Below are 57,671 nucleotides of genomic sequence, written 5' to 3' on the forward strand. Positions count from 1 at the left end.
TTTGTGCGGAAGATCTGAATTTATGATGATGTTATGGCAGGCAACTGGCAAAAAACTTGCTGAAGAACGGCCGGAACCAAACTTATCGATAACGCTTGCACAACAATCAGGCAACTTGTGAGTGCTTTTAGTGCAATACAGCCATGGCAAGGCGAAAGCATGAGGAAAAACTGCAGAGGCTTTAACCACTTTGTCTTAATAGTCAACAGGTTGAACATTAAGAGAACAGTCAGACAACTTTTTTCGTTAACCCTTTGACATGCCACGGGGCAGTCGCTATTATTCGCCCCGTTCACACGATTCCTCTGTAGTTCAGTCGGTAGAACGGCGGACTGTTAATCCGTATGTCACTGGTTCGAGTCCAGTCAGAGGAGCCAAATTCTTGTTTTCATGCCTCTTTGCGAATCTTTATGTGATTTAGATTCAATAAGTTAGCGCGAAAAATCTTCCCGATGCATTTTTAGTTTTCTCTCCGCATCGGGAGAATTTGGTGGTCAGATTTGGGGTCATGTTGGTTCGATGACGGAGTGACCCCCAAATGTCTCTTAACGACACAAAAATCCGCAGCTTAAAGCCATCCGCAAAACCCTTCAAAGTTTCCGATTCTCACGGCCTGTACATTTTGATCAATCCCGGCGGTTCACGTCTCTGGTATCTCAAATATCGTATCAATAGAAAAGAATCTCGCCTTGGCTTAGGCGCCTACCCTGACGTGTCTTTGGCTGATGCTCGTCAACAGCGTGATGGTATCCGTAAACTCCTCGCGCAAAATATCAATCCAGCACAACAGCGCTCTGCTGAAAGAACCACTTCCACACCAGAAAAAACCTTCAAACATGTGGCACTGGAGTGGCATAACAGCAACCGAACATGGTCTGAGAATCACGCATCCCGCCTGCTTGCCAGCATGAACAATCATATATTCCCTGTGATTGGACACTTGCCGGTAACTGAACTGAAACCTCGCCATTTTATCGACCTGCTGAAAGGCATTGAGCAAAAAGGTCTGCTGGAAGTCGCAGCACGTACCCGGCAGCATATGTGCAACATCATGCGTCATGCCGTACATCAGGAGTTGATAGAGAACAATCCGGCGGCAAATCTGGAGGGTATCATCGCTCCTCCCGTTAAACGCCACTACCCCGCCCTTCCGCTGGAGCGACTGCCGGAACTGTTGATTCGCATTGAGGACTACCAGCAAGGACGAGAGTTAACCCGCCTGGCCGTATCACTCACCCTGCACCTGTTCATCCGCTCCAGCGAGCTGCGCTTCGCCCGTTGGTCTGAGATCGATTTCAAAAATAGAATCTGGACCATTCCTGCCACTCGCGAGTCCATCCCCGGTGTCCGCTACTCTGGGCGTGGTGCAAAAATGCGCACTCCACATATCGTTCCACTCTCACGTCAGTCCATCGCTATTCTGAAACAGATACGGGAAATATCCGGTCATCAGGTGTTGGTATTCCCCGGCGATCACAATCCGTATAAGCCGATGTGTGAAAACACGGTCAACAAGGCGCTACGCCTGATGGGCTATGACACAAAAGATGAAATCTGCGGCCACGGGTTTCGGGCAATGGCCTGTAGTGCCCTGATGGAATCTGGCCTATGGGCACAGGATGCGGTTGAACGGCAGATGAGTCACCAGGAACGCAATAGCGTTCGAGCAGCCTACATCCATAAAGCAGAATATCTCGATGCCCGTAAAGCGATGATGCAATGGTGGTCGGATTATCTGGATAGGTGCCGGAAAGAGTATGTGCCGCCTTATATTTGTGGGAAGGAAATCAGTTACACAATGGGATAAACCTTCTGACAAAATAAATCTCAGAAATATGCCGTATCAGTCTGTACTGGTACGGCATATTTCTGGCTTCAACTCGAAGAAATTGTTAAGCCGTTTATGAGCATCGTCAGCCAGACTGTCCTGCGTGAATCGAAAGTGTGAGATCCGCTTATCATTTAGAACTATCTACGGAAACGGATTAGGTCAGTTATGAGCGAAGCGGAAGTTCGCTTTCAGGGTAAACTAATCCACATACCAGAGGATCTCTAAAAGAGAATGGTGCGGATTTCAGGGATACCTACACAATGGCCTGCGCCAGGTTTTTACAGTAACCGCTTGAAAAGATATTTAAAACGCATGCGTGCGCCATAACGGTCATCCGTGTTACCCGTTTTAACCGACGGTGATTCAAGCCAGGAAACATAAGCCCCAAGATAAATATTGAAGTTAGGCATATCCATGATATCAGGCAGGTGACATGAGGAATGGATGGTGTGAATGTCATATTTTCCCGGCGCCAGAATCGCGCAGTCATAGTCACAGTCACTGGGCTACCCCGGCCATATTGAACTTGTCGATATTGTTGTGCACATAGATTTATGTCAGTTCCTGGCATTGAGCAGACAGGTAAACCTGAACACAGATCCACCCGATAATACTCAAAACTTTTCCGTCACAGCGTCTGGCCGTGCTGATGCCCGATAAAGCTTTTCGCTACTCAGGATCCTGATCCCGTCCGGCGAGCTTTCAAGGATACGCTTTTCACTGTCTGACTCCCACCAGGTGACTTCCCAGTCCGGCATACCGGCCAGTAAGGAAGCGATCAGCCCGGCAAGTTCGGCGCCGGTTTTACCGCAAGAATCCAGATTCCCGATAGGCTGCCCTTGTTTCGTAATCGCAAGGCGGTAATTTTCCATCCTTCATCCTCCATTAAACAAAGCAGGCTTGAGCAGGCCGGGCCGCCCCTTAAGCGCAGCAAGAATACTGCTGCGTGTCAGGGAACACGCAACTTCTGCCGCTCCGGCCACCGGTAATCCCCGCAGCAGGGCTGCCGTAAGCTCGGCGGTAAACAAATCTCCGGTTCCCTTTGGCGCGCCGGTATAAAAATCATGGCGTATCTGAGAGAATCCGCAGCGGGTCACAACCAGTACGCTGACCGTGACGTTATCACCACAGTCGTCCGCACTGGTCACCGTTACCCACTGTGTCCTGCCCTGAAGCAGTGAGCGCGCCGCACTCACAACCTCATCCCGGCTCTGCAGTGCCCTGCCGCTCAGGCACTCCAGTTCAAACAAATTAGGCGTCAGGCCGGTTGCCAGCGGGGTCAGCTGTGCTCTGTACCATTCTGTCAGTGCAGGATCGACATAATAACCCGTATCTTTATCACCCAGCACCGGATCCATGACGACCAGCAAATCGGGATGCCTGGTAATGCAGCAGGTAAGCCATGGCTTTAATACGGCAGCTTTAGCTGGCGTTCCCAGAAAACCCGTTACCACGGCCCGCAGACCGCCATCGAGCCCCCTGTCACTGATATCGGTCAGGAACCCCGCAAACCAGGTGTCAGGCAGCTCGCCGCCGTAAATTTCCTGCCCGTCCGGTGTGTGGCTCAGTACGCAGGTGGGTACGGCAAGCACGTCATGCCCGTATCGTGTCAGAGCAGGCTGCGCAATGCTGTTTCCGACACACCCCCGGATCACCTGCGACTGGATGGAAATCACATCTGGCAGGGCCAGAGATGAGCTGTCACTGTTCATCGGGTCGGCCAGAAATAATCATCGGGAAGGCTGCGGGCGCCGAAAATAGCCTGCCCCACACGAACAACCGTGGCCCCCTCTTCCACCGCAATTTCAAAGTCACCGGACATCCCCATTGAAAGCTGTGTTGGCAAAAATCCGGCAGGTGCCGTCTCACATAAACGGTCACGCAGCGTCCGCAGACGAATAAAACATTCGCGAACGCGTTTGGCATCTGTCGTGAACTCGGCCAGAGTCATCAGTCCCTTCACATTCAGGCTGCTGAAGGGCGTGAGCTGACGCAAGAATGTCTCAGTTTCATCCGGCGTCAGGCCATATTTGCTAGGCTCGTGAGAGGTGTTTACCTGAACGAAGACATCCAGTTCACGCCCTTCTTGCTGCAGACGTCTGTCCAGAACTTCCGCAGTATGCAGGCTGTCGAGCGCCTGAAATTCGCTGGCGAATTTTGCAACCAGTCTGGCCTTATTAGACTGCAGATGACCGATGACCGACCATTTCAGAGGGTTGAGATCCGACATTAACTGAGATTTTCGCCATGCCTCCTGCACCTTGTTTTCACCCAGAAAATCGCAGCCGGCGTCATAAGCCAGGCGAATATGGGCCTCATCCATGGTTTTACTGACCGGCAGAAGCCTGACGCTGTCCGGATCGCGACCGGTGCGGCGGCAGGCGTCTTCAATCCGGCTGCGTACCGCCTGCAGGTTAATCCGGAAGTCGTCAACGCTTTCTGCACGCGGCCAAAGGTTATGCATGTCATGGCGCGGTTGTGTCGCGCTGGCTAGAGTATGTTCGTCTGTTTTCATCGTGGTAGACAGTCTGCCTGGGTTGAATTATTATTGTCCTAGGTTAAATAATTTATTGTCACAGATCAATGAAACTATCAGGTAAAACAGCAGGCGAAATTTTTGAAAAGGTCAGGACGTTAATTCAGTCCGGCGAACTTAAACCCGGTGAGGCGCTGCCGCCCGTGCGTGAGCTGGCGGTCTCCCTGGAGGTAAACCGAAATACGGTAGCCGCCGCGTATAAGCGCCTGACTGATGCAGGCTTCGCTGTTTCCCGGGGACGAAACGGCACGGTGATCCGCGGCTTCGCCTTTCAGGCTGTTGCAATGGAGGGCTCGCCGCCGGATCTGGCGGTGCGCGACCTTGCCAGTGGCAATCCTTGCGCCACGTTTTTGCCCGAGGTGTCTCCTATGCGAATGAGACCAGGTCTTTACGGTGAACGCGCGGTCAGCGAGGAAATGGAAAACCTCGGCCGCCGCTGGATGGATGCTGATGTGACAGGTTCCTACCAGCTCAATCTGACCAGCGGGGCGGTGGATGCGGTTGAGCGCCTTCTCAACTGTTATCTCATCGCCGGAGATCGGGTTGCGGTTGAGGATCCCTGTTTTCTGAGCAGTATCAGCACTCTCATGCACAATCGCCTGCAGGCTGCCGGAGTGCCGGTTGATGAAGAAGGTATGCAGGAAGGACCGCTGGCAGAGTGCCTTGCTTCTGGTGTTCAGGCGGTCATTATTACGCCACGGGCGCACAACCCTACTGGTTTTGGTCTCAGCGCACAGCGGGCGCAGCGCATCCGCGCGGTTCTGGCAGACTATCCGCAGGTGCTGGTCATCGTGGACGATCACTTTTCGCTCCTCTCCACGCAGGCGTATCAGCACATCATTCCGGAAACGACGCGTCACTGGGCGCTCATTCGCTCGACCTCCAAATTTCTTGGCCCGGACATGCGGCTCGCTTTTGTGGCCAGCGATGAAGAAACCTCGCTGCGGCTTCAGCAACGCCTTAATGCCGGTACAAACTGGGTCAGCCATATCATTCAGAATGTCACCGCTGCGGTGATGATGTCTGCGGATTTTTCATCTCACCTTGAGACGGTCAGGGAAACTTACCGGGTCCGTCGCCAGGCGCTGACCGACCTGCTGCGCGGTCATGGGTTACAGGTTTCAGACCGGCACGATGGCCTTAACGTATGGGTGCCCCTGGACTGCGACTCTTCAGGCATTGTGATGCAACTGGCCCTGAAGGGATGGCTGGTGCGCGAAGGGGAAGTGTTCGGGTTGTTTCATCCGGCGCACGGCCTGCGTATTACCGTTTCCGATCTTGAGCCGGCTGAGGCCGGGTCTTTTACGCTTTCTCTGACCGGTCTGCTGCCGTCTCTTTGACTTGCCCGCAGCCGCTTATCTGACCTGACCGGACAAATTACCGGTCCCCACCACGGAGTTTATTTGCATGCGCGTACATTTCATCATTCATGAAAGTTTTGAGGCTCCGGGAGCCTATGAGATCTGGGCCAGGGAGCATGGCCATCATGTTACCTATTCACGGGTTTATGCAGGCGATGCGCTCCCGTCCGCCGTGGACGATATCGATTTTCTTATCGTCATGGGCGGTCCGCAGGATCCGGCCACCACGCCTGAAGAATGCTCGCACTTTGATGCGAAAGCTGAACAGGCCGTCATCGCTGCCGCCATCCGGGCAGGAAAAGCCGTCATCGGCATCTGCCTGGGTTCCCAACTGATCGGTGAAGCGCTCGGTGCCCCCTTCGACCACAGCCCGGAAAAAGAAATTGGTAAATTCCCTGTTTCCCTTACGGAAGCCGGACGGCAGCATGCACTGTTTGCGCATTTCGGGCATACGCTGGAGGTCGGGCACTGGCATAACGACATGCCTGGTCTGACGCCGGATGCCACCGTTATTGCCTACAGCGAAGGATGCCCGCGTCAGATTGTGGCTTACAGCGATCTGGTCTACGGTTTTCAGTGTCACATGGAACTGACTCCGCAGGTGGTCGAACTGCTGATTGCAAACTCAGAAAACGATCTAAGCCGTGCAGCCGAATACCGCTTCGTGCACACACCGGCGGAGCTGCGTGCACATGATTATCAGGAGATGAACCAGGCACTGTTAACTTTCCTCGATAAGCTGGCCGACCGCTACAGCCAGAGCCGCAAGTAATCGTATCCCTGTGCAGACTTGCCAGCGCAGGGATAGACAATCCTGAACCGTAATAAAGCAGGTAAAGAGATGACTGACTCACCCGCAGCCCTTCTGACCATTGCCGGTGCCATCCTGTTGGGTGCCATGAGTCCCGGCCCCAGTTTCATCATGATAGTACGCACTGCCGTTGTCTCTTCACGGCTCAGCGCACTGGCCGCCGCCGCAGGCATGGGCGTAGGGTGCATGATCTTCTCAGTCATCGCGCTCGCCGGGCTGCATTCGTTGCTGACACTGGTACCCTGGCTGTATACCGCACTCAAAACGGCAGGTGGGGTTTACCTCATCTGGCTGGGCTGCCGCATGCTTTTCAGGACGGGTGACAGCGCCGGATCCCTCGCTGGCGGTGAAAGTGCGCACCATCCGGGCCGCGCGTTTTTTATAGGCATGGCGACTCAGCTCAGTAATCCGAATACGGCTATCGTGTTCGGCAGTATTTTTGCCGCCCTGCTCAGCCAGCATATCTCGCCTTATCTTTACCTTGTGTTGCCCGCTATGGCGTTCTGCATCGATACAATCTGGTATGCCGTTGTGGCATGGCTGCTGTCGGCTGAGAGGCCGCGTCAGGCATATATGCAGTACAAATCCCGGCTGGATAAGGTCAGTGGCCTGGTGATGGGATATCTGGGGATCCGGCTTATTCTGCGGTGATTTCTGTCAGTCTGTACTGCCTCTCCGCCTGTCCATAAGCTAAATGTGAGCGAAAAGTTACTATGAAAGCCCTTTTCCGCTATGCCGGTTTTATCGCTGTTTTGATATTCCCAGGTTACGCCCCCGCGGCGTTTGCTGCTGGCACTGTGGCCTGTCCGGTTCCGCACAAACTGTCTGAATGCATTAAGCGGGTCGCCGATGCCGGTGGCGGCACCGTGCTGCTCGGCAACGGCACCTGGTTTCAGGACAGCAGTCTGTTACTGAGCAGCAATGTGGCACTTGAAGGTGCAGGGCCGGGTACGGTTATCACCTGGAGTCCTGCGGTCAGGAGGAGCATTAATGCCCCGCTGCTTTATGCCACTTCCGCCAGCCACGTCACAATAAAAGATGTGAAACTGGTCGGCACCATTGACCCGCGAGCTGACAGCCAGGATCTAAGAAATAATCAGATTGGCCTCTTTTTTAACTGCAGTGGGGACCCGACCGCAGGTGAAAAAACCGGCTGCAGTGATATCACCCTGCAGAATGTTGAGGTGGAGAACAGCAGCGACGGGATCCATATTAAAGGTGCCAGTCGTGTCACGGCGATAGACCTGAAGCTGCATAATAACGGCAATACCGAAAAGGACTATTTTCATAATATTTATCTTCGGCGGGTAGCCGATGTGCGTTTGATCCAAACCGGAAAAAACAGCGGCGGTTTTTATGCCAACCCGCGTGGTCACGGCATTCGTGGTTCGCACCTGATCAACGTTTATATGAGTAATCTGGACGTGTATAACAATGCCGACTATGGCATCCATATGGACACCGTATTCAATGTCAGGCTCCACAATATGCACGTTTATCACAACTGTCTTAGCGGAAAACCAGGATGCCAGCAGATAAAGTGCTTTGGGCCACAATGCGATATACATCTCAATGCGCCGGCTGAAGATGCAGGTAACCGGTGAAAAACGCTCTGCCCCGGCTTCGCTGCAAAGTATCACCTGATATTCATGATAAACAGGGCCTACCTTTCGGTTTAGTTGTGGGTAGCCAGCATGCTCTCTCGGTAAATGCTTAGGGTACGAGCCGCCTTGAACCCGCAAACTTCTATCATAACGGCCCCTTAAATGAGAAAAGACATAATGAGGAAAAAAACGGTCATCCGCATTGCATCAGCCATTATCACCGACGCTTCAGCGCGCTGTCTGCTGGTCAGAAAGAGAGGCACCTCGCATTTTATTCAGCCCGGTGGAAAAATTGAGTCTGGCGAGAGCCCGCTGGCAGCGCTTCGGCGTGAGCTTTATGAAGAACTGGGACTGGCTTCAGAAGCAGCACAATTTACTTACGTCGGGAGTTTTACAGATGTTGCTGTGAATGAGCCAGGGTCCACACTTTCGGCTGAAATTTATCATATTCATCCAGAAAAAACGGACTTCCAGCCTGCTGCTGAAATCGAGGAAATGTACTGGTATTCCTCCCACCATGACAGGCCAATATTGCTGGCCCCCCTAACGGTAAATCACGTGCTGCCGCTGGTTGAAACGCTGGCCTGTCACTCTCTGAAGATGAAAACTCTGCCAGCAAACCAGGGACACATTGATTAAGTTGAGGCGCACCATGCTAAATTCTGCCACTCCCTCTGCGCCTCAAAGCGCGTTATCAGGCTGGATAAATGGTTTTCTGGGCGTCGTAATCTTCAGTGGTTCTCTGCCAGCAACGCGTATCGCGGTCATGGATATCGATCCATTCTTTCTGACATTTATCCGAGCCTCCATTGCCGGAACTCTTGCGCTTATCCTGCTTGCTGTAATGAAGATCAGACGTCCGGAGGCATCGCAGATTTTATCGCTTGTTATTGTTTCTCTTGGCGTCGTTGTCGGTTTTCCGCTGTTAACTGCAATGGCTCTCAGGCTTATAACTTCAGCTCATTCGCTGGTTTTCACCGGATTGCTGCCGTTAAGCACGGCGGTTTTTGGCGTCATTCGCGGCGGAGAGAAACCACAGAAGCCGTTCTGGATATTTTCTGTCGCTGGCAGTCTGCTGGTTGCCGGGTTCGCTCTCACCGGCGAGGTTTCACTTTCGGCATCGGGAGACCTCCTGATGCTTGCCGCTATAGTGACCTGCGGGCTTGGCTATGCTGAAGGCGCGAAACTGTCACGCGTATTAGGCGGATGGCAGGTGATTAGCTGGGCTTTGGTCATATCATTGCCTTTCATGCTCATTGCCGCGTATTACAATCTGCCTGCGCATAGTAGCCACATCCGCACACCTGCATGGATTGCATTGGGTTATGTCTCGTTATTCAGTATGTTTCTTGGTTTTATCTTCTGGTACAAAGGGCTTGCTATCGGCGGTATCGCCGCCGTTGGACAGTTACAGCTCCTGCAACCCTTTATCGGTTTATGTTTTGCCGTCGCGATACTGCACGAAAACGTAACGCCGTTGATGGGACTCGTTACTCTTGGCGTCATTCTTTGCGTTGTCGGTTCACGTAAATATGCGCACAACAGAACCGCAGGCTGAACATTTCTGAGCGGTATAAAACAGAAAGTGACTCACCGGCGCCTGCTGCTTTAATGGTTATATAACGGTGCCGGTGCAGGTCTTACCTGCTTTATGCAAGCCTGCGATTTACTGGCCCAGAGAAGAGACGCACAACCGCGGTGATTGTGACGAAGCAGACGATGAAGCTTGCAAAAGTTATTGCGCCCAGCGCCAGCAGGTGATTAAGAAACGATGGTTGCGCGCTGTCAACGCGGATCAGCGCGGAAGCCAGCGCCGTTGAAGGAAATGTGAATCCCCACCATCCGCGTGTAAAAGGCGGCACCATACGCCGCCAAAGGCTGAGTAGAATAATGGCGAAGAACAGTGCCGTCCATGCCATAAAAAGTGCAGCTTCCGTCATTCCACCATAAAGAGTGGTCAGCGCGACAGAAATCACCGCCGGTGCCGACACCATAATGGCCAGGCCGGGCATGGCAGTAAAAGGCGTACTGGGACGCACAAAGACGATACGCCAGAGGATCAGTGGCATAAACAGTGCCCAGCATAATATGGCCGAAAAAAGCATCATCTTGCTTATCCCTGGGAAACCCAGCGCCAGCCCGGCAAATGACGGTGAAGCATTGCCCACCATCGGGATTAGCCATACGGGGCTTATCTCATGCACCTCGAGTTCATCAATAACCCAGCGTCGAAATGTACATACCAGAAAGAAAAGCTGGGCGCACATTGCCGCTATCCACAACAGGCAGGCGGCTTTCAGGCTGTAAGGCATAACACCGGATGACAGGAGAAAACCTGAAATAGTGGCTGCACAGAAAAAATTTCGTCGTGAACGTGAACGCCACTCATCCCGGAGAGGGGAATGCCAGCGTACCAGGCGAAGCAACTGACAGAGGATTAAAATAAAAAAGGTCAGCAGACCCGTGGCGATCAGGGTTTCTCCCGGCCAGGCCGGAATGGCATAAGTCACAGAGGCGATACGCCAGGCGAGCCCCAGGCCGGTTATACCCATTACCGAGGAAAAAAGGTCGAAGCTTACTGATGAGATTTTCATGTATATCTGCATTCCGCTGAGCACAGGGTAACTGACGCCGTGTTCATCTGTACGTGTGTGAAAGACCGGCAGGTATATTGGTCCGGTTAAAATTAATTTCAAAGGTCCAATGAGTAGTTATTATTGGTCTGCAGGTTCCTGATATGATTGAGTTACGTTTAAAAAAAGGGCTGTTGGCCACCCCGGTGTATGCGCAGATTGCTGAGCAAATCCTCTGGCACATAACCAACGGGCGATTAAAGAACGGGGAAATGCTGCCGCCCTCACGCGATCTGGCCCGCCAGTTGGGGGTATCGCGCGGCAGCGTGGTTCGCGCTTACGAGCAGCTCTGTGCTTCAGGCGCGTGCCGCAGCCAGGTGGGAAGAGGCACAGAAGTAATCTCTGCGGATAATTCCGGCGAGCAGTCCCGGTTCGTGCCGGGCAATAAACCCAAAGATGACAGTGAACTGATGAGCGAGTTCCCTCCCGGCTCCCTTTCGCTGTTACCCAGCCATGCCAGCACAGAACACCTGCCGGTCAGCGCGTTTCGTTCGGCTTTTAACCGGGTGATTCGTTACCCTGAAAAACTGAACCGGTTTGGTGAAAGCCGCGGCGATGCCGGGCTGCGCCGCCTGATCTGCGACAGGATCCTGCCTGCGCGTGGCATTACCGCATCGCCTTCAGAGGTATTGATCGTACCGGGCACACAGTACGGCAGCGTGTTACTGGCCATGACGCTGATGAATTCCCGCTCAGTTTTTCATTTCGGGCATCCTGGCTACATGGATTTTGCGCATAACTTCAGCCGGTTTGGTTACAGACTGCAGCCTCATACCCTGGACAACGAGGGGATGAGCGTAACTGAGCTGCCCGGAACGGATCAGGACATTGTTTACCTGATGCCTGAACACCACTTCCCTCAGTGTGTGACGATGTCAGAGCTGAGGCGGGGAGCTTTTATACGCCTTGCCCTTCAGAAAAACATTTTGATTCTTGAAGATGATTATGACAGTGAATTTTATTTTGACCGTGCTCCCCTGCCCGCCCTTCGCGCCTCTGAGGCTGCAAGCCAGGTCGTTTATATGGGGACATTTTCAAAAGTGCTTTTTAACAGTATAAGACTGGGATATTTGGTTGCCGATCAGGATTTAATTGGGCAGATGGCCTCCCTGCACTGGGGCCTTTCCAGAGGGACGAACGGTCTGATGCAACAGTGGGTGGCCGAGCTGATCAACAGTGGTGCCTATGAGAAACACGCCAGACGAATGCGCACCGTCTATCTGCATAAGCGGGACAATGTTGCCAGGCTCATCAGAGCCTTTCTGCCTGATGCACAGCTCACCATTCCGGACGGCGGACTTCAAATGTACCTGAGCTTTGCTGATGCTCTGATAACGGAAAAGGTTTTTCAGTGGTTGCAGCAGAACGATGTCCAGATAGCTTCATTCGACAGTTATACCTGCAATAAAAACACGGAATTTAATTTGCTCATTGTGGGATTTGCCAGCGTTGATCTCAAAGAGTTGGCGGCCGTACTTAAGCGGTTGGGACATTATTTATACCACTGATACTTAACCTGCTGGTCTGTTCCACACTGTTTACCATACTCAAGAGAGTAATGCCTGCTTCTGACACCAGGCTGTCCGCAAGCCACATGGTCCGCTGTGAGCGAACAGCGGACATACCGCTGGTTTCTGAAAGTGTCTTTAATCTGTTTTATCTCAAAATAGCGAGCTTTATCATCCCGAGTTCGGTCTTAATAAAAAACGCGATCAAAACATCTGCTCTAAAACTCGGCTGATATTTGCCACCAGATATTCCTCATCTACAGACTCCTGAGTAATCAGAATTCTGAACCAGACAGGAGCAATAAGCGTTTCAAGTATGGCTCTGCGCTGCCCCTCATAGCCAGCCTCGCCACGCAAAGCTGCCCGTTCAAACATGATTTCCGCCTGCTGAAACCTTTGCTCCCAGACCTCCCGAATAGCAGATTCAACCATGCCATCCCCCGACGAGGTCGCGCTAATAGCGCCCAGTACCCATTTCCTGCCCTCTGATGAAGCGAGCATGGAGGAAATCCTATGCAAAAATTCATACAAATCTTCGGACAGGCTGCCGCTGTCTGGAAGGGTAACCATGCTTTCAGCGGCACTTTTGAACACATCGGCAATCAATCTTGCTCTGTCAGGCCATCGACGAAAGACCGTCGACGCATTGACTCCGGCAAGATGCGCGACGTTTCGGTGTGTCAGGGCATTCGCTCCTTGTTCCATGAGTATCTGCCGGGCAGCCTGCAACACAGCCTCCCTGACTTTAGCACTGCGTCCACCGGTTCTTTCTTTTACTGCGTCGAGTGATTCTTTTTCTTCAGATGTTGCTCTCATTGCGCTCAAAGCCTAGTATTAACGCAACACTTGTTGCGTTAATAGGATGACATGAAAATACATTGCCTGCAAACCGGAGATGTTCAGATCAAAAGCCGGCACCAGTTAGCCCGCTATGAAGCACGTCCAGCCCGCGTCGTGGATATTTTGAGAGACAAAGACTGGAGTCTACGTCTCCCGATTGGATGCTGGCTTATTGAACATCCGGAAGGTCTTATCTTAGTGGATACAGGCGAAAGCTCACACGCGAATGATCCGGGCTATCAGCCCTGGTGGCATCCATTTATGCAGAAATGCGAAAGGAGATGGGTAAAACCTGAAGAAGAAGTTAACGCCAGAATTCAGGCAGTCGGATTCAATCCAAGGGAGGTGAGGTGGGTCATCATGACCCACATGCACGGTGACCATGCCGGAGGAATCGGGCACTTTCCTGACAGTGAGATAATCCTGAGTGAAAAAGAAGCGCATGACGCTCTTGCATGGAATGGGCCAGTGCAAGGTTTCCTTAACATGCATTATCCAAAATGGCTTAAACCAACCACCACCACACATGATGACGGGCCGTTTGAAAGTTTTGACAGAAGCATGGCGGTAACGAAAGACGGCGCAGTAAGAATTGTTCCAACCCCGGGACATACTCTTGGGCACCAGTCAGTCGTGGTAGATGCAGGCACTCACTATGTATTGATTGCAGGCGATGCTTCGTACCAGGAAAGTTATATGCTGGAAGGTCGCGTTGATGGTGTCGCAGTTGATGCAAAGTTGCATCATGATTCAACCCGCAGAATGCGCGAACTATGTAAACGCAAATCAACCATTACCCAGTTCGCCCATGATTTTGATAGTGCAAAACGTCTTGAAGAGAAAATATTCACTATTCCCCGCGAATAGTTGATGTCTCATGTGGCTCTGTGCCAAAAATTTAGATGAGACATGAATACGTCCGCTTTTGGCACAGAGCGGACATTTCAGCTTTGCCCTCCCCCTGACATCTGAACTTAGCCTTGATACCAGAACCCAGTAATTAGCCCAGCACACTCATACTGGTCAAACGCGTCTCATGGCTTCATAACGATGCGGCCAAGCGGTTTCGCTGTCTCGGCGAATTCGTGGGCCGCAGCAGCGCTGGCCAGGGGGAAGATGCGGTCAATGACAACCCTGATGCGCCCTGCGGCTACAGCCTGCAACATGTCGTCCACACTTGCCCAAACTCCAGGCTTTTCAAAAAGGGGTCCCATGAATACCCCCATGAGTGTCTGGTTAGACTGCATTGGCGACCACAAGTCGACAGTCAGGCTGCCACCGCCCGCATTACCGACGAAGACGAGACGTCCTTCCGGAGCGAGTGCAGCAAGCGAAGCAGGCAACGTCGTCCCCACCGGATCGATGACGAGGTCAACACCAGTTTCATGGGTGTACTGTCGGACACTGTCCACGACGTTATTCTCTGCACGATCCACGACATGATCGGCACCAAGTTCAAGCAACCGGCTTCTTCGCTGCGTTCCGCTTGCCACGGCGATGACCGTCGCGCCTGCTTGTGAGGCAAGCTGAACGGCTGCGAGCCCCACGCCACCCGCTGCTGCCTGAATGAGGACGGTTTCTCCGTGCCGGAGCATGCCTCGTGTGAAAAGGCAATGATGCGCGGTTCCAAAAGAAATCGGTAAAACCGCCGCTTCTGCCGTATCTACCCCATCGGGTATAAGCCAGGTTCGTTCCGCAGGCACAGCCCAACGTTCCGCATGTGATCCCTGCATGTTAAAAGCGGCGACTCTGTCCCCAACCGTACGGCTACTGACTTTCGATCCGACTGCAATAACTGTGCCCGCGGCCGCGTAGCCGACGATCCATGAAGGATGAGGCGGCGGAGTTGAACGGCGGTTGATCAGATCCCCACCTTCAATCGAGATAGCCTCGACAGAAATCAGGATGTCGTCAGGCCCTGTGACCGGATCTGGGATATCGACATATTTCAGGACGCCGGGAGCGCCTTCCACGTCATAAACCGCTGCTTTCATAAATTTTCCTCTGTCTCATCAGTAAATCCTGCCCAGTCTGGCAAACCATCCCGATGCGGCATATAGCAATTCAGAAATCTCTCTGCTGCCTCTACAGGCAGCGCGGGCTGCCCTGTTGAATTTTCGACGGGCGGAAAGACCCGTAACGCTCAGGGCAGCCTGGCAATCACCTTAATCTCGAACTTGAATCCGTAAAGCCACGTCACGCCGATCCCGGTCAACGTAGGGTAAGGCGCCTCCCCCCAATATTCTGGCAGGATACTCCAGATAGCGTCGAGGTTTGACTCGGGATCGACGACAAAGAGGGTAACGTCAACCACATCACCGAACGTGCAGCCCGCAGCCGTGAGAACAGCATTAAGGTTATCGAATGCCAGCCTGATCTGCTCTTTAAGATCCTGTTCAGGCGAACCATCCTCCCGGCTACCAACCTGCCCCGAAACGAACAAGAAACCGTTGGATTTGATGGCCGGTGAATAGCGATTGCGCTCATAGAGCGCCTGCCGACCGAAGGGAAAAACTGCTTCGCGTGTTGTCATGTTTGTACCTTTGCAATGGGCGAAATCTGCCCGGTGAACATAAAGACACTTTACAGGTACTGGATCGGGCGGATAAACAGGCGACTTTGTCCATCATTGTTTGTAAAATCCAAACAATCGGTGAGAAAGAGAGGATAAGGAATGGATCGTTTCGATGCGATGCGCGCCTTTGCTCGTGTGGTGGAGGCAGGTAGCTTCACAAAGGCTGCCCAAACACTTCATATGAGCAAAACCACGGTGACACAACTCATTCAGCAGTTGGAAGCGCGGCTGCGCGTCAAGTTACTCCATCGCACCACCCGCAAGCTCGGTGTCACTCCCGACGGCGCGGTCTACTACGAGCACGTCATCCGCCTGCTGGCGGACATGGAGGATGCTGAAAACAGCCTCTCCAGTGCGGCGATTACGCCCAGAGGACGGTTACGGGTGGATGTGCCCAGTCCGCTGGCCCGCCTTGTGCTGGTGCCAGCGCTACCGGCTTTCCACGCACGCTACCCTGATATCCAGTTCGACATGGGCGTGAGCGACCGGGTGGTGGATCTGATCGGCGACAATGTGGATTGCGTCTTGCGCGGTGGCGAAATCAACGACCAGTCCCTGATCGCACGCCATGTCGGCGATTTGCAATTCGGCGTCTACGTCGCCCCCCGTTATGTGGAACGCCTTGGCGCCCCTGCGCACCCGCGAGAGCTGGAAAACACTGACCATCGCATAGTGGGATTCTTGTCTACACGCACCGGTAAGATTGATCCTCTGGTGCTGCACTGTGAGAGTGAACATATTGAAATCAAAAGCAGCTATGTGCTTGCAGTGGATGATGGCAATGCTTACCTCGAAGCTGGGCTAGCCGGGTTAGGCGTGATTGCGCTGCCAGTCTATATGGCGGCAGCACATCAGGCTTGTGGCTCCTTGACTCCGCTATTTGAACACTGGCGTATTAATCCAATGCCCCTGTACCTGGCGTTTCCGCCGAACCGCCATGTCAGCGCCAGACTGCGAGTTTTTATTGATTGGATCGTTGAATTGATGCAGCAGCATGTCCCCAATTCCAACAATAAGTAACGACATCCCGGCCCCCTGATTCGCTCATCAGCGTCGATTGGTGGTCATTTTAGTGGTCTTGACAGTAAGGGAATTCAGGTTTAGCTTACTTATTAGCCAGTTACTGGTAAAGGCGATCCCAGTCAGAGGAGCCAAATTTAGAGAAGCCCGCTTAAGGAAACTTAAGCGGGCTTTTTGTTTTTAGCATATTGCCTGCTTTTGATTCACTCCGTTGATGAACGCTGCGCGCTCGTTAGCAGTGCCGGCAACTCTTTTTTCAGTTCTTCAATCAAGGCTCTCACTTTAGGAAGCACCACATGAGTCCTTGGCCATATTGCTGAAATGGGGGTAGGCGGTGCCTGAAATGAAGGTAAAATTGTAAGAAGCTGCCCCTTATTAATTGCATCACCGCACAACCAGTCAGGAAGTTGCGTCACCCCACATCCGGCAATAGCAGCCTCCAGCATGGCTTGGCCATTATTGAAACGGTAAGCTGAGGAAACGACATGCCTTACAACGAGCTCTTCTTTACCCCGGATTAACCAGTAAGTTTGCCCTTCTGAGGGCAACCCTGAAATGCAGCTGTGCGATGAAAGCCCACGAAGGTCAACGGGGGTGCCTGCCCGCTTCAGATAGCCCGGAGAGGCGCAAATAATAAACCTTTGCTCGCCCAATCGTGTGGCTACCAAATCACCTGAGTCAGGCAGGGGGCCAAGTCTCAGGGCCAGGTCAAAGCCGTCTGTTGCCGGGTCACGAACCCGATCGCTGAAATCCACTTCGATATTCAAAGCCCGGTATTTTAAGGCCATGATATTGAGTAAGGGCATAATGAAAAGGTGCCCAAAGGCCACGGGTACCGTCAGGCGCATCAGTCCGGAAGGTTCCACTATCCCCGCCTCTATTCTGCTTTCGGCATCTGAAATCATATCCAGCGCATCATTGCAGCTATTGAAATAGATCTCACCCTCCGGTGTCAGTGACAGGCTGCGCGTACTGCGGTTGAGTAAGCGAACCCCCAGACGTGTTTCCAGACGTTTGATGCTTTTGCTGAGTGCCGAACGCGTCACGCCTAAACCGTCAGCTGCAGCGACGAAACTGCCTTTTCTGACGACTTCAGTGAATTCTTGTACACCATTGAGTTGTGCCGTCACAAATATTGGTTCCTTTATATCAACACTGAGGGGCTTTTTGACCGGCTAATCACGGCCTTAAAATAAAGATAAGATCCCTGACAATACATTTTTACCATGAAATGTCTTCAGGAGACAGAATGAGCGAATTATTGAATGTCTACACAATGAATGAAATAAGTCTTAATAATCGTGTCGTTATGGCACCAATGACCCGATCGCGAGCTTACAACCTTGTTCCCACTGACAGTATGGTCACTTACTATCGACAGCGCGCCACAGCAGGTTTAATTGTTTCCGAAGGTTCACCAGTTTCAATGGAAGGTCGTGGACAAGCTTACACACCGGGAATTTATACTGACGAACAGATAGAGGGGTGGAAGAAGGTTACTGAGGCGGTACATCGGCAAGGCGGGAAAATATTCATTCAGCTTTGGCACGTAGGACGTTCCTCACACATTGCTCACCAGCCTGATGGACAGGCACCGGTCAGTTCTGTCTCGCGTATTGCAGAAGGCTGTACAACTCACATTCCCGGGGATAACTATCAGTCTGTGCGCGCATTTCACAGCCAGCCCCGCGCATTAACAACGGATGAAATACCTCGGGTGACGCAGGATTTTGTCAAGGCGGCTAAAAATGCCATTGAGGCGGGATTTGACGGTATAGAGATCCACGCTGCTAACGGCTACCTCTTTGAGCAATTTATCAACGGTGGACTTAACGACAGAAAAGACCGTTATGGCGGTAATATTGCCAATCGCCTGCGATTTACGCTGGAAACTGTGGATGCGGTCTCTGCCGCCATCGGGAGTCACCGGACAGGTATCCGTATTGCACCTTTTGGCCGCCTGCAGGATATGCATGGCTTTGATGATGAGGAGGATACCTGGTTAGCTTTGGGTATTGAAATGCGTCGCCGCCAACTTGCTTATGTGCATTTGAGCGATCAGGAATCTCTGGGAGCGCAGGCCATTCCTGCCGGTTTCCTGACAAAGTTTCGCGAAACCTACGAGGGAACCCTCATCATCGCGGGCAGCTATACACAGGAGCGTGCAGAGCTGGCACTCAGGGAGGGTTTAGCCGACTTAATCGCATTTGGGCGTCCTTTCATCGCCAATCCGGACCTCGTGAAACGCATGAAGAACGGTTGGCCTATTGCTGTTCCTGACAAGAATACGTTCTACACCGGGCAAGATGGAGGTTATATAGATTATCCCATGTATAACGTGGATTAAGCTTCCCTGAAACAGCAATGCATCTGGAATGCATCCGTAATTCATCTAAACCAATAAATGAAAATACGGTTAATAAGGCGCTGCGGTTGATGGAACTGTATTCAATGAATGTTGATGGAGCTACCTTTTGCAAGCGCCTGATTCTAATGCGCTCAGTGTTACTTTTATATAAAGTACTGAATCATGAGCGCCGGAATACGCAACCCCCTTTTTAAATCAACGGCGTTGCCAAAAATTCCGGTCGCTGTTCGGCCAGCAATCTAAACCTTGCCACTTCCGGATATCGCGCACAGTTCACGGTATCCGGCAGCATCAATTCTGTAAAACTCCAGGCCACTGCGATACTGATACCGGCCACGGACAGCATATCAGGATGACCTTCCCGCAGGCCGTTCTCCAGTGTCTGCCATGCGCCGTGAAGCTGTTGAGTCACGCGAGTCACCCAGGGCTGATGCTGTTTTTCTTCTGGCCTGAGACGCTGCTCGTAAACAAGCTGTACCGCTTTTTCGCAGGCTGCCAGGGCGAATCCCGTAAGATGCAGATCCCGCAATTCTTCCGCTTCGGACGATGATGCCGGTGCAGCAGAATGAGTTGAATATTTTCCGAGGTAATGAATGATCAGTGTTGAGTCGATCAGTACCTGATTATCATCTGTGATAAGGGTTGGAACTTTGACTGCCGGGTTAATTTTTGTGAAGGCATCAAAATCGCTGAATACCGAAAGCGGTCGATGTTCAAATTCAATACCCATTACTTTCATATAAATAGCCACCCGTCTGACATAGGGTGAATCCAGCATTCCGATCAGGATCATGGCTCTACCTCATATTATGTTGATTAACAAAATCAATTAACTGTGCGGCGACAGGTAAGGGTACATCTTCCATTAAAAAATGTCCGGCCTGTTGATAGATATGCAGCGTGGAAGAGACGATATCGCGCTGCAAACGCTTTCCATACTCAACGGGTTGCCATTCATCTTCCGCGCCCCATAAAATCTGCACAGGTAACCGGAGTTGCGGAAGTTTTTCTGCAAAATCAGCGGTGTAACAGGCATTATAGTGCGCAACCTGATGCTGATAGAATGAAGCCTGGCCCACCACACCGCAAAGCGGCGCGAGATAACTTTCCAGCCGCTCCTCTGTCATAAGATGCTTATTAAAAACGGCCATCTGCAACTGGCGGGACATTGCGCGGTAATGCTCAGTGGCAGGTATCCGCGCATAATCCGCATAGTTATCCCGCATATCTTTCCATGTGGATGAAGGCCAGGAGTCGTAGCTCGGAATATCTGCAAGTGTAAGTGTCTGCAGAAGGGATGGCCTGTCGAACGCCAGCCGGAGCGAAATTGCCCCGCCGATATCGTGACCAAAAAGATGCGTTTTTTCGAGTTGCCAGTGTTCAAGCAGCTTCAGCAGAAAACTCGCCTGTGAGGCAACCGAAGTATCAGCCGTCAAAGGGCGCTCGGATGCGCCAAACCCAGGCAGGTCATAAAGGTGAACGCGAAACCCCGCATCGACAAATACCGGAACCAGTGTCTGCCAGATTACAGAATGTGCGGGAGTACCATGCACCAGCACCAGAGGTGTACCTGAACCATGGATCCCGGTCGCAATGCGGCAACCCTTTATCAAAACGTTGCTATTCAGTAATGCATTATTAGCGGGCATAAGCTTTCTCCGTTGTGCTCGTTTCAGTCAGGCTATCCGTTGACTGAATATGACACCAGTGACATTCTTTCCCGATGTAAACCAACTTTTGTCATAAAAAATGAATAAACGACTCTCCGTTGATTCGCTCAGAGTTTTCAGAACTGTGGTGCAAACGGGCAATATGAGTAAGGCTGCATTACTCCTCAATCTGAGCCAGTCCGCCGTAAGCTGGAAGCTCAGACGGCTTGAAGATCATCTTCAATGTCAGCTGTTTATGCGCATCGACGGTAAAAGCGTTCCGACGGAAAAGGGCAGCGTTTTATTGCGCCATGCGGAAAATATACTCACGGAGCACGATAATGCCGTGGCCTATTTTTCTCCTTCTGCACTCCGTGGAAAGCTGCGAATTGGAGTCACGGAACACATCTCAATGACCGAAATATGTGGGGTTATCTCAACCTTCACGCATCACCATCCTGAAGTGGATATACAGCTGGTTGTTGAGCAAAGTCATCTCCTTCGTCAGCATTTTTCTGAAGGAAGTCTGGAAATCATCTTACATCAGGATTTCACGGGCACGGCATCGCCGGAAGACCAGGTATTATGGAGTGAAAAGTTATACTGGTGCGCAACGCCTGCGTGGCGGTATGAATCTGATAAGTGCCTGAAGCTTATTACGTGGGGACCGGATTGCTATTACCGTAGCCTGGCCGAGGAAAAACTTCGTCAGTCAAAGATTCCGTTTACTGTGATGCTGGAGTGCCCCTCGGTAGCGGGTATGCTTGCAGCGATAACGACTGGCCTGGGTGTGGGCATAATCAATCAATACAGCATTGATAAAGCGGTTTGTAACGTGTCCGGGTTTGAGATGATGATGCCGCTGCCGTCGGTAGATTGCCTGTTGCGCGTGAACGAATACCGCTTTAATCCCGCAAGCGAGGCCTTCTGCCAGATGCTGACCAGGGTGATGCATAAACAGCGGTAGTGAACTGACAGGCTTTTAATTGATTCATACAATGATTGTCATCAATGTCCGCTTCTGACACAAAACCGTCCGCAAGAGATTTCAATGAGCAGCAAGAAGCGGACGTCAGCCAGAACGCAGGCCTGATTACCGTCGGTCCCCTGCCCGGCCGACAGTAACTCTTATTTTAACTCATCTCTTTCACCCGGGAAGCGTCATACATTTCCTGGGCCCGCTCCATTTCTGCTCCATGCTCCAGCGCCCATTCGTACAGTGCAATAAACGGTTCCTGTAGGGTCCGTGCCAACGCGGTAAGACTGTATTCCACACTCACCGGCGAAGTAGGAAGTACCTTGCGGTATACCAACCCATTACGTTCGAGACGCTTAAGCGCATCGGACAAGGCTTTGTGAGTGATCCCCTCTAACCGGCGACGGAGTTCATTAAAGCGGGATGGTTTAGTGCAAAGCACCGTGAGAATTAAAATCGACCATTTGTTAGTGATGTTCTCAAGAACAGGACGGGTTTTTCCTACATCTCTTAAGTCACTGCTATCGATCTGTGTCATAGCGATATACTCCGGCATACTTAGTTTACGTAAAGTGCGTAATTGTTATTAAGTATAAAAATTATATCATCTCTTTTCCATTCGAACAGGAGTAAGCAGATGAGAAGATTAGACAACAAAGTGGCCCTGATACTGGGCGGAGCAAAAGGCATTGGTCTTGCAATCAGTCAGAGATTTGCCCGTGAAGGTGCGACAACCTGGTTCACATCCCGGCGGGATGAGGAGTTAGACGCCGCCGGTCACACGATAAAGGGCAACGCCAGACCGCTACGTGCTGATGTCAGCCAGATAAGCGAACTGACACGGATCGTTGATTTGATCGAGACAGAGTCCGGCCAGATAGATGTGCTGGTCATTAATGCCGGAATGGCAGAATACTCGACAATTAATGACGTCACCCCGGCACATTTTGATTCTATTTTCGGCCTGAATGTGCGCTCACCGCTTTTCGCTATGCAGGCAGCACTTCCCCTGTTGAAAAAGGGAGCGAGCGTCGTTTTGATAGGTTCGATTGCCGATGTGATTGGCACGCCGGGATATGGTGTATACGGTGCCAGTAAAGCGGCACTTCGTTCTTTTGCCCGCACATGGACACATGAACTCTCCGCCCGCGGTATTCGAATTAATGTGGTCGCCCCTGGCCCTGTCGATACGGAAATGATGCTTGCAGCCTCCGAAGAACTGCGTAATGGGATAATCAGCGCAATACCGTTAGCAAGAATGGGCAAACCTGAAGAAGTCGCAAACGCCGTACTCTTCCTGGCGAGCGATGAAAGCAGTTATATCGCGGGAGCAGAAATCTGTGTGGACGGTGGGCTGACACAGGTTTAGTTGTAGCGCTTGCCTCTGGCACTAAACTGCCTACACAAAGGATTTCGTTGGGCAGCCAGCTGTTCTTAATTTTGGCCGATCACATTGGAGAAGAAAGGCAGGTTTGGCTATGGGACTGGCAACATCGCCTTTTTAACATGGGTCATTGCTGCCAATAAAAAACCCGCCGGGGCGGGTTTTAATGTTTGCGGCAAACTGCAGATTAAGACTGCGGATCCACCGGCTGAACTTCAAGCGAAACCATACCGATGCCCAGCTTACGCGGCTGGAAGCCACCGCTGGTCCCTTCGGTGGGCTCAGTCGGCTCCGGCGGCGTGATCACGATACTCTGCTCCGCCCCCGGGTTGGTGAACTGTACTTTCACGATGCCGTCAGTATCACCAAAGGTCACAAACTGTTCCTGATCCCCGACGCGGACAGAAACCGGCTTATCAATATTATTACCGTAAGCACGTGCGCGGATCACCACATCAAAAGTAGCGGGCAGCGGTTTGACATAATCAATTTTCACCGACGGTGCCAGATTGGCATCTGACCAACGTCCCCAGTTTTCAACGGCAGACACACCGGTAATCGCTTTTACCTGCTCCGGCAATCCCGGCACCATAAAGGCAATGGCTTTCGACTGGTAGGTAGTGGCCGCATCGTCAATGTTCAACGCATTCAGGGTTTGCTGATAAATGGCGTTACTGCCCGACGTGTCTTTCGCGAAGTCTACTTTACCTTTGAAGGTATCGCCGGTGGCCTGCACAATTGTCGGCTTCGCCCCGAGGTTGCCCGATGCAACACACAGGCCGGTATTGAGCGACAACTCCGGTGCCCACACACGGCCCATTTCGTAGCATTTATCGACCCAGACAAAGTTATCGCTGGTCGCCAGTCCGGCCAGCTGTTTTTTCAACGGCGTTGACAGATAGACATCGAACATCGGTTCAATTTTGTCTCCCGTGACCTTCAGAATAAACGGCGTTTTGATGGTCATGCCGGAGAAAGTAAAGGTACTGTCTTTGGTATTCACCGCATAATTTTTGATGCTGTTCGGGAAGCCCCATTGTTTGATGACCGCCGGTTTCCAGGCATTCACTTTGTCATCAATATTCAGGAACTGCGCGGTCATAGAGGTCGCAGAAACACCACTGCGACCGAGACCGATATAGTTATCGCCGCCCATCATATCCAGTATGGTCGCACCATTATCCAGCGTACTGCGTTTCGCCGCATTGAGCTCACCCACCGGATGACGCCCGTCAAGGACGAAGAACAGGTCTTTACGGTTCTGTTTAGTCAGAATGTTGTATGCCGTGTTGTTCATTGCCAGATGGTCGGAAGACACCACAATGACGGTGTTATCAAAATAACCGGACTTTTTAATCTTATCGATAAAGGCGGCAATCAGTTCCTGACTACAGGACACGGCACTCAGTGACTGGTTAGCTTTACCGTTCACTTTATATTCCTTGCGGGTACAACCCCGGGAAATAAAGCCATCAGGATGATGCGTGTCAACGGTCAGCGTAAACAGTGAAAATGGCTTACCTTCCTGACTCAGCGTGATGAACTTTTTATACACTTCATCCAGCAAGGTGTCGTCATACCAACCCCAGTCGTTTTTGTAAGACGGATCCGCCACGGTCGGACGCAATTCGTTGTAGCCATAAAGATGGTCGAAACCATGGGATTTCAGGAAAGTACCTTTACCTGCGAAAGCCAGTTCTGCGCCCTGATAGAAATAGTTGGTATAGCCGGCACCTTTGAGCACGTCGCCAATACACACGTTTTCCGGGTAGAAGGTCGCCAGTGCACTGGAGGCATTGCCATCAAACGGCGCAAACAGCGGGATCCCGCACTGGGAAGCCACCATACCGGCGATGGTATAACCCGTGCCCGGCAACTGTTTGGTATTAGTGAAATCAGTGCTCTGCGCTTTATGGCGATTTAATTCGGTCGTCAGGCCGGGGAAAACCTTGTCATCAAAATAAGTGCGTTCCAGACTCTCGCCATAGATATAAACCAGGTTAGGTTTTTTCGCGCCCTTGATGACTTTTTCGGGCACTTTGTAATAGGTATTAAAATCTGCGCCGTTGCCGGAAATTTGCGTTTTGACCAGCCGGGAAATGTTCTGGAATGCCTGAGTGGAACCCACGGAAAAGACCGCCAGTACCACGGCCAGTGCGCTGTAGACGGCACTGCTGTTTTTAGCACGACGCTGTTTCAGCCCCCACGCCAGCAAAGCAAATACGGCAATCAGCCCCGCCAGTAAACCGATAAACGGCAGGATATATTTATTGAGCCCCGCCCCTTTCAGGCTGCTGGTAACGGTATATAACACGGCGTCCGTGATGCCTTCGCCGGTGAAATAATTGCTGCCGATCAGGATGACATTCAGAATGACGTAAAGCCCGAGGAAAAACAGCACCAGTGAAAACCAGACACGGCTGGACGACGCCCGCGTGACGTAGAGAAAAATAGAAGAAAGAAATAATACAAATGAAATTATCTCAGAAGCCATTTCAGCACCCTGTCTGATTAAAACAATAAACTCTACGACCCATTTCTGCTGTTTTGCGAGCAGCGCCGACGGTTCAACTCATCGAGCGAATGACCTGGATCATTCACTTCATCCCTGAGACAGGAAAATTCATGCCAAAAACGGATAGCGCTATATAGCCTGTTGAGCCTGAACGGGTCAACGCCTTCACCCGGCTTCAGGTCACTGATTTCGCCTAAAAAAATGGTATTTTACAAATTTTTGACGGCTGATTTCGCATGATAACCCAGAAATTTAACTTTATGGTCACTTTTCAGTAAGAATCTTATGATAGCGGAATACTGTGAGTGAAATGTGGAGGGCGGTTGAAAATTAACAAATTCGGAATAAACCTTATTAGAGGTGACTGGCTGAGATACGCGTAATCACTGACGTTAAGCCCGGCGAGCAACGCACAATGCGCAGACACAATTGAGTGATTCAGATAAGAAAGTGCAGCCAATACAGCTGCAGCTTCAGGGAGACGGGGCTCAGATCCCGCCTAAGTAGGCTTTGCGCACCTCCTGATTATGCAAAAGTTCTTCTCCCGTCCCACTCAGGCGAATTTGCCCGTTGACAATAACGTAACCCCGGTCAGACAGCCTGAGCGCATGATGCGCATTTTGCTCCACGAGAAAGATCGTCATGCCACTTTTCGCCAGTTCACGCAGGGTCTGGAAAATTTGTTTCACGATAATGGGTGCCAGCCCGAGACTCGGTTCATCGAGCAGTAACAGCTTCGGACGACTCATCAGCGCACGGGCAATCGCCAGCATTTGCTGTTCGCCACCGGACATGGTCATCGCCCGCTGTTTACGGCGTTCCTTCAGGCGCGGGAATAACGCAAACATGGTTTGCAGATCTTCTGCCGCATGCTGATTCCCGACAGGAATGGTGCCCATCAGTAGATTTTCTTCCACGGTCATATCCGGAAAAACGCGCCGCCCTTCCGGCGATTGTGCAATTCCCGCCGAGGCCACAAAGTGTGTCGATTTGCGGCTGATATCTTCTCCGCGAAACAGGATTTGCCCGCTCTGTATGCGTGGCTGACCGAATATCGACATCAGCAGCGTTGATTTTCCGGCACCATTGGCGCCGATCAGCGCCACGGTTTCTCCCTGATTCACCTTCAGAGACACCTGCTGCAATGCCTGAATCGCCCCGTAATACACATTCACATCGCGAAATTCCAGCATCGTGTCGCTCATAAGCTGACCTCGTCATCTTCATCAGCACCCAGATACGCGGCGATGACCTTTTCATCATTCTGAATAACCTGCGGTATGCCTTCGGCAATCACGTCGCCGTGGTCGAGCACGATAATATGGTCGGAAATTTCCATTACCATGCCCATATCATGTTCTATCAACAGGACGGTAATATCGTGATGATCGCGCAGGAAACGGATAATTTTACTCAGCGTACGTGTTTCCACCGGATTCAGACCGGCAGCCGGTTCGTCCAGGCAAATCATTTCCGGCGCGGTACACATTGCGCGGGCGATTTCCAGCCGCCGCTGCTGACCGTAAGACATCTCCCCCGCCAGCCGGTTGGCGCAATCGACCAGTTCCACCACCTCCAGCCAGTAAAATGCGCGGTCAAGCGCCTGATTTTCAGCCCGGCGGTAACCGGGTGTATTGAGCACGCCCGCAATCAGGTTGCGGTTAGTCTGCATGTGCTGCGCCACCAGCAGGTTTTCAACCACCGACATTTCACGAAACAGCCGGATGTTCTGAAAAGTTCGCGCCAGCCCGGCGCGGTTGACCAGGTGCGTACCACCGAACATTTTGTAGAAAATACGTTTGCCCAGCTGCGCCGGTTTAATCCAGTCATCCGGCTGAAATTTCTGTCCGAGCACCTGGATCACATTGGTGGTGCGCCGGCATGTATTGAGCAAAATATTGCCGCCGGACGCTTTATAGAAACCGGTAACGCAATTAAATACCGTGGTTTTCCCTGCCCCGTTCGGGCCGATCAGCGCGGTAATCGAACCGCGTCTCACCGCAAGATTCACATCGTTCAGCGCCTTAATACCGCCGAAATGCATACGCAAATGTTCAACACTGAGGATATTGTCATCGGCTAACGCTTCGCTCATGGTGCGACTCCTTTGCGCACGGCAAACCCGCTGCGGCTGATGCGGATTAAGCCGCGCGGCCGCCAGATCATCATCACCACCATTAATACGCCAAACAGCAATACGCGATATTCAGCAAAGCTGCGTAACAGTTCCGGCGCGACGGTCAGCACAAATGCTGCCAGTACCACGCCGATGGTTGAACCCATACCGCCCAGCACCACAATCGCGAGGATCAGGGCAGATTCGAAAAAGGTGAAAGACGTCGGGTTAACGAAACCCTGATACGTGGCGAAAAACACCCCCGCAATACCGGCAGTGGACGCGCCGAGCGTAAAGGCAGACAGTTTGACCAGCACATGATTGAGCCCCATCGCACGGCAGGCAATTTCATCCTCACGCAACGCTTCCCACGCCCGGCCAATCGGCATGCGGGTCAGCCGGTGTTTGATAAACAACACCAGCAACACCACCAGAACCAGCACGGCATAGATGAAGATAAATTTCATGTTCGGGTTATAAGTCAGATGAAAAAACTCGTGGAACGGCACGCCGCCTTCCTTCGCCCGCCGGCCAAATTCCAGACCGAAAAAAGTGGGTGGAGGGGCAGATACCCCGTTAGGACCACCGGTGAAAGATAACCAGTTGGTCAGCACCAGCCGGATAATTTCACCGAAACCTAACGTCACGATCGCCAGGTAATCCCCGTGCATACGCAGCACCGGGAAACCCAGCAAAGCGCCTGCCAGTGCGGCCATCACCGCCGCCAGCGGCAGCATCGACCAGAACCCCAGCCCGAGGTACTGGTATCCCAGCGCCAGTCCGTATGCACCAATGGCGTAAAACGCCACGTACCCTAAGTCGAGCAAACCAGCCAGACCGACCACGATATTCAGTCCCAGGCCGAGCAGGACATAAATCAGCCCCAGAATGGCAACCGTCAGAATATATTTGGTGGCGACGAACGGAAAGAAAATCGCCAGCACGAGGAGCAGTGGAATAATCCAGCGCAGATTGCTTTTGTCATCCGGCGCGCGGACATACACACCTGCGCTGTCAGATTCGAAACGCGCCCGCATTTTCTGTCCGGACCTCGTTTCTAAAAATACACTGAGCAGGAAGCGGCCGGACATCACCGCCACAATCATCCAGACCAGGCGCTGACTATGGAAATTAAAACTGTAGCCATCGAGCACCACGCCAACTACCGGCCCGAAAATAATCAGCGCCACCAGCCCGGCAAAAATGGCATCCAGCAGACAGCGTTTCAGTGAAAAGCCACTGTTCACAGCGGTTTGTGACATCATTTTATTTTCCTCACACTTTCGTCACGACCGGACGGCCCAGCAGGCCCTGAGGGCGGAAAATGAGGATCACCACCAGCAATCCAAAGGAGAATACGTCTTTATAATCGGAATTCACCATGCCTGAGAACTGCGCTTCGGCGATCCCCAGGATCAGCCCGCCGAGCATCGCGCCCGGTAATGAGCCGATCCCGCCAAGCACCGCGGCGGTGAAGGCTTTGATGCCGATGATGAATCCGGCATAGAAATCGAACGTGCCGTAGTTCATGGTCACCAGCACCCCGGCCAGCCCGGCCATCGCGGCACCCATCATGAAGACCAGCGAAATGATACGGTCAGTATTAATGCCCAGTATCGAAGCCATTTTTCTGTCCTGCTGCACGGCGCGACACATCCGCCCGAGTCTGGTGTGGCTGATAATCCACGATAAAACCAGCATGCCCACCAGTGATGCCAGCAGGATGAAAATTTTGGTGTAGGTCATCTGGACAAAACTTTCGCCGATATGAAAACGGAACGCGCCATCCAGCAGGGTCGGAATACCTTGCTGTCGCGGTCCCTGACTGATCTGGGCGTAATTTTGTAAGATAAGCGACATGCCGATAGCAGAAATCAGCGGTGCAAGGCGGGTCGAATTACGCAACGGCTTGTAGGCAATGCGCTCAATTGCCCAGCCGTAAACGCCGGTGACCACGATGGTGAACACCAGAGTGCCCAGGATCAGTAGCGGAAAAGAGTGAAGTCCGAAGAAAGAGAGCAGTGCCAGCGCAATGGCGCAGAGGTAAGCTGAAATCATATACACTTCGCCGTGTGCGAAGTTAATCATGCCGATAATACCGTAAACCATGGTGTAGCCGATGGCGATCAACCCGTAAACAGCACCCAGCGTGATGCCATTAAATAACTGTTGCAGAAAGAATGAATCCATAAATACACAGTCTCTTTTTGTGACCGCGCCCGGCTAAGGCGCATTCATTAAAGCGAATAAAACATTATCGCTACAGCCGTCCGGACCCGGTCAGCGCACAAGAACCGTCGCGTACATGGAATACGTAAGGTCACTGAGCACTGCCCGGGTTCAAAATGGCAAATAAGCGTGCTTTATTCTTTCACTTCCTGATATTTGCCTTTGTCATCCCACTTATAAACCACGTAATCCGAAACTTTCAGATCGCCTTTGCTGTCCCAGGCTTTTTTGCCCATGACAGTATCCACGCTGTTGGCTTTCAGCCATTGGCTGGCTTTGGCGGAATCGCTGCCGCCGGTGGCTTTGAACGCTGCGGCAATGGCCTGAACGGAGGCATAGGAATAAAGGGTATAACCTTCCGGCTCAAACTTGCTGGCACGGAATTTATCGATGACCGCTTTACCTTCCGGGATCAGGCGCGGGTCTTTACCAAAGGTCATCAGGATGCCGTTGGTGTATTGCGGGCCACCTGCGGCGGTGACCATTTCTTCGTTCACGATGCAGTCACCGGAGAAGAAGGTGGCCTGCACGCCCTGCTCACGCATCTGGCGCACCAGCGGACCGGCCTCCGGATGGCAACCGCCGAAGAACACCACATCCGGTTTCTGCGCACTGATTTTGGTGACCAGCGCGTTAAAATCTTTTTCACCTCGCGACAGCCCTTCGTACATCACTTCCTTCACGCCACGCTTGTTGAGCGCCGCTTTGGTGGCATCCGCCAGCCCCTGCCCGTAGGTATCTTTATCATGGATAATGACCACTTTTTTGGCTTTCAGCTTGTCAATGATGTAATCGCTGGCAACCTGCCCCTGCTGGTCGTCACGTCCACACATGCGGAACATATCGCTCATGCCACGTTCGGTGATTTGCGGGTTGGTTGAACCCGGTGTGATGGCGATAATTCCGGCATCGTTATAAACCTCGGACGCCGGCATGGTAGAAGATGAGCAAAAATGCCCGACAACCGCCTGCACTTTATCCTGATCAACAAGACGGTTCGCCACCGCAACGGCCTGTTTCGGTTCGCAGGCATCATCACCCTGCACCAGTTTGATTTTCTCGCCGTTAATTCCGCCTGCGGCATTAATGTCATCAGCGGCCTGTGTGGCACCATGCCAGTACTGATCGCCATAGGTGGCATTCGGGCCGGTGAACGGGCCGGCGACGCCAATCACGATATCCGCACGCGCAGAAAACGCCGTGACCAGACAGCCTGCCAGCAACAAAGAAAGAGGACTTTTAATAAATTTCATCGACATCATCATGATCCTTAGGACTGAGTTAATGCAAAACGGGTGAAGGAAAACGCATGTAGCAAAAACACCAACACGAAGTCGTCATCTGAAAATGTGAAATTTAATGCTTAATCTTGAGACTGAGGATTCCCCGCTTATCACCAGGGGTGAAAACATCAAAGGTAAGAGACATAAGCAAAATATCTGCCAGTGTTACAGAACCTTTGAGAATGTTACGGGTTATGTGAGTATAGATAGCGGCGCAAGAGCGTTACGAACAAGTCACAGAAACAACGACGGGATCACATCGCACCGTGCTGGTGCACAATCGCGGTTTTGCACGCACTATTACGCTTAGTGACATTTTTATTCTTTGCTTCTTACGGCAGTTTGTTTTGTAATGCCGGCAAATGATTGCAACAGGAACCTGCTGAACAATGAAGAAATTATTCTGCCTGACGGCCGGGGTTCTGGCCCTGGCATTAACCGGCTGTGCCAGCGATTATGTGATTAATACGAAATCCGGCGACCAGTTTTTCGCCCACGGTGAACCGGATCGTGACCGCGATACCGGCATGACCAGCTATACCGACATGAACGGCGATTATCACCTGATGAACACCAATGATATTGCGGGTATTGTGAAAAAGTAGGTAAGACGGGGCCAGTCATCTGACACGAAGGCAAAATGTGGCCTGCCAGTGACAGGCCCGTTTTATTTAATAATATTGGCTCTCATGGCTTTCATTATCACCTGCACTCTATTTTTAGCCCCAAGTTTGGTCATGCAATTGTTAATGTGAAATACTGCTGTTCTTTCTGAAATTGACAGAATCCGGCTTATTTCCCAACTGGTTTTCCCTTCCGCAAGCCAGACCAAACATTCACGTTCTCTTGCAGTCAGTATTGCTGGCGGCGTTAAATTCCCTACCTTATCAATAAGTTTATTATTAAAATCCCTTAAAAATTGATTATTAAGTTTGTGCAAATAAACTGTAATCATTCCAATAATATTCATGGATTCCTTTTGCGAAACAAATATATCTTCTTTTCGTGCCACACTGAGCACGCCTATATACTGGTCATTTATCGGTAAAGACATGGAATATCCATACCGGATACCATGCGCCTTCGCACAATTTAAAAAGCGATCACTTCCCGAAAGCGACACACTGCTCCATATATGAGCTTGCTGATAATTCCGAGCCTTATTAATAATAGGGTCTATTTTATGAAACCCATTTTCCATATATTGCCGGCGCCAGCTGGCGTTAAAACCTTCAAGAATAAAAAAATCATCGAAGCCTTTTCTCGGCGTTATAACATAAGCATAGCTGTCGAATCGAATTGAGTATAACCACTTATCCAAGGTTAATTTTATCTGGTCATCCATACAATAATTTAAGTCGCTGAATTTCGTGCAAATGCAATCTCCATGGAACATTTCCCTCTCCTCATCCAAACACAGCATTGCAATGATTATAGGAAGGCTCGATTGCCTGTCAATTAAACTGCCTGTAATACCTGTAATAAGTGTCAGGTTTTTCATTTTTTTTAGTTTATTTAATTTAACTTATTGAAAATAAAACATAAAAAATTAACAAGCCAATTTGCACAACACAGAATTACAGCCAAAATGATTCACGTTCCAAGACGAAATGCTGTTTCAGATTTCTATCGTGCTGATAATTCAGAATGCTAACTGTTAAGGAAAATTTATGTCTAAAATTACAAAACCCGATGCCGCCACAACTGAATCTTATCTGATCGACGGATTTGATCCCGCCGTTGATACCGAAAAATTCAGTTATACCGCAGCCCGCGTAGCTAAACCGGTATATAACAAATACAACACTGTAGGTCGCCCAAAAGTCTTTGGTTATTACACCGACTGGTCACAATATGATGGCCGCCTGCAAGGCAGCCAGCAACCCGCAGATCGCGGGCGTGGCGTTGACCTGGCACTTGTTTCGCCAACGGCATTCGACAAATTAATTGTGGGTTTTGTCGGCATTCTTGGTGATTTGGGTGAGAAATCTGCAGCCATCTCCAGCGGGGCAGCAGCATTTGGTATTCACGATCAGGACGGCTCTGTTACTTTCCTCGATGTCTGGGGTGATACCCAAACCTACGTCAATAATGGCTTCCCGAGTTATAAAGACATCACTATGCCTGACGATTTCCAGCAGGAAAAAGTTCAGGGGATTTTAGGCGGTCTGCGGGATTTGCAGAAAAAAGCAAAAACACTCGGTCATGATCTGGTTCTCTCATTTAGCGTGGGTGGCTGGACCATGAGTAACGGTTTTTACAACATGTCACGCGATGCCCAACAGCGTGTTCGCTTCTGTGCCAGCATTGTGGATATCTTCAAACGTTTCCCGATGTTCACAGAAGTCGACATTGACTGGGAATATCCGGGAGCAGCAGGCAATAACAACCCTTATGGCGATGACGACAGTGTTTACTATGTCATTTTAATGAGAGAGTTGCGGGCAGCTTTCAACAATGCCGGATTGCCAAACACCAGAATCAGTATCGCCTCTTCAGCCGATCCGGCGGTTCTGGCGAAAGCCGACATCCCGGGTCTGCTGGCTGCAGGTCTGAACGGGATTAACGTGATGACCTACGATTTCTTCGGTACGCCATGGGCTCCCGCACTGAATCATCATACGAACCTGCATAAAACAGAACAAACCAGCTATGGCGTGGATGCCGCAGTTGACTATCTGATTTCAATAGGTGTGGCGCAGAGTAATATCAACATTGGCTACGCAGGTTATACCCGTAATGCGCGTAATGCGGCGATCTCTCAACTGTCACCTTTGGTCGGTACCTATGAACCAGGTGCCGCAACGACAACGGGGACTTTTGAGTCAGGAAGCTCAGAATGGTATGACATTATTTATAACTATCTGGATCTGGAAGCGCAAAAAGGGAAAAACGGCTTCGAACTCTATACCGATGAAAAGGCTGACGCAGACTATCTGTACAGCTCGTCTTCTAAATTATTTATCTCTCTGGATACGCCGCGTACCGTAAAAGCGAAAGCTGAATATGCCCGCTCAAAAGGGCTGGGAGGCGTATTTACCTGGACTGCCGATCAGGATAACGGTCTGCTGGTCAATGCTGCGCGTGAAGGGCTGGGTGCCCCGATAGTGACACAAGCCATTGATATGGCACCTTTCTACTTTAAAGGTATTAATGCCAGCGTTGATCCGCTCGATCGCGCACCGGTCGCGCAAATCGTGGGGCCAAAAAGCCCGGTCTCTCCGATTACCCAACTTACCTTTGATGGCAGTCATTCCTACGATCCTGACGGTGACCCGATCACTTATCAGTGGAATGTCCCGTCGGGCTTAATTGTCAGCGGCAGCCTGACAGACCCGATTATTCACCTGCGGGTGCCTGCCGCAGGGTATCAGGCCAGTTATACCGTTTCACTTACCGTCTCTGATGGCAGCAAAACCGGTACTGATACCTATACCTTCCTGGTCGCAGGTGGCGTGAATGAGCCTCCGGTGGCGGCAGTCTCCGGCAGTAAAACAGTCAGCAGCGGCGCAACGGGTACACTCAGCGCGGCAAACTCGTATGACCCTGACGGCGAAGTGTTGAGCTACTTCTGGAGTTTGCCAGCAGATGTCACTGCCACATCCGTGACCGGTGAAACGCTGACTTACACCGCGCCAACCGTGCTGATTAATCATTCACTGGTGTTCCAGTTGACCGTGACTGATATCAGCGGAGCGAGCGACACTGCGGCTTACAATGTTACCGTTCAGGCGGCAACCGGGTATCCGCAATGGAGCGCCACGGAGACTTATAATGAGGGCGACCGTGTTAGCTGGGAGGGCAGTAATTATGAAGCGAAATGGTGGACTCAGGGAACAGAGCCAGGCACGTTGGATGAAGCCGGTGGGGATCCATGGTTTAAATTAGGCTCCGGCAATGTCGGAGGTCAACCAAACTGCCCGGGCGTGAGAGGGGGATGCTGCGCACCACGCGGGCGTAATCCGGGTCGTAATATGTAGCGGATGTCCCGCTATTTATCACTGACTATCAGTGCAGGCGGTGATTAGCCTGCACTGATTATTAACGAATGAGTATTGAATATGAGCCAAGCCGAAATTATCACGCCGGTGAGCATTTTTCATTCCGGCAATACAGATATTGATATAACAGACCCACGCCTTGTTTCACATGCCGTACTTCACGGATGTATTTCCGGAAGCAGAAGAAATCAGACGCTCTTATTATCGATGTTTCAACTTCGGCATCGTGTATTTAAACAACGGTTGAAATGGGATGTGGAAAGTTTCAATGAGCAGGAAACAGATCGTTTCGACACTATCGACACTGATTATATTATTACTACCGATATTAACAATAACGTCAAAGGCTGTGTGCGCCTTTTGCCCACTACGGCCCCTTATATGCTCAGCGAAGTTTTTCCTGATTTGTGGCAAAGTCAGGCTCCCCTTCCCTGTTCTGCATCAGTCTGTGAACTTTCACGTTTTTCCTTTGAAAAGAGTCATGACGCCGGGGGATACGGATTCTCGGGCCCGGTAGTCCGGCTCCTGCGTAATTTAGTTTTATATGCACAACGCAACCAGATTTCACAATATGTCTTTGTCACCACTGCTGCCATTGAACGCTTACTGGTGATCCAGGGAGTTTCGATTTACCGGGTGGGGAATGTAGTCAAAATAGGCAGCGCACAAACCGTGGTTATTTTTATGAACATCAATCAGCAAACGGAGGAAGCCCTTTTTAACCATTCCAAATGAAGCGCCTTACTATATCCGTGAACAACCGCAGTAGATAAACCCTGACTGTTAATCCTCAATCCCTATTAATTTATTAAGGAAATATCATGTCAAATTCTTATTTACCTTTTATTGATGTCACTATTAATGCGTTGTGGAGTGACTGGCAACAATATCCGAATGGCAGACCTAATCCCATTTATTACGAACAGGCCCTCAGGTGGAAAATTGACGGGTTAATTTTTGGGTTTCTGACACTGGATACGGAAACCAATACCCCGTGCTGGGCGGCAAGTTCTGCCATGCCTTTAGAGTGGGCACTGCCGCTGGCGGATGAGCTTAACAGCGCCGGGCTTTCTGTCATCATCTCATTTGGCGGGGCCGCCAATTCCGATATCTCCACCCATTTCAGTATCGTGGAACTTGAAGAGATCTACATTGCCACTATAGACATGTACGGAGCTAAAGGGCTGGATTTCGATCTGGAAAACGGGCTGTTTGATGCCGCTAAAATATGTGCGGCTCTGAAAAGAGTTGTCAGCCTCAGGCCTGACGTTGCCATCAGTTTTACCCTGCCGACCCTGCCTACCGGCCTGAATCTGAGCGGTGTGGAGATCCTCAGGCTGGCAAAAAATGCGGGTCTGGAGTTTAGTGTCAATGGTATGGCGATGGATTATGGCGATCCGGATAATGACCCGGCAACACAAACGGATATGGGCAGAGCTGCTGTAGAGGCGGCACTGAGCATCAGTACACAATTGCTGCTTCTTTACCCTGATCTTTCCGAAGCCCGGCGCCTGGCCAAAGTGGCCGTTACGCCAATGATTGGTCTCAACGATGATGCCAGCATGTTCAAACTGGACGATGTCAATACCCTAACACGGTTTGCTAAGCTTAACCCGTTGAGTTTTATCGGTATATGGTCATTTAACCGTGATCATCCATCCGGTTATACTTATGTTGATCTCGAAACCAGTAGTAATCCTGAACAGAGAGTGGCAGGCGAATATTCACAGCTGTTTGTGTTGGGTTTAACACCGGCTACCACCGCGCCGGGGACAACCCTTCACAGTGGCCGGGTCTGGTTCGAGTCCCACCCGGCAACCAAAAACCGCAGATTCGTATGCCCTTCCCGTTAAGCTTTTGTAATGCAAAAAACCGGGCGGAAGCCCGGTTTTTCGTTTGAAGCATAAAAAGAAATTACAGCCCGTTTTCAGCAATATCCATGGCAAAATAGGTCAGGATAATATCTGCGCCTGCACGTTTGATCGCACCAAGACTTTCGCGCACCACGGCACGCTCATCGATAGCACCGGCTTGTGCGGCGAACTTGATCATCGCGTATTCACCGCTGACCTGATACGCCGCCAGTGGCAGACGGGAGGCTTCACGGATATCACGGATCACATCCAGATACGCGCCAGCCGGTTTCACCATCAGCGCATCTGCACCTTCCTGCTCATCCAGCAACGATTCACGCACGGCTTCGCGGCGGTTCATCGGGTTCATCTGATATTGCTTGCGGTTGCCTTTGAGCACGCTGCCGCCCGCTTCACGGAAAGGTCCGTACAGCGAAGACGCGAACTTGGTGGAATAGGCCATGATCGAGGTATCGATAAATCCGGCTTCATCAAGCGCACTGCGGATGGCCTGCACCTGACCGTCCTGAGCGGCGGATGGCGCGATGAAATCTGCCCCGGCGGCGGCGGCTACCACAGCCTGCCTGCCAAGGTTGATCAGGGTTGCGTCGTTATCCACACCGTGGTCATGCAGCACACCGCAATGGCCATGTGAAGTGTATTCGCAGAAACAGGTGTCGGACATGACGATCATTTCAGGCACGGTGTCTTTGCAGATACGCGCCATACGCGCGACCAGACCGTTTTCATTCCAGGTATCACTGCCGGTGGCATCCATGTGATGCGAAATACCAAACGTCATCACCGAGCGGATACCGGCACGGGCGTAGCGTTCGATTTCAAACGCCAGACGGGATTCAGGGATGCGCAGTACGCCGGGCATGGCTTCGATGGGTACGTATTCAGAGGTTTCTTCTTCTACGAAAATCGGCAGTACCAGATCATTGACGCTAAATTCGGTTTCCTGAAAAAGCGTGCGCAGGGATTCGGACTGTCTCAGGCGACGAAGGCGTGAGCTCGGGAACTGATTCGACATGAAAACTCCTAAAAATTAATCTGTTGCACTGATATTTTTGAGAAACAGGAGCGCAGACAGTTCAGACGGCAGGAGGCAATGCAGCGCCGTCAGACGATGGAGCCAGTATTTTATAATAACTTTTAAACAAATGATGAACTTTCCGTGAGCAGATGTAACACCGGCCACAATTTTACCTCAACAATCGGCCGGTTCACTGAATCCTCCCGTTCGCATCAGGGCGGCCCGGAGGATGACGGATTCCTACCCCAGTTTTATCTCGCGATCGGCTGACGCAATGGTAGAAGGCCGGTGCGCGATAAATATCCGCGTAATATCCAGTTCACTGATCGCCTGATTAATCCGCAGTTCGTTATCCAGATCCAGATGGCTGGTCGCCTCGTCGAGAAACAATATCGCCGGACGACGGTACAGTGCACGGGCAATCAGCAAACGCTGTTTCTGCCCGCCAGACAGGCTGCCACCCAGTTCACTGATCAGCGTTTCATAGCCCATCGGCATCCGTTCGATATCGTCGTGAATATTACAACGGCGTGCACAATCGACAATACGCGCCTCATCTTTCTGTTCGTCGAAGCTGGCAATATTCTCGGCGATAGATCCGGCGAACAACGTATCATCTTGTAATACACAGGCGATGCAGCTGCGGTAATTGTTCAGCCCGGCGGTGGTGATATCCATGCCGTTGATCAGGATCCGCCCTTCGGTCGGCGTGAGCAAACCGGTCATAATTTTCATCAGTGTGGTTTTACCCTGCCCCGACGGCCCGGTAATGGCCACGCTTTCACCGGCCGCGACTGACAGGTTCAGTCCGTTGATCAGCGGCGCGGAAAGGCTGTCGTACTGGAAAACCAGATCCCGCACCTCCAGCGAAGCTGCCTCGCCCGCGCGCAACAATTCGCGCTCCGGCAGCGACTTTTCGGTGTCGGTCAGCGCAATATCGGCGATACGGTCGCGGTGCAGGGAAAGCATCCGCAACTGTAATACCATGTTCAGCAGATTGGCCGCACGTTCGGAAAACTGACCGCGATACGTATTGAACGCAACAAACATCCCGAGCGTCATATGGCCGTCGATGACCTGCGTCGCCCCAAGCCACAGCAACGCGACCTGATCGAGGGTGGCGATCAGCGTGTTGCCGCCGGTAAACATCATTTCAAACTTGGTTTTGCGCACCGTCGCATTGGCGTTATCAATGTTCAGATTCAGCCAGAAATTGGCGCGGGATTTCGATAAACCGAGCGCTTTCAGCGTGCTGATGCCGTACAGGGTTTCCATAAAGTGCGAACCGGCACGCGCACCTTTTACAATCTGCTCTTCTGAAACCTGCCGGTATGCGTTGTAGGTTGTCAGGCGGAAAACCACATAAATCGCGGTAAAACCCAGGATCACCCAGATCAGCCAGCCACCGTACAGCACCATCATGACAATTAATCCGACCGACATAATGCCGTCAATAATACTGTTCACCACATTGGTGGTCAGCGTGGTACGCAACGTGTCGAGCGAAGTAAAACGCGACTGAATGTCACCGAGTTTGCGTTTTTCGAAATAATCGAGTGGCAGTTTCATCAGATGGTCAAACAGCCGGGCTTTCCATTGCACATCAATCAGCGTACTCATCACCAGCGATGTCCAGGCACGTAACATACTGACGCCGGTGCGGAAAATGATGAAAAACAGTAAGCCGAGGCAAATCAGTGTCAGTAAATCCGGGTCTTTGGCCGGGATCACATGGTCCATTACCAGTTGCATCCCGACCGGCAGCAACAGATTGACCGATTCGATCATCAGCGAGAGGCAGAAGATTTTGGTCAGCGCCGGAATAAGCCCGCTGACGTTGCCCATCATTTTGCGCAAATCCAGTCTGACGCGTGGTTTCTCCGAGGTAAAACCGTTGTCCGGCCACAGTTCCAGCGCCACGCCGGTAAAATGTTCAGACACTTCACGCATGCCAAGCGAACGACGGCCAAAGGCCGGATCGTGAATAATCACTTTGCCCTGTTTCACACCAACCAGTACCACGAAATGATTGAGATCCCAGTGCAAAATACACGGCGTTTTCAGCGCATTCAGCTCATCGATATCCAGCTTTAGTGCGCGGGACTTCATCTCATTGGCCGTGGCGATATCCATCAGCGTACGCAGCGTCGCGCCGCGTGAAGAAATGCCGTAACGCTGTCGCAGACTCTGTAAATCAACGTGTTTGCCGTGATAGCCAAAGACCATCGCCAGACTGGCCAGCCCGCACTCGGCAGCCTCTGTTTGAATAATCTGCGGCACACGGTGACGCCAGCTAAAGTGCAGGCGGTCAGCCAGCTCCCGTACGTTATCGAGATTCATTGATTGGCCCCACCACGCTCTTCTTCATGCTGTAATACGGAGACAGCATCCATTGATACAACGGCCTCTTCTCCAGGAATAATGTCGATTCGGCTTTCATGCCGCTGGATAAATTCAGCGTCTCGCCGTGCCAGTTCATGGCTTTTTTATCCAGTGAAACAATCACTTTGTAATACGGCCCGCTGACCGTGCCGTTAGGCGTTCGCGGCGCGCTGGCGTAGGAATTCAGTTCCTGTTCAGAAACCGGTGCCGAAGAAATCGACTGCACCGTGCCCGGGAACTGGCCATATTTTTCAAACGGATAAGCTTCATAGCGAATATTAATGTGCTCGCCCGCTTTCACGTAAGGCACGCTTTCATTGGGCAGCCAGGCAACGAGGAAGAACGGGGAATTACTGGCTGGTACCAGTTGCGCAAGGCTGTCGCCCGCGTTAACCATCTGGCCGGGCGTGACGCTCAGTGAGGAGATTTTGCCGGAGGTCGGCGCGGTGATCAGCAAGGAACCTTTGGCATCGGCCTGTGCCAGTTGTCGCTCAAGGTCATTGCGCTGGTAGCCGTATTGCGAAATCTGGTTATCGAACTCCGCTGCCCGCGTGACCAGCTCACTGCGCAGATTGGTAATCTGCAACGCTTCCTGAATCGCCTGGGTATTCAGGCTCTGAAACGATGTCTGTTGCTGATAAAACAGGTAGCGCTGATTATTCAGCTGATCAGTATTGATCAGGCCCTTCTTCTGATATGCCCCGTAGTTCTGCATACTTTTTTTCATGGCATCCAGCCCTTCCTGAGCCGAATCCACCATGCTTTGTGAGACTTCATGTGCTTTCTGATACTGATCGAGTTGCTGTTGCAAATTTTGCAGCGTTTCCTGCTTATTGTGTTCCAGCTGAGCGATAATGGAATCTATCTGTTCGCGCTGCTTTTTAATCGCGGCAAGTGTGGTGGTGCTGACATTCCCCGCCTGTGTCACGCGGCTGACATCGATTTCATAGAGTGGCTGGCCCTTTTTTACGGGTTTACCGGTGTCGACATATAATTTTGTCACCACGCCCTGCTCAGGACTGAATAAATTAATGCTGTGCGGCTGAGTGATGATTTCACCGCTGACGTTAATGCGGCGTGTATAATTTGCAAAGATAAGGAACATCAGTAAAGCAAACAGGAAAAGGGCGGTAAGTGTCGTCACAATCCATAAAGGCCACCCTGCGAGTAATAAAGCCTTGCCCGCCCAGTGGCTTTGCTGATGTTCATTCACCTCTTTACGAAAGAGCATATTTACGTGTTCCAGAATAACCAGCTGTAAAAACAGAATCTTTGAAAGATAGCAGCCTGTCATCACGCTGCCACCGCGATTACTCTGAAACACACGACAAATTTATTTCCGCACCGCAACAATGATGTAGAAATATTAATTTTCAAGCATTCTCTGAAATAACCAGTCGGCCATAAATCTGATTAATTTTCGTTCGTTAAATAAATCACTCCGGTTAGATTATATTTAAATAATCAATAAAAACAAATTGTTGAAAAGAAAATCTCACTTAGGAGATTATTCCTAGACAAATTCAGCACGCAGTACTCTAGGCTTAATCCCTGTGAAGACATTGCGTAGAAATTATCTCCATAGACTTACTCAATGTTTTCATCGCCCCCGGTATTACAGGGGACTTGCTTTAACAGATTAAAAGGAAGGCCTAAGATGAAACAATTAACAGAACGTGATATTGAAATGGTTAATGGTGCAGGTTGGTCGGAAGATGTTAATAAAGTTGCCGATCGCCTATCAAGCTTTGGTCAGGACGCGGTAAGTGACACCAGTAATGCGGTGAACAAGGCGTATTCACAAATTTCCGATGGTCTCGCTAAAGCACAGAACTATCTGACAACCTAGTTTTCAGTCTTAAAGGTTAATCAGAGTAATTCGAGCCCCCATTTATTTGGGGGCTTTTTTATTGTCGCTCAAAACTGACGTAATATCACACGCCTGTTTTTGTTTTCTCACTTTTCACCATGCTGTTCTTCAGCTTGCCGATAAGCTCGCGGCGAAAATCACCGAGTTTCGGTTTATCGCCTTCCAGCCACGGCAGCGGACGGCATAACTCCATGGTTTTGATGCCCAGACGCGCGGTCAGCAAACCGGCCCCGATCCCTTGTGCAGCACGGGCAGAAAGCCGGGCGGCCAGATCCTGTGACATCCAGTCCATACCCACCTCACGCACCAGCTCAGATGCGCCGGCGAACGCCATATTGAGCAATACCAGACGGAACAACCGGATACGGCTGTAATAGCCGAGTTCAATGCCATAAAGTACCGCGATGCGGTTGACCAGTCGCAGGTTACGCCAGGCAATAAATGCCATATCCACCAGAGCCAGCGGGCTGACGGCAATCATCAGCGCGGATTCGGCGGCTGAATGACTGATTTCACGCCGTGCCTGCACGTCGAGAACCGGCTGAACCAGACGGGCATACAGTTCGACCACTTCGCGGTCATTCTGGGTTTCATGCAGTGAGGCCTTCCAGCGTTGCAACGCCGGATGGCTGTTATCCAGGCCAGCCTGTGCTGCCAGTTTTTCGCAGAATGCACGCCCCTGCCCTAACCCGTGGCTGTGCATTAATTCGCGTGCCGTATCGCGCTCACTGGCCCGCTGACGCAGGCGGTACAAACGCCGCCATTCGGTGGCAACAGACCCCACGCCAGCGACAATAATCAGCCCACCTGCGGTGCAGGCACCGAGCGCCACCCAGTCCTGTTGGATCCAGGCCTCATGAACCCGTTGCATGCCCTGTGCCACGACGCTGATACCCAGCACCGCCACGCCGAGGCGCACAATTTTGCCCCATAAACTGCGGCGGGGTTTCAGCGCGCGGTTAAGCACCGCTTCGGCTTCGCCCTCCTCCTGATGTTCATCTGTCTCGGCGGTAACCGGAATAAAGCGCTCTGAAATCTGCGCGTCAAAGGCCACAGCCGGTTTGATCAGCGGCTCCGCCGGCGCTGTTAATTCCGTTTCAAAATCGATACGCGGTTTTATCGGTTCGCTCATCGCATTTTATCTCCCAGTAAAAACTCCATCACCGCATCCAGACGGATGTGCGGCAACGGGGTGTCCACACTCATTTCGCGCGGACGAAACTCGTCAAAATGAAAACCCTGTTTTTGCCAGAACGCATGCCCCGGCAGACGCGCAGGCACTTCGCCGGGGAACACGGTCAGCGGCGCACCATCCTGTAACCGGTGTCCTTTCAGCGCGGGCAAACTTTGCCCCTGATATTCCACCATGCCCGTTTCCGTCGCCTGTACCGAAGCCAGCCCGGCGCAATCCATGCTAATGCCTTCGAACGCAGCATTCTGCCAGGCTTCCTGCACCAGTTGCTGTAACAGTGATACCAGATTAGCGTGCTGATCGCCGGTGATGTGGTCGGCTTTGGTGGCGGCGAACATCAGTTTGTCGATGCACGGATTAAACAGACGGCGGAACAGCGTACGTTTACCGTAGTGAAAACTTTGCATCAGCTGAGTCAGTGCCAGGCGCATATCGTTAAACGCCTGCGGCCCGCTGTTGAGCGGCTGCAGGCAATCGACCAGCACAATCTGGCGGTCGAACTTCACGAAGTGATCTTTATAAAAACCCTTCACAATGTTCTGACAGTAATAATCGAAACGTGCGCGCAGCATACCAAAATTGCTGTTTTTATCCGCCTGTGCCAGCTGCGCATCCGAATAACGATTCAGCTCGGGCCACGGGAAAAATTGCAGCGCAGGCGCACCGGCCATATCTCCCGGCAAAACAAAACGCCCGGGCTGGATAAAATGCAAACCTTCGTTTTTGCAACGCACCAGATAACCGGTGTAAGCCTGGGCAATCGCGCCGAGCAAATTTTCATCCGCCGGTGCCAGCGGATCGCATTTTTCGCACAGCGTCAGCCACGGCTTTGCCCATTCTGCGCGATCACCCTGTAACAGCCCCGCCATCTGGCGCGACCAGTCGGAATAATTTTGCTCCAGCATCGGCAGATCCAGCAGCCATTCGCCAGGATAATCGACGATCTCCAGATAGAGCGTGGAGGTATCTTTAAAGTGACGCAGCAGGGAATCATTGGAGCGGTAACGCAGCGCCAGGCGGATTTCGCTGACGCCGCGTGTGGGCGTGGGCCACGCAGGTGGCGTGCCATAAAGTGATGCCAGACCTTCGTCATAGGTAAACCGCGACACGCCCAGATCACGTTGGGGGACGCGTTTCACACCGAGCAGCCGCTCTTCGCGGGCCGCCGAAAACAGCGGTAAGCGGGCGCCGCTGTGCATGTGTAATAGCTGGTTAACGAAAGCGGTAATAAAAGCGGTTTTGCCACTGCGGCTTAAGCCGGTGACAGCCAGCCGCAGATGCCTGTCCATGCCGCGATTGATCAGTGAACTAAAGTCGCTTTGTAGTCTTTTCATTGCTCTCCCTGGCGTAGCGCCCAAACAGCGCGGTCAAAATACGTTTGAATAACGGTTCTAATAATAGTGCTAAAACATACCGTAGTGGCCCTTTTCCCACTACGCCCAGCACACGCGCCGCCAGCCCGGCAGGGCCAAAAGTCAGCGCCAGCGTCATCATAACGCTGAAAATTTTCGAAAACAGGCTGCGCTTACCCGGCAGCGAGGAATTCAGGGAACGGGTCATAAAGATTCCTTCAGCGGGAGGTGAGAGGGAAAATGGCAGCCGGAGCCATGTCCGGCGGCCAGAGGCAAGGCGGTGAAAATGATTAAAGCTGGCGGAACCGGCTACGTACACCGAAAGTTTCCGAAGTCACATAGCGTTCGACCTGGCGTAAACGTTGCTCGCTGGCTTTCAGTTCACGGTCAGCCTCTTCCAGCAAATTTCTCGGCGATGGCGCAGTTTCCTCCTCATATTCACTGGCCGGTACAGGATCCAGCACGTAGCTGAGAATGATGTACGCCACCAATGTGAACATGAACAACCCAAAGAAAACCGACAGTACAGCCATAATACGCAGCAGTTTTACCGGCACGCCCAGATAGTGCGACAACCCCGCCAGCACACCTTTTACCACGCCCTCTTCCGGCACACGGTACAACTTTTTATCAGACAGGCGATTCGCCATTATGATTGCCTCCAGCCCGGATGTTCGGCATCGAGTATTTCTTCCAGCGCCTGAATGCGTTCACGCATACGCTGCGCCTCATGGGTCAGACTGCTGAGATTTTGCATCTCATGCTGACTAAGCTGATTGCCATTTTGCTGGCGATTGCTGTAGTGAAGCCACAACCAGACGGGCGCCACGAATAAGACGAAAATGGTCAGCGGGATGGCTAAGAACAGGAAGCTCATTACATCACTCCTAGATTTTGATGAGTCTTATTAATTTGTTAACCCTGCCCAACCTGCCGGTGAACAGGCAGGTTGGGTAGCAAATATTACGCGTCCGGAGTGCTGTTCATTTTCGCTTTCAGGGCAGCAATCTGTGCGCTGATTTCATCGTCGGCTTTGAGTTCAGCGAATTGCTGATCCAGCGATTTCTTTTTACCGATGCTGACACTTTCTGCTTCCGCTTCCATATGATCAATACGGCGTTCAAACTGCTCAAAACGTGCCATGGCTTCATCAATTTTACCACTGTCAAGCTGACGGCGAACGTCACGGGAAGACGCCGCAGCCTGATGACGTAAGGTCAGCGCCTGCTGGCGGGCACGGGTTTCGGTCAGTTTGCTTTCCAGCTCGCCAATTTCTGACTTCATCCGGTCCAGGGTTTCTTCTACCACGGCCACTTCGTTTTTCAGCGTAGTGACTAACTCGGACAATTTTTGCTTTTCGATCAACGCCGCACGCGCCAGATCGTCTTTATCTTTACGCAGCGCCAGTTCAGCTTTGTCCTGCCATTCAATCTGCTGGGATTCACCCTGATCGATACGGCGGATCAATTGTTTCTTTTCTGCCAGCGCACGGGCCGAGGTAGAACGCAGCTCCACCAGCGTGTCTTCCATTTCCTGAATCATCAGACGAACCAGTTTTTGCGGATCTTCTGCTTTATCCAGCAAGGTATTGATGTTGGCGTTAATGATGTCAGCGAAGCGAGAAAAAATACCCATAATCGAAATTCCTCTTTGTTTCTGTTTGGTTTCCGGCCAAATGATTACCGGTTAAAGCCGCAGGTGATTTTTTCACTGCAGTGATAAACCTATATCAGGATCCGTGCCAACTTTTTTAAATTATTATCTGCATGAATAAATTGAATTTTTCAGCGTTGCCTCTGCTATGCTTATTTTTCGGGATGACGATTTTCACTAAGTGTTAGTGTTTTTCACCACACAAGGAAAGCCAAATGACGGATAACACAGACAATTTACTTGGCGAAGCCAACGCCTTCATTGAGGTGCTGGAACAGGTTTCACAACTGGCGAAGCTGAACAAGCCGGTTCTGGTCACCGGCGAACGCGGCAGCGGTAAGGAACTGATCGCGCATCGTCTGCATTATCTTTCACCCCGCTGGCAGGGGCCGTTTATTTCACTTAACTGTGCGGCACTCAATGAAAACCTGCTGGATTCTGAACTGTTCGGCCATGAAGCAGGCGCGTTTACCGGTGCGCAGAAACGTCATCTCGGGCGCTTTGAACGTGCGGATGGCGGCACGTTATTTCTTGATGAACTGGCGACAGCCCCCATGCTGGTACAGGAAAAACTGCTGCGCGTGATCGAATACGGTCATCTGGAACGCGTCGGCGGCAGCCAGCCGTTGCAGGTGGATGTCCGTCTGGTGTGTGCGACGAATGATGATTTGCCGAAGCTGGCCGCTGAAGGGAAATTCCGCGCTGACCTGCTGGACCGGCTGGCGTTTGATGTGGTGCAATTACCGCCCCTGCGCGAACGTCAGCAGGACATCATGTTACTGGCCGAACATTTTGCCATCCAGATGTGTCGTGAACTTTCCCTGCCTTTATTTCCCGGATTTACAGAGTACGCCCGGGAGACGCTGCTGACGTATCAATGGCCGGGCAATATCCGTGAGCTGAAAAATGTGGTGGAACGTTCGATGTACCGCCATGGCACCAGTGATTTTCCGCTTGATAATATCATTCTGAACCCGTTCACACCGCGCAACGGCGCTGCGGAACCGGCTGATGACAGTAAGCACGAAAACCTGCCGACACTGCCGCTGGATATTAAGCAATGGCTCACCGGGCAGGAAAAAAATCTGATCGGACAGGCTTTGCGGCAGGCGCGGTTTAATCAGCGTAAAGCCGCTGAGCTGCTGAACGTGACGTATCATCAGTTACGCGGGATGTTGAAGAAACACGGGATACAGGTGAACTCGCAGGAAGCGGCTGAATAACAGGCAAAAAAAAGCCAGCACCCGAGCTGGCTAAGTCATACTGGAAGCAATGTGAGCAATGTCGTACCTCGCGATTAACGTCCCTGGCGGGGCATTTCTCGTCCGGTGAAAAGATGATAATGGTTCTCAGTATCGTCTGTAAAGTACTTTGTTGAGAATATTTCTCATTACCACAATGACATTATGGCTACTTATTGAACAACCCTACCCTCCCTAAGGACTACCATGCCGGGAACGGATCAGCCATGTTCACCCAGTGTTCAATACCTTCTGCCATCTGTTCTTCGCTAAGCAGGCACGCATCCAGCCGCCGGATAATCTCTTCTTTATTCATGTGCTGACCGATAAAGACCAGTTCCTGTCGCATATCTCCAAACGGCTCTACCCATTTTTCCAAAATGTGTTCACGGGTTTCATCATCCTCCGGCCAGTCGCTTTCCGGCAGAGAACGCCAGAAAATACCTGCCATGCCATAACGCGCAATCCCCCCCGCCTGACTCCATTGGCCGGCAAAACGCGGACGCGACGCCAGCCAGAAAAAGCCTTTGGAGCGCAGTAAAGTGCCGCCGCCCCAGTCACCATGCACCACGCGGTAAAATTTATCCGGATCAAACGGCCTGCGCGCCGTGTAGACAAAACTGCTGATGCCGTACTCTTCAGTCTCCGGTTTATGTTCACCACGTAACTCTTTCAGCCAGCCCGGCGCCTGTTGTGCTTTGGCGAAATCAAACCGGTGTGTATTCAGCACGGTGTCCAGCGGAAGGCTGCCAGGGGAAATCGGAATAATGTGCGCATCAGGATTGAGGCTTTTCAGCAACGCAATCACTTCGCGCTGCTGCCGGCTGTCGAGAAGATCGGTTTTACTCACCAGCAACACGTTACAAAACTCTATCTGGTCGATGAGCAGATCCGTCACGCTGCGCTCATCGTCCTCACCGAGACTTTCACCGGCCTCCTGCACACTCCGTGCTTCCTGATATTGCTGCATAAAGTTGACGCCATCAACAACAGTCACCAGCGTATCCAGCCGCGCAAACTGCGACAAACTTTCACCGTTTTCATCTTCAAATGTGAACGTTTCTGCCACCGGCAGCGGTTCTGAAATACCACTCGATTCAATCAGCAGATAATCAAAACATCCGGCCTGTGCCAGCCCGCGCACTGAAATCAGCAAATCTTCCCGCAACGTACAACAGATGCAGCCGTTGCTCATTTCCACCAGCTTTTCCTGCTGACGGTCAAGGATAATTTCGTTAGTGATCAGCGCGGCGTCAATGTTCACCTCACTCATATCATTGACGATAACCGCCACACGCAGTCCCTGACGGTTGTTCAGAATGTGGTTGAGAACGGTAGTTTTGCCTGCGCCAAGAAAACCGGACAGCACGGTAACGGGGAGTAAGGACATCATTAACCTCATCGCGAGAACAGTGCAGGAATTTTTCGCCTGCGTTTATTGTTATAATATAACATAACAATAGCATGCCGATTTCAAGGGTTTTATTTACAGATGGCCAGTTTTTGCGCGAAGTGCCGCAGGATCATGCGCTGATTTGCTCAATGGATTGGGGTACCTGGCAGAGTACGATACACTGACGGTATTGCACCTTAACTTTGAAGCCTTTATGCGCCGTCTAACTTTGTGGATGCTTTTACTGAGCGGCTTGTCCACTGCAGTCTTTGCTGAAACTGCCCCAACACACGCCAGCCCGTCAGAGGTCAGTGCGCCGGTGAAAGATATTCGCCAGAGCGGCTTTGTCTATTGTGTTAACGGCATGGTCAATACCTTTAACCCGCAGAAAGCCAGCAGCGGGCTGATTATTGATACGCTGGCCGCACAGTTATACGACCGCCTGCTGGATGTTGATCCTTATACCTATCGCCTGATCCCCGAACTGGCGCAAAGCTGGGAAGTGCTGGATGATGGCGCAACCTACCGTTTTCATCTGCGCAAAGATGTACCTTTCCAGAAAACCGGCTGGTTTTCGCCATCGCGTAAAATGAATGCCGACGACGTGGTATTCAGCTTCCAGCGTATTATCGACCCGAATAATCATTACCATGCTGTAAACGGTGAGGAATACCCGTATTTTGACAGTCTGCAGTTTGCCCGGGCGGTGAAAAGCATCAAAAAACTCGACGACTACACTGTCGAGTTTCGTCTGAATAATCCTGACGCCTCATTCCTGTGGCATCTGGCGACACACTACGCACCGGTGCTTTCCGCTGAATATGCCGCGAATTTGACAAAATCTGGCAACGAAGAAGAGATTGATCGCCAGCCGGTCGGCACCGGCCCGTTCCAGTTAGGCGAATATCGCACCGGCCAGTATGTACGCCTGGCGCGCAACGGTCATTACTGGAAAGGGACGCCGCGCATGTCGCAGGTGGTGATTGATATGGGCGTTGGCGGCACCGGGCGTTTGTCGAAACTGCTGACCGGTGAATGTGATGTGCTGGCCTATCCGGCAGCCAGTCAGCTGTCCATATTACGTGAGGATCCGCGTTTGCGTCTCTCCCTGCGTCCGGGGATGAACGTTGCGTATCTGGCTTTTAATACCAACAAAGCCCCGCTCAATGATCCGCGTATCCGTCAGGCAGTCGCGCTGTCGATCAACAATCAGCGCCTGATGCAGTCCATATATTACGGCACTGCTGAAACCGCTGCGTCTATTCTGCCGCGTGCGTCCTGGGCTTATGACAGCAACGCGCAGGTGACGGAATACAATCCGGATAAAGCGAAACAAATCCTTAAAGACCTCGGACAGGAAAACCTTAATCTGCATTTATGGGTGCCGACGGCGTCACAGTCATTTAACCCCAGCCCGCTGAAAACCGCTGAACTCATTCAGGCAGATTTGGCGCAGGTGGGGATTAAAGTGACGATTGTCCCGGTCGAGGGACGTTTCCAGGAAGCAAAGCTGATGGAGATGAATCACGACCTGACGTTATCCGGCTGGTCAACAGACAGTAATGACCCGGACAGTTTCTTCCGCCCGATGCTCAGTTGCGCAGCGATTCATTCGCAGACCAACTATGCTCACTGGTGTCACCCGGAATTTGATGAATTGCTGCGTCAGGGGTTGCTGTCACAACAACTTTCTCAGCGCATTGAGTTTTATCAGCAGGCGCAAAAGATACTTGAGCAGGAGCTGCCGGTGTTGCCACTGGCCTCTTCCCTGCGCCTTCAGGCTTACCGTTACGATATTAAAGGGCTGGTATTGAGCCCGTTTGGCAACTCCTCTTTTGCCGGCGTGTTTCGTGATGATGAAAAGAGCCGTGATGACGAAGGAAGGAAAGCCCCATGATCATCTTTACGCTACGCCGTATTTTGCTCCTGCTGGTCACGTTGTTTTTTCTCAGTCTGGTGGCCTTCAGCCTGAGTTATTTCACGCCGAATGCGCCACTGCGCGGTGCCTCTTTATGGGATGCCTACCGCTTCTATTTTGCGGGTCTTTGCCAGTTTGATTTTGGTGTGTCGAGCATCAACGGCGAAGGCATCACTTATCAGCTGAAAGCGGTTTTCCCGGCCACGATTGAACTGTGCGTTCTGGCCTTTGCGCTGGCGTTAGTCGTCGGCATCCCGCTTGGCATTCTGGCGGGAGTGATGCGCGGAAAATGGACGGATGTGGCCATCAGCAGCATCGCCCTGCTCGGTTTTTCCATCCCGGTGTTCTGGCTGGCGGTGCTGCTGATGCTGTTCTTCTCGCTGCAACTGGGCTGGCTGCCGGTCTCCGGTCGGCTGGATTTACTCTATCAGTTGAAAACCGTCACCGGCCTGACGTTGGTTGATGCGTGGCTTTCTGATTCGCCATACCGCCATGAGATGATCATGAGCGCTATCCGCCATATGATTTTACCGATCGCCGCACTGGCCGTTGCACCGACGACTGAAGTGATCCGCCTGATGCGCATTTCTACCGATGATGTGCTGGAAAAAAACTACGTGAAAGCTGCCGCAACCCGGGGTTTATCACGCTTTACGATTATCCGTCGTCATGTATTACACAATGCATTGCCACCGATCATCCCAAAACTCGGCCTGCAATTTTCGACCATGCTGACACTGGCGATGATTACCGAAGTGGTGTTTAACTGGCCGGGCATCGGACGCTGGCTGATTAACGCCATCCGTCAGCAGGATTATGCGGCGATTTCAGCCGGTGTGATGGTCGTTGGCTCGCTGGTCATTGTGGTCAATGTGCTTTCAGACATTCTGGGTGCACTGATGAATCCATTGAAACATAAGGAATGGTATGCCCTTCGATAATGTATACCGCGAAAAACAGGTTCCGAGCCCGCTGCGCCACACCTGGGGGATTTTCTATCGCGACACGCTGTCGATGATTGGTTTCTACGGTGTGCTCGGTTTGTTATTGCTGTGCATATTTGGCCATTTATTAGCCCCTTACGCGCTCGATCAACAATTTCTTGGCTATCAGCTGTTGCCGCCATCCTGGTCACGCTACGGCAATGTGTCGTTCTTTCTTGGCACAGACGATCTGGGGCGTGATTTACTTAGCCGGATGTTAACCGGCGCGGCACCGACGATTGGCGGCGCGCTGCTGATCACGCTGGCCGCGTCATTATGTGGCGTCATTGTCGGTGTGCTGGCAGGGATCAGCCGTGGCCTGAAATCGGCCATTCTGAACCATATTCTCGATACACTGCTGTCGATCCCTTCCCTGCTGCTGGCAATTGTCGTGGTCGCGTTTATTGGCCCGAAGCTTGAACATGCGATGTTGGCGGTCTGGCTGGCCCTGTTGCCGCGTATTTCCCGTACCATTTACAGTGCCGTGCATGATGAACTGGAAAAAGAATATGTGGTTGCCGTGCGTCTCGATGGGGCCTCTACCTGGCAAATCCTGCGTTTTGCCGTTTTGCCGAATATTGTCGCGGTGCTGGCCACGGAATTTACCCGTGCCCTGTCTATGGCGATTCTGGATATCGCCGCGTTAGGTTTTCTGGATCTGGGCGCGCAACTGCCTTCACCGGAATGGGGTGCCATGCTCGGCGATTCGCTGGAACTGGTGTACGTTGCGCCGTGGACAGTCATGCTGCCGGGTGCCGCCATTCTTATCAGCGTGCTACTGATCAACCTGCTGGGTGACGGTGTGCGCCGGGCGATTAACGCGGGGGTGGAATAATGCCGTTACTCGATATCCGCAATCTGACCATCGAATTTATGACCGCCGAGGGCCCGGTCAAAGCCGTCGACCGCGTCAGTATGACGCTTAACGCCGGTGAAATTCGCGGGCTGGTAGGGGAATCCGGTTCGGGTAAGAGCCTGATTGCCAAAGCGATTTGTGGCGTTACCAAAGATAACTGGCGTGTGACGGCTGACCGTATGCGCTTTGATAACATCGACCTGTTGCAACTGACGCCCCGTGAGCGGCGCAAACTGGTCGGGCAAAACGTGTCGATGATTTTCCAGGAGCCGCAGTCCTGTCTGGATCCTTCGGAAAGCATTGGCCGCCAGCTGATTCAGGCGATCCCCGGCTGGACCTATAAAGGCCGCTGGTATCAGCGCTGGAAGTGGCGGAAAAAACGCGCCATCGAACTGCTGCACCGCGTCGGCATTAAAGATCACAAAGATATTATGGCCAGTTATCCGTATGAGCTGACTGAAGGCGAATGCCAGAAAGTGATGATCGCCATCGCGCTGGCAAATCAGCCACGCTTGCTGATTGCTGATGAGCCGACGAATGCCATGGAGCCGACTACGCAGGCGCAGATTTTCCGTCTGCTGGCGCGGCTCAATCAGAACAATAACACCACCATTTTGCTGATCAGTCATGATCTGCAAATGATGAGCAAATGGGCGAACCGCGTCAATGTGCTGTACTGCGGGCAAACTGTTGAAAGTGCGGTGTGTGAAGAACTGCTGGCCTCGCCACATCATCCTTATACACAGGCACTGATCCGCGCGATGCCGGATTTCGGCCGTTCATTACCGCATAAAAGCCGTCTGAATACCTTGCCGGGTGCCATTCCTTCGCTGGAACATTTGCCGATTGGCTGCCGCCTGGGACCACGTTGCCCTTACGCGCAGAAAAAATGCATTGAAACGCCGCGTCTGCGTCTGGCTAAAACCCATGCGTATGCCTGCCATTTCCCGCTGAACATGGAGGAGCAATAATGGGCGAAACTCTGCTCGAAGTCCGTAATCTGAGCAAAACGTTCCGTTATCGCACCGGACTGTTCCGCAAGATGAATCTCGAGGCAGTGAAACCGGTCAGTTTTACACTGCGCGAAAAACAAACGCTGGCGATCATCGGCGAGAATGGTTCGGGCAAGTCGACGCTGGCTAAAATGCTTTCCGGCATGGTCGAGCCAAGCGGTGGCGAAATTCTCATTGATGAACATCCGCTGGCGTTTGGTGATTATCGCTTTCGCAGCCAGCAAATCCGTATGATTTTCCAGGATCCGAGCACCTCACTTAATCCGCGTCAGCGTATCGGACAGTTACTTGAAGCGCCACTGCGTCTGAACAGCGAAATGGATGCACAACAGCGCGAACAACGCATCAACGAGACGTTGCGGCTGGTCGGGATGCTGCCCGATCATGCTAATTATTATCCGCATATGCTGGCGTCCGGTCAGAAACAACGCGTGGCACTGGCGCGCGCGCTTATCCTGCAACCCAAAGTCATCGTGGCCGATGAGGCACTGGCGTCTCTGGATATGTCAATGCGTTCGCAAATCATCAATATGATGCTCGAATTACAGGAAAGACAGGGCATCTCGTATATCTATGTGACTCAGCATCTGGGCATGATGAAACACATCAGCGATCAGGTACTGGTGATGCACGAAGGCGAAGTGGTGGAGCGTGGGAATACGGCCGAAGTGCTGGCAGCACCGCTGCATGACCTGACCAAACGGTTGATTTCCAGTCACTTCGGTGAAGCGCTGACGGCTGATGCCTGGCGTCGGGACGGTAATTAATCCCTCTGCAGGGTAATAGACGGGCAGATTCTCCCCCTAAACGGTGTCAGGAAACTGTCACCGTTTTCTTTTTATGCAAATTCACCCCCTTCTATTCCTTTTAGATATGATTTATCGCTTAACATTATTTTATATCGACAGCGGTATCGGCAACGATAGGGTCTGATAATTTGCCTGAGTAACAGGCTTGAAGAAAGGACCCGTTCATGGAACAACAACGCAAGGCCGCACACAGCGGCTGGTATCATGAAACACAATCCAGCCAATATGGTCATCTTCCGCTCGATCCCCACGCTGCGTTGGTACAGGATCGCTTTCTGCTGGGCCTTGATGCTCAGCTCGACCCGACGCTTCGCCAGTTGCTTAATGAACGCCAGCGACTGCTTCGGGCATCCCGGACCTGTTATGAGGTGCTGTTTCCTGACACGCTGAAGGTTTCGCGTACTGAAACACTATCATTGTATGACCGTCTCAGTAGTGCTCTGACAGTGGCACAGGTCACCGGCGTACAGATACTCTGTAGCCATTACGCTGCCCGACTCGCTCCGCTACCCAGCCCTGATGCCTCCCGTAAAAGTAACATCCGCCAGACCCACATTACCCAGTTCGCACGACTCCTTGCTACCCAGCCAACACTGATTACGGTGCCGATGTTGCATCAGCTTTATGATGTCGGTTTCAGCACGCGCGATATCGTGACCTTTACGCAGCTGATTGGCTTTGTCAGCTATCAGGCGCGCGTTCTGGCGGTTCTTAATGGTTTACGTGGACGCGCTGCCGCCGTCTTGCCGGGGTTTCCTTCACCGGAAGGATGTGAGCAAAAAGGATTTTCACTCGCAATGTTGCAATGGACGTCACGATTACCTGAAGTGGTGCCGGAAGATGCCAGCCAGCATCAGCAGGATGTGCTGGATTTAATCGCACCTGATGCCCGCTCTTCGTCTTTCTATACTTTGCTGGTACATGATGCCGACGCGCTGAGCGAATTTTCTGCAGTATTTAACAATATTATGCAGGCAGGTGCGGATCCGGTCGCTACATGGCGTGAGCTGGCTGCCGTCACCACGTCACAGCTGAACGGTTGTTTGTATTGCGCCGGGATCCACGGCCGTTTGTATCTCGAGGCGGGCGGTAATGAGAGGCTGATTAATGATTTATTCACAGAAAATCACCGTGATGATGCCATCGATACGCTGTCGAAAAATCTGCAAGACAAAAAAGAGGCTGCCTTGCTGGAGGCGGTGGTCACCCTGACACGGACGCCGGAACGTTTTGATGCGCGCCAGCTGCATGGTTTGTCTGATGCCGGGTATTCAGCAACACAATCTCTGGATATTCTGCTGACAACGGCACTGTTCAGCTGGTCAAACCGGCTGATTCAGACGCTGGGCGATACCCTGAATCAATAGTCCTACTTTTTACTCTCCTTGTACCCCCTCATTCCGGCAGGATATTCACCTGCCGGTGATGCCAATTGTAAACCCCTGCACCACCTAACCGGCATAAGTCGTATTAATCTTATTTTCAATCGGAAATTTAGTGTTAAAACGAGAAGCTGATCACATTACACTGTGCGGCGTTGCGGGTAGATCTCCAGCAGTAAATTATTTATTCATAAAGCACTTCATAAACCCCGGTAACATAGAAATATTCACTATTTATTCACTTCATGGCAGATGATAAAACTGATTAATCATTTCATCGTAAAACAATGACAATGTAAAAACAGAGACTATAATTCATACAACATATTCATATTGCCTATTTAGAAAACATAAACATTAATTCTGCATAACATTTCGAATACAGATTAATCACGCCGGATAAGTTAAATGTAACAGCATATGTCAAACTCCTTGCCACATTTACGAAGTTAGTGAACATTACTTGCCGTCATCCCATCTTATAACAATGCAAAGGGTGCTTATTTCGCGCCACTTATGCGTTTCCGCCCTCTATGGCCGGAAGGAATAAACAGAGGTACGAGTGTCAACTGCAAACAAAACACCAAACAATGAAAGCGTGAGTCTTAACGCCTTCAAACAGCCAAAAGCGTTTTACCTGATCTTCTCCATCGAATTATGGGAACGTTTCGGTTACTACGGCCTGCAAGGGATCATGGCGGTTTACCTGGTCAAAATGCTTGGCCTGAGTGAAGCCGACTCCATCACCCTGTTCTCCTCATTCAGTGCGCTTGTGTATGGCTTTGTGGCTATCGGCGGCTGGCTGGGTGATAAAGTGCTGGGCTCAAAACGCGTGATCGTGCTTGGCGCGATTGTTCTGGCGTTAGGTTATTCATTCGTTGCCTATTCCGGGCACGAAATCTTCTGGGTCTATCTGGGTATGGCGACTATCGCCGTCGGCAGTGGCTTGTTTAAAGCAAATCCATCCTCATTGCTTTCTACCTGCTACGAAAAAGATGATCCGCGTCTTGATGGCGCATTCACCATGTATTACATGTCGGTGAACATTGGTTCATTCTTCTCCATGCTGGCAACACCGTGGCTGGCTGCAAAGTATGGCTGGAGCGTCGCGTTCTCCCTGAGCGTGGTGGGTATGTTGATCACTATTGTGAACTTCCTGTTCTGCCGCAAATGGGTCAAACGTCAGGGTTCGAAACCAGACTTCGCGCCGCTGCAGTTCAAGAAACTGTTGATGGTGCTGGCCGGGGTCGTGGCGCTGGTATTCCTGTCAAGCTGGTTACTGCATAACCAAACCATTGCACGTATGGTTCTGGGTGTGGTTTCCGTGGGTATCATTATTGTCTTTGCAAAAGAAACCTTCTCAATGCAAGGCATTGCTCGCCGGAAGATGATTGTGGCGTTCCTGCTGATGATGGAAGCTGTGGTGTTCTTTGTGCTGTACAGCCAGATGCCAACTTCGCTGAACTTCTTCGCTATCCACAACGTAGGTCACGAC

General features: G+C 51.6%; 54 protein-coding genes, 1 tRNA gene and 1 pseudogene (1 of these 56 running past the window's edge). 27 read left to right on the top strand and 29 right to left on the bottom strand.

Going from position 1 to position 57,671, the window contains the following annotated elements; translation table 11 throughout:
- Positions 1–301 precede the first annotated feature (301 nt).
- Both J1781_RS24340 and J1781_RS24345 read left to right on the top strand, forming a co-directional pair.
- Positions 302–377, top strand: a tRNA-Asn gene (locus J1781_RS24340).
- Positions 378–538: 161 nt separating this feature from the next.
- Entirely contained in the window at positions 539–1,807 is a 1,269-nt protein-coding gene (locus tag J1781_RS24345) for a tyrosine-type recombinase/integrase (protein WP_217234307.1), read from the top strand.
- Positions 1,808–2,109: 302 nt separating this feature from the next.
- Here J1781_RS24345 and J1781_RS24350 read toward each other — a convergent pair.
- The 4 genes and pseudogenes from J1781_RS24350 to J1781_RS24365 form a co-directional block, all read right to left on the bottom strand.
- A pseudogene (locus J1781_RS24350) lies at positions 2,110–2,383 on the bottom strand (carbohydrate porin); the annotation flags it as partial.
- Positions 2,384–2,445: 62 nt separating this feature from the next.
- Positions 2,446–2,703, bottom strand: coding sequence for a cytoplasmic protein (locus J1781_RS24355; protein WP_217234308.1), 258 nt, complete (start codon positions 2,701–2,703; stop codon positions 2,446–2,448).
- Between the two features lie 3 nt (positions 2,704–2,706).
- Positions 2,707–3,543, bottom strand: coding sequence for a PfkB family carbohydrate kinase (locus tag J1781_RS24360; RefSeq protein ID WP_217234309.1), 837 nt, complete (start codon positions 3,541–3,543; stop codon positions 2,707–2,709).
- Positions 3,540–4,346 (bottom strand): YggS family pyridoxal phosphate-dependent enzyme, encoded by an 807-nt coding sequence (locus tag J1781_RS24365; RefSeq protein WP_238483612.1) that lies wholly within the window; start codon positions 4,344–4,346, stop codon positions 3,540–3,542. The genes J1781_RS24360 and J1781_RS24365 overlap by 4 nt, the downstream gene beginning before the upstream one ends.
- 68 nt (positions 4,347–4,414) lie before the next feature.
- Here J1781_RS24365 and ptsJ point away from each other — a divergent pair, with 68 nt between their 5' ends.
- The 6 genes from ptsJ (at position 4,415) to J1781_RS24395 (ending at position 9,701) form a co-directional block, all read left to right on the top strand.
- A complete protein-coding gene (ptsJ, locus tag J1781_RS24370; protein WP_217234310.1) occupies positions 4,415–5,707 on the top strand; it encodes a MocR-like B6 salvage transcription factor PtsJ in 1,293 nt (430 codons plus the stop codon).
- Between the two features lie 67 nt (positions 5,708–5,774).
- Entirely contained in the window at positions 5,775–6,500 is a 726-nt protein-coding gene (locus J1781_RS24375) for a type 1 glutamine amidotransferase (protein ID WP_217234311.1), read from the top strand.
- A 69-nt stretch (positions 6,501–6,569) separates the two neighbouring features.
- Complete coding sequence (locus tag J1781_RS24380) at positions 6,570–7,190, top strand: LysE family translocator (RefSeq protein WP_217234312.1); 621 nt, start codon at positions 6,570–6,572, stop codon at positions 7,188–7,190.
- A 62-nt stretch (positions 7,191–7,252) separates the two neighbouring features.
- Positions 7,253–8,143 carry a glycoside hydrolase family protein gene (locus J1781_RS24385; RefSeq protein ID WP_217234313.1) on the top strand — a complete coding sequence of 297 codons (891 nt, stop codon included), beginning with the start codon at positions 7,253–7,255 and terminating at the stop codon, positions 8,141–8,143.
- A 162-nt stretch (positions 8,144–8,305) separates the two neighbouring features.
- A complete protein-coding gene (locus J1781_RS24390; protein ID WP_238483613.1) occupies positions 8,306–8,782 on the top strand; it encodes an NUDIX hydrolase in 477 nt (158 codons plus the stop codon).
- Positions 8,783–8,795: 13 nt separating this feature from the next.
- Positions 8,796–9,701 carry a DMT family transporter gene (locus J1781_RS24395; protein WP_217234314.1) on the top strand — a complete coding sequence of 302 codons (906 nt, stop codon included), beginning with the start codon at positions 8,796–8,798 and terminating at the stop codon, positions 9,699–9,701.
- 91 nt (positions 9,702–9,792) lie between these two features.
- Here the strand turns inward: J1781_RS24395 and J1781_RS24400 are convergent, their stop codons facing one another.
- The gene (locus J1781_RS24400) at positions 9,793–10,737 is read right to left on the bottom strand and encodes an SLAC1 family transporter (protein ID WP_238483614.1); all 945 of its coding nucleotides are present in this window, start codon (positions 10,735–10,737) and stop codon (positions 9,793–9,795) included.
- Between the two features lie 143 nt (positions 10,738–10,880).
- Here J1781_RS24400 and pdxR point away from each other — a divergent pair, with 143 nt between their 5' ends.
- Positions 10,881–12,284 (top strand): MocR-like pyridoxine biosynthesis transcription factor PdxR, encoded by a 1,404-nt coding sequence (gene pdxR, locus J1781_RS24405; RefSeq protein ID WP_238483615.1) that lies wholly within the window; start codon positions 10,881–10,883, stop codon positions 12,282–12,284.
- A 204-nt stretch (positions 12,285–12,488) separates the two neighbouring features.
- On the opposite strand, the gene J1781_RS24410 is transcribed toward pdxR, so the two are convergent.
- Positions 12,489–13,100 carry a TetR/AcrR family transcriptional regulator gene (locus J1781_RS24410; protein ID WP_217234316.1) on the bottom strand — a complete coding sequence of 204 codons (612 nt, stop codon included), beginning with the start codon at positions 13,098–13,100 and terminating at the stop codon, positions 12,489–12,491.
- Positions 13,101–13,151: 51 nt separating this feature from the next.
- On the opposite strand from J1781_RS24410, the gene J1781_RS24415 reads away from it, so the two are divergent.
- Positions 13,152–13,991 carry an N-acyl homoserine lactonase family protein gene (locus J1781_RS24415; protein ID WP_112289118.1) on the top strand — a complete coding sequence of 280 codons (840 nt, stop codon included), beginning with the start codon at positions 13,152–13,154 and terminating at the stop codon, positions 13,989–13,991.
- Between the two features lie 167 nt (positions 13,992–14,158).
- Here the strand turns inward: J1781_RS24415 and J1781_RS24420 are convergent, their stop codons facing one another.
- Together J1781_RS24420 and J1781_RS24425 are read right to left on the bottom strand one after the other, a co-directional pair.
- The gene (locus J1781_RS24420) at positions 14,159–15,118 is read right to left on the bottom strand and encodes a quinone oxidoreductase family protein (RefSeq protein WP_217234317.1); all 960 of its coding nucleotides are present in this window, start codon (positions 15,116–15,118) and stop codon (positions 14,159–14,161) included.
- Between the two features lie 149 nt (positions 15,119–15,267).
- A complete protein-coding gene (locus tag J1781_RS24425; RefSeq protein ID WP_015697037.1) occupies positions 15,268–15,657 on the bottom strand; it encodes a RidA family protein in 390 nt (129 codons plus the stop codon).
- A 141-nt stretch (positions 15,658–15,798) separates the two neighbouring features.
- Between J1781_RS24425 and J1781_RS24430 the strand changes: the two genes are divergently transcribed.
- Positions 15,799–16,719 carry a LysR family transcriptional regulator gene (locus tag J1781_RS24430; RefSeq protein ID WP_217234318.1) on the top strand — a complete coding sequence of 307 codons (921 nt, stop codon included), beginning with the start codon at positions 15,799–15,801 and terminating at the stop codon, positions 16,717–16,719.
- 203 nt (positions 16,720–16,922) lie between these two features.
- Here J1781_RS24430 and J1781_RS24435 read toward each other — a convergent pair whose 3' ends face one another.
- Positions 16,923–17,849, bottom strand: coding sequence for a LysR family transcriptional regulator (locus tag J1781_RS24435; RefSeq protein ID WP_217220127.1), 927 nt, complete (start codon positions 17,847–17,849; stop codon positions 16,923–16,925).
- Positions 17,850–17,968: 119 nt separating this feature from the next.
- Between J1781_RS24435 and J1781_RS24440 the strand changes: the two genes are divergently transcribed.
- On the top strand, positions 17,969–19,066 hold the full coding sequence (locus tag J1781_RS24440; protein ID WP_217234319.1) for an alkene reductase: 1,098 nt from the start codon (positions 17,969–17,971) through the stop codon (positions 19,064–19,066).
- Positions 19,067–19,277: 211 nt separating this feature from the next.
- On the opposite strand, the gene J1781_RS24445 is transcribed toward J1781_RS24440, so the two are convergent.
- The gene (locus J1781_RS24445) at positions 19,278–19,880 is read right to left on the bottom strand and encodes a glutathione S-transferase (RefSeq protein WP_129990414.1); all 603 of its coding nucleotides are present in this window, start codon (positions 19,878–19,880) and stop codon (positions 19,278–19,280) included.
- Between the two features lie 4 nt (positions 19,881–19,884).
- Positions 19,885–20,736 (bottom strand): alpha/beta fold hydrolase, encoded by an 852-nt coding sequence (locus tag J1781_RS24450; RefSeq protein ID WP_217220123.1) that lies wholly within the window; start codon positions 20,734–20,736, stop codon positions 19,885–19,887.
- A 100-nt stretch (positions 20,737–20,836) separates the two neighbouring features.
- Between J1781_RS24450 and J1781_RS24455 the strand changes: the two genes are divergently transcribed.
- Entirely contained in the window at positions 20,837–21,703 is an 867-nt protein-coding gene (locus tag J1781_RS24455; RefSeq protein ID WP_217220121.1) for a LysR family transcriptional regulator, read from the top strand.
- A gap of 166 nt (positions 21,704–21,869) precedes the next feature.
- Here the strand turns inward: J1781_RS24455 and J1781_RS24460 are convergent, their stop codons facing one another.
- Positions 21,870–22,250 carry a winged helix-turn-helix transcriptional regulator gene (locus J1781_RS24460; protein WP_129951646.1) on the bottom strand — a complete coding sequence of 127 codons (381 nt, stop codon included), beginning with the start codon at positions 22,248–22,250 and terminating at the stop codon, positions 21,870–21,872.
- A 99-nt stretch (positions 22,251–22,349) separates the two neighbouring features.
- Between J1781_RS24460 and J1781_RS24465 the strand changes: the two genes are divergently transcribed.
- Positions 22,350–23,081 (top strand): SDR family NAD(P)-dependent oxidoreductase, encoded by a 732-nt coding sequence (locus J1781_RS24465; RefSeq protein WP_129951647.1) that lies wholly within the window; start codon positions 22,350–22,352, stop codon positions 23,079–23,081.
- 202 nt (positions 23,082–23,283) lie between these two features.
- Here the strand turns inward: J1781_RS24465 and opgB are convergent, their stop codons facing one another.
- From opgB to J1781_RS24495, 6 genes are all read right to left on the bottom strand, one after another.
- Positions 23,284–25,590: a phosphatidylglycerol--membrane-oligosaccharide glycerophosphotransferase gene (gene opgB / locus J1781_RS24470; RefSeq protein ID WP_217234320.1), complete on the bottom strand. Its 2,307-nt coding sequence runs from the start codon at positions 25,588–25,590 to the stop codon at positions 23,284–23,286.
- 509 nt (positions 25,591–26,099) lie between these two features.
- A complete protein-coding gene (locus J1781_RS24475; protein ID WP_217137648.1) occupies positions 26,100–26,816 on the bottom strand; it encodes an ABC transporter ATP-binding protein in 717 nt (238 codons plus the stop codon).
- The gene (locus J1781_RS24480) at positions 26,813–27,706 is read right to left on the bottom strand and encodes an ABC transporter ATP-binding protein (RefSeq protein WP_129951650.1); all 894 of its coding nucleotides are present in this window, start codon (positions 27,704–27,706) and stop codon (positions 26,813–26,815) included. The genes J1781_RS24475 and J1781_RS24480 overlap by 4 nt, the downstream gene beginning before the upstream one ends.
- Positions 27,703–28,989, bottom strand: a complete 1,287-nt coding sequence (gene livM, locus J1781_RS24485) for a high-affinity branched-chain amino acid ABC transporter permease LivM (RefSeq protein WP_217220141.1) — start codon at positions 28,987–28,989, stop codon at positions 27,703–27,705. Before livM ends, J1781_RS24480 begins: the two co-directional genes overlap by 4 nt.
- Positions 28,990–29,002: 13 nt before the next feature.
- Positions 29,003–29,917: an ABC transporter permease subunit gene (locus J1781_RS24490; protein ID WP_129951652.1), complete on the bottom strand. Its 915-nt coding sequence runs from the start codon at positions 29,915–29,917 to the stop codon at positions 29,003–29,005.
- A gap of 173 nt (positions 29,918–30,090) precedes the next feature.
- On the bottom strand, positions 30,091–31,215 hold the full coding sequence (locus J1781_RS24495) for a branched-chain amino acid ABC transporter substrate-binding protein (protein ID WP_129951653.1): 1,125 nt from the start codon (positions 31,213–31,215) through the stop codon (positions 30,091–30,093).
- A gap of 413 nt (positions 31,216–31,628) precedes the next feature.
- On the opposite strand from J1781_RS24495, the gene J1781_RS24500 reads away from it, so the two are divergent.
- Positions 31,629–31,844 (top strand): YgdI/YgdR family lipoprotein, encoded by a 216-nt coding sequence (locus J1781_RS24500; protein ID WP_129951654.1) that lies wholly within the window; start codon positions 31,629–31,631, stop codon positions 31,842–31,844.
- 62 nt (positions 31,845–31,906) lie between these two features.
- On the opposite strand, the gene J1781_RS24505 is transcribed toward J1781_RS24500, so the two are convergent.
- Positions 31,907–32,740: an autoinducer binding domain-containing protein gene (locus J1781_RS24505; protein ID WP_217234321.1), complete on the bottom strand. Its 834-nt coding sequence runs from the start codon at positions 32,738–32,740 to the stop codon at positions 31,907–31,909.
- A gap of 169 nt (positions 32,741–32,909) precedes the next feature.
- On the opposite strand from J1781_RS24505, the gene J1781_RS24510 reads away from it, so the two are divergent.
- The 3 genes from J1781_RS24510 (at position 32,910) to J1781_RS24520 (ending at position 37,093) form a co-directional block, all read left to right on the top strand.
- Positions 32,910–35,219 carry a glycoside hydrolase family 18 protein gene (locus J1781_RS24510; protein ID WP_217137650.1) on the top strand — a complete coding sequence of 770 codons (2,310 nt, stop codon included), beginning with the start codon at positions 32,910–32,912 and terminating at the stop codon, positions 35,217–35,219.
- A gap of 81 nt (positions 35,220–35,300) precedes the next feature.
- On the top strand, positions 35,301–35,975 hold the full coding sequence (locus J1781_RS24515) for an acyl-homoserine-lactone synthase (protein ID WP_217234322.1): 675 nt from the start codon (positions 35,301–35,303) through the stop codon (positions 35,973–35,975).
- A gap of 86 nt (positions 35,976–36,061) precedes the next feature.
- Positions 36,062–37,093, top strand: a complete 1,032-nt coding sequence (locus J1781_RS24520; RefSeq protein ID WP_129951658.1) for a glycoside hydrolase family 18 protein — start codon at positions 36,062–36,064, stop codon at positions 37,091–37,093.
- Positions 37,094–37,154: 61 nt separating this feature from the next.
- Here the strand turns inward: J1781_RS24520 and hemB are convergent, their stop codons facing one another.
- The 3 genes from hemB to J1781_RS24535 form a co-directional block, all read right to left on the bottom strand.
- Entirely contained in the window at positions 37,155–38,129 is a 975-nt protein-coding gene (hemB, locus tag J1781_RS24525) for a porphobilinogen synthase (RefSeq protein ID WP_129990419.1), read from the bottom strand.
- Positions 38,130–38,372: 243 nt separating this feature from the next.
- Positions 38,373–40,472 (bottom strand): peptidase domain-containing ABC transporter, encoded by a 2,100-nt coding sequence (locus J1781_RS24530; protein WP_129990420.1) that lies wholly within the window; start codon positions 40,470–40,472, stop codon positions 38,373–38,375.
- A complete protein-coding gene (locus tag J1781_RS24535) occupies positions 40,459–41,745 on the bottom strand; it encodes an HlyD family secretion protein (protein ID WP_129951661.1) in 1,287 nt (428 codons plus the stop codon). The genes J1781_RS24530 and J1781_RS24535 overlap by 14 nt, the downstream gene beginning before the upstream one ends.
- Before the next feature lie 426 nt (positions 41,746–42,171).
- Here J1781_RS24535 and J1781_RS24540 point away from each other — a divergent pair, with 426 nt between their 5' ends.
- Positions 42,172–42,363, top strand: a complete 192-nt coding sequence (locus J1781_RS24540; protein ID WP_129951662.1) for a chemotaxis protein — start codon at positions 42,172–42,174, stop codon at positions 42,361–42,363.
- An 85-nt stretch (positions 42,364–42,448) separates the two neighbouring features.
- Here the strand turns inward: J1781_RS24540 and J1781_RS24545 are convergent, their stop codons facing one another.
- The 6 genes from J1781_RS24545 to pspA all read right to left on the bottom strand — a co-directional run bounded on the left by J1781_RS24545 (position 42,449) and on the right by pspA (position 46,563).
- Complete coding sequence (locus J1781_RS24545; protein WP_129951663.1) at positions 42,449–43,516, bottom strand: YcjF family protein; 1,068 nt, start codon at positions 43,514–43,516, stop codon at positions 42,449–42,451.
- Complete coding sequence (locus J1781_RS24550; protein ID WP_217137654.1) at positions 43,513–44,910, bottom strand: YcjX family GTP-binding protein; 1,398 nt, start codon at positions 44,908–44,910, stop codon at positions 43,513–43,515. Before J1781_RS24550 ends, J1781_RS24545 begins: the two co-directional genes overlap by 4 nt.
- Positions 44,885–45,136, bottom strand: a complete 252-nt coding sequence (locus J1781_RS24555; RefSeq protein WP_129951665.1) for a phage shock protein PspD — start codon at positions 45,134–45,136, stop codon at positions 44,885–44,887. The genes J1781_RS24550 and J1781_RS24555 overlap by 26 nt, the downstream gene beginning before the upstream one ends.
- A gap of 82 nt (positions 45,137–45,218) precedes the next feature.
- Positions 45,219–45,578 carry an envelope stress response membrane protein PspC gene (pspC, locus tag J1781_RS24560; protein ID WP_217219419.1) on the bottom strand — a complete coding sequence of 120 codons (360 nt, stop codon included), beginning with the start codon at positions 45,576–45,578 and terminating at the stop codon, positions 45,219–45,221.
- Positions 45,578–45,805: an envelope stress response membrane protein PspB gene (pspB, locus tag J1781_RS24565; RefSeq protein ID WP_217234323.1), complete on the bottom strand. Its 228-nt coding sequence runs from the start codon at positions 45,803–45,805 to the stop codon at positions 45,578–45,580. Before pspB ends, pspC begins: the two co-directional genes overlap by 1 nt.
- Before the next feature lie 86 nt (positions 45,806–45,891).
- Complete coding sequence (gene pspA, locus J1781_RS24570; protein WP_129951668.1) at positions 45,892–46,563, bottom strand: phage shock protein PspA; 672 nt, start codon at positions 46,561–46,563, stop codon at positions 45,892–45,894.
- A gap of 233 nt (positions 46,564–46,796) precedes the next feature.
- Between pspA and pspF the strand changes: the two genes are divergently transcribed.
- Positions 46,797–47,804: a phage shock protein operon transcriptional activator gene (gene pspF / locus J1781_RS24575; protein ID WP_129951669.1), complete on the top strand. Its 1,008-nt coding sequence runs from the start codon at positions 46,797–46,799 to the stop codon at positions 47,802–47,804.
- A 220-nt stretch (positions 47,805–48,024) separates the two neighbouring features.
- On the opposite strand, the gene zigA is transcribed toward pspF, so the two are convergent.
- The gene (zigA, locus tag J1781_RS24580) at positions 48,025–49,212 is read right to left on the bottom strand and encodes a zinc metallochaperone GTPase ZigA (protein WP_217234421.1); all 1,188 of its coding nucleotides are present in this window, start codon (positions 49,210–49,212) and stop codon (positions 48,025–48,027) included.
- 217 nt (positions 49,213–49,429) lie between these two features.
- On the opposite strand from zigA, the gene sapA reads away from it, so the two are divergent.
- The 7 genes from sapA to dtpA form a co-directional block, all read left to right on the top strand.
- Positions 49,430–51,112 carry an ABC transporter substrate-binding protein SapA gene (gene sapA / locus J1781_RS24585; RefSeq protein ID WP_217234324.1) on the top strand — a complete coding sequence of 561 codons (1,683 nt, stop codon included), beginning with the start codon at positions 49,430–49,432 and terminating at the stop codon, positions 51,110–51,112.
- Positions 51,109–52,074, top strand: coding sequence for a putrescine export ABC transporter permease SapB (gene sapB / locus J1781_RS24590; RefSeq protein ID WP_129951671.1), 966 nt, complete (start codon positions 51,109–51,111; stop codon positions 52,072–52,074). Before sapA ends, sapB begins: the two co-directional genes overlap by 4 nt.
- Positions 52,061–52,951, top strand: coding sequence for a putrescine export ABC transporter permease SapC (gene sapC / locus J1781_RS24595; protein ID WP_129951672.1), 891 nt, complete (start codon positions 52,061–52,063; stop codon positions 52,949–52,951). Before sapB ends, sapC begins: the two co-directional genes overlap by 14 nt.
- Complete coding sequence (gene sapD / locus J1781_RS24600) at positions 52,951–53,943, top strand: putrescine export ABC transporter ATP-binding protein SapD (protein WP_129951673.1); 993 nt, start codon at positions 52,951–52,953, stop codon at positions 53,941–53,943. Before sapC ends, sapD begins: the two co-directional genes overlap by 1 nt.
- Positions 53,943–54,752: a putrescine export ABC transporter ATP-binding protein SapF gene (sapF, locus tag J1781_RS24605; protein WP_129951674.1), complete on the top strand. Its 810-nt coding sequence runs from the start codon at positions 53,943–53,945 to the stop codon at positions 54,750–54,752. The genes sapD and sapF overlap by 1 nt, the downstream gene beginning before the upstream one ends.
- 206 nt (positions 54,753–54,958) lie before the next feature.
- A complete protein-coding gene (locus tag J1781_RS24610) occupies positions 54,959–56,161 on the top strand; it encodes a CMD domain-containing protein (protein WP_217219422.1) in 1,203 nt (400 codons plus the stop codon).
- 577 nt (positions 56,162–56,738) lie between these two features.
- Positions 56,739–57,671, top strand: the 5' portion of a protein-coding gene (dtpA, locus tag J1781_RS24615) for a dipeptide/tripeptide permease DtpA (protein WP_129951676.1). The gene runs 579 nt beyond the window's last position; the window shows 933 of its 1,512 coding nt (coding positions 1–933); its start codon is at positions 56,739–56,741; its stop codon lies beyond the right edge, outside the window.

Origin of the sequence: Rahnella perminowiae (assembly GCF_019049695.1) — a bacterium.
GTDB classification, from domain to species: Bacteria; Pseudomonadota; Gammaproteobacteria; order Enterobacterales; family Enterobacteriaceae; genus Rahnella; species Rahnella perminowiae.

Coding starts and splice junctions, on each gene's coding strand:
- J1781_RS24345 (WP_217234307.1), top strand. CDS start 539: ATGTCTCTTAACGACACAAAAATCCGCAGCTTAAAGCCATCCGCAAAA.
- J1781_RS24355 (WP_217234308.1), bottom strand. CDS start 2,703: ATGGAAAATTACCGCCTTGCGATTACGAAACAAGGGCAGCCTATCGGG.
- J1781_RS24360 (WP_217234309.1), bottom strand. CDS start 3,543: ATGAACAGTGACAGCTCATCTCTGGCCCTGCCAGATGTGATTTCCATC.
- J1781_RS24365 (WP_238483612.1), bottom strand. CDS start 4,346: ATGAAAACAGACGAACATACTCTAGCCAGCGCGACACAACCGCGCCAT.
- ptsJ (WP_217234310.1), top strand. CDS start 4,415: ATGAAACTATCAGGTAAAACAGCAGGCGAAATTTTTGAAAAGGTCAGG.
- J1781_RS24375 (WP_217234311.1), top strand. CDS start 5,775: ATGCGCGTACATTTCATCATTCATGAAAGTTTTGAGGCTCCGGGAGCC.
- J1781_RS24380 (WP_217234312.1), top strand. CDS start 6,570: ATGACTGACTCACCCGCAGCCCTTCTGACCATTGCCGGTGCCATCCTG.
- J1781_RS24385 (WP_217234313.1), top strand. CDS start 7,253: ATGAAAGCCCTTTTCCGCTATGCCGGTTTTATCGCTGTTTTGATATTC.
- J1781_RS24390 (WP_238483613.1), top strand. CDS start 8,306: ATGAGAAAAGACATAATGAGGAAAAAAACGGTCATCCGCATTGCATCA.
- J1781_RS24395 (WP_217234314.1), top strand. CDS start 8,796: ATGCTAAATTCTGCCACTCCCTCTGCGCCTCAAAGCGCGTTATCAGGC.
- J1781_RS24400 (WP_238483614.1), bottom strand. CDS start 10,737: ATGAAAATCTCATCAGTAAGCTTCGACCTTTTTTCCTCGGTAATGGGT.
- pdxR (WP_238483615.1), top strand. CDS start 10,881: ATGATTGAGTTACGTTTAAAAAAAGGGCTGTTGGCCACCCCGGTGTAT.
- J1781_RS24410 (WP_217234316.1), bottom strand. CDS start 13,100: ATGAGAGCAACATCTGAAGAAAAAGAATCACTCGACGCAGTAAAAGAA.
- J1781_RS24415 (WP_112289118.1), top strand. CDS start 13,152: ATGAAAATACATTGCCTGCAAACCGGAGATGTTCAGATCAAAAGCCGG.
- J1781_RS24420 (WP_217234317.1), bottom strand. CDS start 15,118: ATGAAAGCAGCGGTTTATGACGTGGAAGGCGCTCCCGGCGTCCTGAAA.
- J1781_RS24425 (WP_015697037.1), bottom strand. CDS start 15,657: ATGACAACACGCGAAGCAGTTTTTCCCTTCGGTCGGCAGGCGCTCTAT.
- J1781_RS24430 (WP_217234318.1), top strand. CDS start 15,799: ATGGATCGTTTCGATGCGATGCGCGCCTTTGCTCGTGTGGTGGAGGCA.
- J1781_RS24440 (WP_217234319.1), top strand. CDS start 17,969: ATGAGCGAATTATTGAATGTCTACACAATGAATGAAATAAGTCTTAAT.
- J1781_RS24445 (WP_129990414.1), bottom strand. CDS start 19,880: ATGATCCTGATCGGAATGCTGGATTCACCCTATGTCAGACGGGTGGCT.
- J1781_RS24450 (WP_217220123.1), bottom strand. CDS start 20,736: ATGCCCGCTAATAATGCATTACTGAATAGCAACGTTTTGATAAAGGGT.
- J1781_RS24455 (WP_217220121.1), top strand. CDS start 20,837: ATGAATAAACGACTCTCCGTTGATTCGCTCAGAGTTTTCAGAACTGTG.
- J1781_RS24460 (WP_129951646.1), bottom strand. CDS start 22,250: ATGACACAGATCGATAGCAGTGACTTAAGAGATGTAGGAAAAACCCGT.
- J1781_RS24465 (WP_129951647.1), top strand. CDS start 22,350: ATGAGAAGATTAGACAACAAAGTGGCCCTGATACTGGGCGGAGCAAAA.
- opgB (WP_217234320.1), bottom strand. CDS start 25,590: ATGGCTTCTGAGATAATTTCATTTGTATTATTTCTTTCTTCTATTTTT.
- J1781_RS24475 (WP_217137648.1), bottom strand. CDS start 26,816: ATGAGCGACACGATGCTGGAATTTCGCGATGTGAATGTGTATTACGGG.
- J1781_RS24480 (WP_129951650.1), bottom strand. CDS start 27,706: ATGAGCGAAGCGTTAGCCGATGACAATATCCTCAGTGTTGAACATTTG.
- livM (WP_217220141.1), bottom strand. CDS start 28,989: ATGTCACAAACCGCTGTGAACAGTGGCTTTTCACTGAAACGCTGTCTG.
- J1781_RS24490 (WP_129951652.1), bottom strand. CDS start 29,917: ATGGATTCATTCTTTCTGCAACAGTTATTTAATGGCATCACGCTGGGT.
- J1781_RS24495 (WP_129951653.1), bottom strand. CDS start 31,215: ATGTCGATGAAATTTATTAAAAGTCCTCTTTCTTTGTTGCTGGCAGGC.
- J1781_RS24500 (WP_129951654.1), top strand. CDS start 31,629: ATGAAGAAATTATTCTGCCTGACGGCCGGGGTTCTGGCCCTGGCATTA.
- J1781_RS24505 (WP_217234321.1), bottom strand. CDS start 32,740: ATGAAAAACCTGACACTTATTACAGGTATTACAGGCAGTTTAATTGAC.
- J1781_RS24510 (WP_217137650.1), top strand. CDS start 32,910: ATGTCTAAAATTACAAAACCCGATGCCGCCACAACTGAATCTTATCTG.
- J1781_RS24515 (WP_217234322.1), top strand. CDS start 35,301: ATGAGCCAAGCCGAAATTATCACGCCGGTGAGCATTTTTCATTCCGGC.
- J1781_RS24520 (WP_129951658.1), top strand. CDS start 36,062: ATGTCAAATTCTTATTTACCTTTTATTGATGTCACTATTAATGCGTTG.
- hemB (WP_129990419.1), bottom strand. CDS start 38,129: ATGTCGAATCAGTTCCCGAGCTCACGCCTTCGTCGCCTGAGACAGTCC.
- J1781_RS24530 (WP_129990420.1), bottom strand. CDS start 40,472: ATGAATCTCGATAACGTACGGGAGCTGGCTGACCGCCTGCACTTTAGC.
- J1781_RS24535 (WP_129951661.1), bottom strand. CDS start 41,745: ATGCTCTTTCGTAAAGAGGTGAATGAACATCAGCAAAGCCACTGGGCG.
- J1781_RS24540 (WP_129951662.1), top strand. CDS start 42,172: ATGAAACAATTAACAGAACGTGATATTGAAATGGTTAATGGTGCAGGT.
- J1781_RS24545 (WP_129951663.1), bottom strand. CDS start 43,516: ATGAGCGAACCGATAAAACCGCGTATCGATTTTGAAACGGAATTAACA.
- J1781_RS24550 (WP_217137654.1), bottom strand. CDS start 44,910: ATGAAAAGACTACAAAGCGACTTTAGTTCACTGATCAATCGCGGCATG.
- J1781_RS24555 (WP_129951665.1), bottom strand. CDS start 45,136: ATGACCCGTTCCCTGAATTCCTCGCTGCCGGGTAAGCGCAGCCTGTTT.
- pspC (WP_217219419.1), bottom strand. CDS start 45,578: ATGGCGAATCGCCTGTCTGATAAAAAGTTGTACCGTGTGCCGGAAGAG.
- pspB (WP_217234323.1), bottom strand. CDS start 45,805: ATGAGCTTCCTGTTCTTAGCCATCCCGCTGACCATTTTCGTCTTATTC.
- pspA (WP_129951668.1), bottom strand. CDS start 46,563: ATGGGTATTTTTTCTCGCTTCGCTGACATCATTAACGCCAACATCAAT.
- pspF (WP_129951669.1), top strand. CDS start 46,797: ATGACGGATAACACAGACAATTTACTTGGCGAAGCCAACGCCTTCATT.
- zigA (WP_217234421.1), bottom strand. CDS start 49,212: ATGTCCTTACTCCCCGTTACCGTGCTGTCCGGTTTTCTTGGCGCAGGC.
- sapA (WP_217234324.1), top strand. CDS start 49,430: ATGCGCCGTCTAACTTTGTGGATGCTTTTACTGAGCGGCTTGTCCACT.
- sapB (WP_129951671.1), top strand. CDS start 51,109: ATGATCATCTTTACGCTACGCCGTATTTTGCTCCTGCTGGTCACGTTG.
- sapC (WP_129951672.1), top strand. CDS start 52,061: ATGCCCTTCGATAATGTATACCGCGAAAAACAGGTTCCGAGCCCGCTG.
- sapD (WP_129951673.1), top strand. CDS start 52,951: ATGCCGTTACTCGATATCCGCAATCTGACCATCGAATTTATGACCGCC.
- sapF (WP_129951674.1), top strand. CDS start 53,943: ATGGGCGAAACTCTGCTCGAAGTCCGTAATCTGAGCAAAACGTTCCGT.
- J1781_RS24610 (WP_217219422.1), top strand. CDS start 54,959: ATGGAACAACAACGCAAGGCCGCACACAGCGGCTGGTATCATGAAACA.